Annotated in this window: 55 protein-coding genes (1 of these 55 running past the window's edge); 25 read left to right on the forward strand and 30 right to left on the reverse strand. The window is 71.5% G+C overall.

What is annotated here, in order from left to right; genetic code table 11:
• The first annotated feature begins 43 nt into the window (after positions 1-43).
• The 3 genes from ACGGAQ_RS02025 (at position 44) to ppc (ending at position 5,163) form a co-directional block, all read left to right on the forward strand.
• Positions 44-964, forward strand: coding sequence for a helix-turn-helix domain-containing protein (locus ACGGAQ_RS02025; protein WP_393043749.1), 921 nt, complete (start codon positions 44-46; stop codon positions 962-964).
• A gap of 270 nt (positions 965-1,234) precedes the next feature.
• Entirely contained in the window at positions 1,235-2,248 is a 1,014-nt protein-coding gene (locus tag ACGGAQ_RS02030) for a hypothetical protein (RefSeq protein WP_393043751.1), read from the forward strand.
• Between the two features lie 128 nt (positions 2,249-2,376).
• Complete coding sequence (gene ppc / locus ACGGAQ_RS02035) at positions 2,377-5,163, forward strand: phosphoenolpyruvate carboxylase (RefSeq protein WP_354854130.1); 2,787 nt, start codon at positions 2,377-2,379, stop codon at positions 5,161-5,163.
• Between the two features lie 125 nt (positions 5,164-5,288).
• Here ppc and ACGGAQ_RS02040 read toward each other — a convergent pair whose 3' ends face one another.
• On the reverse strand, positions 5,289-6,155 hold the full coding sequence (locus ACGGAQ_RS02040) for a hypothetical protein (RefSeq protein WP_393043753.1): 867 nt from the start codon (positions 6,153-6,155) through the stop codon (positions 5,289-5,291).
• Positions 6,156-6,209: 54 nt separating this feature from the next.
• Between ACGGAQ_RS02040 and ACGGAQ_RS02045 the strand changes: the two genes are divergently transcribed.
• Positions 6,210-7,358 (forward strand): DNA recombination protein RmuC, encoded by a 1,149-nt coding sequence (locus ACGGAQ_RS02045; protein ID WP_393043755.1) that lies wholly within the window; start codon positions 6,210-6,212, stop codon positions 7,356-7,358.
• Between the two features lie 16 nt (positions 7,359-7,374).
• On the opposite strand, the gene ACGGAQ_RS02050 is transcribed toward ACGGAQ_RS02045, so the two are convergent.
• On the reverse strand, positions 7,375-7,785 hold the full coding sequence (locus tag ACGGAQ_RS02050; protein ID WP_393043757.1) for a hypothetical protein: 411 nt from the start codon (positions 7,783-7,785) through the stop codon (positions 7,375-7,377).
• Positions 7,786-7,887: 102 nt separating this feature from the next.
• Positions 7,888-8,862, reverse strand: coding sequence for a 4-hydroxy-3-methylbut-2-enyl diphosphate reductase (locus tag ACGGAQ_RS02055; RefSeq protein WP_393043759.1), 975 nt, complete (start codon positions 8,860-8,862; stop codon positions 7,888-7,890).
• 113 nt (positions 8,863-8,975) lie between these two features.
• Between ACGGAQ_RS02055 and xseA the strand changes: the two genes are divergently transcribed.
• A complete protein-coding gene (xseA, locus tag ACGGAQ_RS02060; protein ID WP_393043761.1) occupies positions 8,976-10,271 on the forward strand; it encodes an exodeoxyribonuclease VII large subunit in 1,296 nt (431 codons plus the stop codon).
• A 10-nt stretch (positions 10,272-10,281) separates the two neighbouring features.
• Positions 10,282-10,503, forward strand: a complete 222-nt coding sequence (locus tag ACGGAQ_RS02065; protein ID WP_393043763.1) for an exodeoxyribonuclease VII small subunit — start codon at positions 10,282-10,284, stop codon at positions 10,501-10,503.
• A gap of 64 nt (positions 10,504-10,567) precedes the next feature.
• Here the strand turns inward: ACGGAQ_RS02065 and ACGGAQ_RS02070 are convergent, their stop codons facing one another.
• From ACGGAQ_RS02070 to ACGGAQ_RS02080, 3 genes are all read right to left on the reverse strand, one after another.
• A complete protein-coding gene (locus ACGGAQ_RS02070) occupies positions 10,568-11,419 on the reverse strand; it encodes a hypothetical protein (protein ID WP_393043765.1) in 852 nt (283 codons plus the stop codon).
• A 233-nt stretch (positions 11,420-11,652) separates the two neighbouring features.
• Complete coding sequence (locus ACGGAQ_RS02075) at positions 11,653-12,465, reverse strand: hypothetical protein (protein ID WP_393043767.1); 813 nt, start codon at positions 12,463-12,465, stop codon at positions 11,653-11,655.
• 118 nt (positions 12,466-12,583) lie between these two features.
• A complete protein-coding gene (locus ACGGAQ_RS02080) occupies positions 12,584-13,435 on the reverse strand; it encodes a DUF4245 family protein (protein ID WP_393043769.1) in 852 nt (283 codons plus the stop codon).
• 158 nt (positions 13,436-13,593) lie between these two features.
• On the opposite strand from ACGGAQ_RS02080, the gene glpX reads away from it, so the two are divergent.
• Together glpX and ACGGAQ_RS02090 are read left to right on the forward strand one after the other, a co-directional pair.
• Complete coding sequence (gene glpX / locus ACGGAQ_RS02085) at positions 13,594-14,625, forward strand: class II fructose-bisphosphatase (RefSeq protein ID WP_393043771.1); 1,032 nt, start codon at positions 13,594-13,596, stop codon at positions 14,623-14,625.
• A complete protein-coding gene (locus ACGGAQ_RS02090; protein WP_393043773.1) occupies positions 14,622-15,593 on the forward strand; it encodes a DMT family transporter in 972 nt (323 codons plus the stop codon). Before glpX ends, ACGGAQ_RS02090 begins: the two co-directional genes overlap by 4 nt.
• Before the next feature lie 291 nt (positions 15,594-15,884).
• Here the strand turns inward: ACGGAQ_RS02090 and ACGGAQ_RS02095 are convergent, their stop codons facing one another.
• The 7 genes from ACGGAQ_RS02095 to ACGGAQ_RS02125 form a co-directional block, all read right to left on the reverse strand.
• A complete protein-coding gene (locus ACGGAQ_RS02095) occupies positions 15,885-17,495 on the reverse strand; it encodes a hypothetical protein (RefSeq protein ID WP_393043775.1) in 1,611 nt (536 codons plus the stop codon).
• A 65-nt stretch (positions 17,496-17,560) separates the two neighbouring features.
• On the reverse strand, positions 17,561-18,529 hold the full coding sequence (locus ACGGAQ_RS02100; protein WP_393045619.1) for an NAD(P)/FAD-dependent oxidoreductase: 969 nt from the start codon (positions 18,527-18,529) through the stop codon (positions 17,561-17,563).
• A 105-nt stretch (positions 18,530-18,634) separates the two neighbouring features.
• Positions 18,635-19,288 (reverse strand): rhomboid family intramembrane serine protease, encoded by a 654-nt coding sequence (locus ACGGAQ_RS02105; protein ID WP_354854101.1) that lies wholly within the window; start codon positions 19,286-19,288, stop codon positions 18,635-18,637.
• Between the two features lie 114 nt (positions 19,289-19,402).
• Positions 19,403-20,083 (reverse strand): lytic transglycosylase domain-containing protein, encoded by a 681-nt coding sequence (locus tag ACGGAQ_RS02110; RefSeq protein WP_393043778.1) that lies wholly within the window; start codon positions 20,081-20,083, stop codon positions 19,403-19,405.
• A 277-nt stretch (positions 20,084-20,360) separates the two neighbouring features.
• Positions 20,361-21,776, reverse strand: coding sequence for a PhoH family protein (locus ACGGAQ_RS02115; protein ID WP_393043780.1), 1,416 nt, complete (start codon positions 21,774-21,776; stop codon positions 20,361-20,363).
• A gap of 390 nt (positions 21,777-22,166) precedes the next feature.
• Positions 22,167-22,502 carry a hypothetical protein gene (locus ACGGAQ_RS02120; protein ID WP_007455629.1) on the reverse strand — a complete coding sequence of 112 codons (336 nt, stop codon included), beginning with the start codon at positions 22,500-22,502 and terminating at the stop codon, positions 22,167-22,169.
• Positions 22,503-22,533: 31 nt separating this feature from the next.
• Complete coding sequence (locus ACGGAQ_RS02125; protein ID WP_354854093.1) at positions 22,534-22,890, reverse strand: hypothetical protein; 357 nt, start codon at positions 22,888-22,890, stop codon at positions 22,534-22,536.
• 264 nt (positions 22,891-23,154) lie between these two features.
• On the opposite strand from ACGGAQ_RS02125, the gene ACGGAQ_RS02130 reads away from it, so the two are divergent.
• The 3 genes from ACGGAQ_RS02130 (at position 23,155) to otsB (ending at position 25,006) form a co-directional block, all read left to right on the forward strand.
• Positions 23,155-23,598 carry an XRE family transcriptional regulator gene (locus ACGGAQ_RS02130; protein WP_204943358.1) on the forward strand — a complete coding sequence of 148 codons (444 nt, stop codon included), beginning with the start codon at positions 23,155-23,157 and terminating at the stop codon, positions 23,596-23,598.
• Positions 23,599-23,760: 162 nt separating this feature from the next.
• Entirely contained in the window at positions 23,761-24,114 is a 354-nt protein-coding gene (locus ACGGAQ_RS02135) for a hypothetical protein (protein WP_393043781.1), read from the forward strand.
• Between the two features lie 67 nt (positions 24,115-24,181).
• Positions 24,182-25,006, forward strand: a complete 825-nt coding sequence (gene otsB / locus ACGGAQ_RS02140; protein WP_393043783.1) for a trehalose-phosphatase — start codon at positions 24,182-24,184, stop codon at positions 25,004-25,006.
• Between the two features lie 28 nt (positions 25,007-25,034).
• Here the strand turns inward: otsB and ACGGAQ_RS02145 are convergent, their stop codons facing one another.
• The 4 genes from ACGGAQ_RS02145 to ACGGAQ_RS02160 all read right to left on the reverse strand — a co-directional run bounded on the left by ACGGAQ_RS02145 (position 25,035) and on the right by ACGGAQ_RS02160 (position 30,639).
• Positions 25,035-25,805 (reverse strand): isoprenyl transferase, encoded by a 771-nt coding sequence (locus ACGGAQ_RS02145; RefSeq protein WP_234589120.1) that lies wholly within the window; start codon positions 25,803-25,805, stop codon positions 25,035-25,037.
• A gap of 31 nt (positions 25,806-25,836) precedes the next feature.
• Positions 25,837-26,979: a geranylgeranyl reductase family protein gene (locus tag ACGGAQ_RS02150; protein WP_354854085.1), complete on the reverse strand. Its 1,143-nt coding sequence runs from the start codon at positions 26,977-26,979 to the stop codon at positions 25,837-25,839.
• A 917-nt stretch (positions 26,980-27,896) separates the two neighbouring features.
• Entirely contained in the window at positions 27,897-28,757 is an 861-nt protein-coding gene (locus tag ACGGAQ_RS02155) for a hypothetical protein (RefSeq protein ID WP_393043786.1), read from the reverse strand.
• 37 nt (positions 28,758-28,794) lie between these two features.
• Positions 28,795-30,639 carry a phosphoenolpyruvate carboxykinase (GTP) gene (locus tag ACGGAQ_RS02160; protein ID WP_393043788.1) on the reverse strand — a complete coding sequence of 615 codons (1,845 nt, stop codon included), beginning with the start codon at positions 30,637-30,639 and terminating at the stop codon, positions 28,795-28,797.
• Positions 30,640-31,080: 441 nt separating this feature from the next.
• On the opposite strand from ACGGAQ_RS02160, the gene ACGGAQ_RS02165 reads away from it, so the two are divergent.
• The 3 genes from ACGGAQ_RS02165 to ACGGAQ_RS02175 all read left to right on the forward strand — a co-directional run bounded on the left by ACGGAQ_RS02165 (position 31,081) and on the right by ACGGAQ_RS02175 (position 33,065).
• A complete protein-coding gene (locus ACGGAQ_RS02165; RefSeq protein ID WP_393045621.1) occupies positions 31,081-31,617 on the forward strand; it encodes a GtrA family protein in 537 nt (178 codons plus the stop codon).
• Positions 31,618-31,680: 63 nt separating this feature from the next.
• Positions 31,681-32,385 (forward strand): GtrA family protein, encoded by a 705-nt coding sequence (locus ACGGAQ_RS02170; protein ID WP_393045623.1) that lies wholly within the window; start codon positions 31,681-31,683, stop codon positions 32,383-32,385.
• Positions 32,382-33,065: a MaoC/PaaZ C-terminal domain-containing protein gene (locus ACGGAQ_RS02175; RefSeq protein WP_393043790.1), complete on the forward strand. Its 684-nt coding sequence runs from the start codon at positions 32,382-32,384 to the stop codon at positions 33,063-33,065. Before ACGGAQ_RS02170 ends, ACGGAQ_RS02175 begins: the two co-directional genes overlap by 4 nt.
• Positions 33,066-33,112: 47 nt before the next feature.
• Here ACGGAQ_RS02175 and ACGGAQ_RS02180 read toward each other — a convergent pair whose 3' ends face one another.
• Together ACGGAQ_RS02180 and ACGGAQ_RS02185 are read right to left on the reverse strand one after the other, a co-directional pair.
• On the reverse strand, positions 33,113-33,685 hold the full coding sequence (locus tag ACGGAQ_RS02180; protein ID WP_007455608.1) for a PH domain-containing protein: 573 nt from the start codon (positions 33,683-33,685) through the stop codon (positions 33,113-33,115).
• A 172-nt stretch (positions 33,686-33,857) separates the two neighbouring features.
• Positions 33,858-34,733: a biotin--[acetyl-CoA-carboxylase] ligase gene (locus tag ACGGAQ_RS02185; protein WP_393043792.1), complete on the reverse strand. Its 876-nt coding sequence runs from the start codon at positions 34,731-34,733 to the stop codon at positions 33,858-33,860.
• An 85-nt stretch (positions 34,734-34,818) separates the two neighbouring features.
• Here ACGGAQ_RS02185 and ACGGAQ_RS02190 point away from each other — a divergent pair, with 85 nt between their 5' ends.
• A complete protein-coding gene (locus tag ACGGAQ_RS02190; protein ID WP_393043794.1) occupies positions 34,819-36,402 on the forward strand; it encodes an acyl-CoA carboxylase subunit beta in 1,584 nt (527 codons plus the stop codon).
• A 105-nt stretch (positions 36,403-36,507) separates the two neighbouring features.
• Here ACGGAQ_RS02190 and ACGGAQ_RS02195 read toward each other — a convergent pair whose 3' ends face one another.
• From ACGGAQ_RS02195 to ACGGAQ_RS02210, 4 genes are all read right to left on the reverse strand, one after another.
• Positions 36,508-37,374 (reverse strand): hypothetical protein, encoded by an 867-nt coding sequence (locus tag ACGGAQ_RS02195; RefSeq protein WP_393043796.1) that lies wholly within the window; start codon positions 37,372-37,374, stop codon positions 36,508-36,510.
• Positions 37,367-37,867 carry a SigE family RNA polymerase sigma factor gene (locus ACGGAQ_RS02200; RefSeq protein WP_266248870.1) on the reverse strand — a complete coding sequence of 167 codons (501 nt, stop codon included), beginning with the start codon at positions 37,865-37,867 and terminating at the stop codon, positions 37,367-37,369. Before ACGGAQ_RS02200 ends, ACGGAQ_RS02195 begins: the two co-directional genes overlap by 8 nt.
• Positions 37,868-37,929: 62 nt before the next feature.
• On the reverse strand, positions 37,930-38,913 hold the full coding sequence (locus ACGGAQ_RS02205; RefSeq protein ID WP_393043799.1) for a ketopantoate reductase family protein: 984 nt from the start codon (positions 38,911-38,913) through the stop codon (positions 37,930-37,932).
• A 23-nt stretch (positions 38,914-38,936) separates the two neighbouring features.
• Complete coding sequence (locus ACGGAQ_RS02210) at positions 38,937-39,680, reverse strand: M50 family metallopeptidase (protein WP_393043801.1); 744 nt, start codon at positions 39,678-39,680, stop codon at positions 38,937-38,939.
• A 239-nt stretch (positions 39,681-39,919) separates the two neighbouring features.
• Between ACGGAQ_RS02210 and ACGGAQ_RS02215 the strand changes: the two genes are divergently transcribed.
• Positions 39,920-40,672 carry a GH25 family lysozyme gene (locus ACGGAQ_RS02215; RefSeq protein WP_393043803.1) on the forward strand — a complete coding sequence of 251 codons (753 nt, stop codon included), beginning with the start codon at positions 39,920-39,922 and terminating at the stop codon, positions 40,670-40,672.
• An 82-nt stretch (positions 40,673-40,754) separates the two neighbouring features.
• On the opposite strand, the gene ACGGAQ_RS02220 is transcribed toward ACGGAQ_RS02215, so the two are convergent.
• Together ACGGAQ_RS02220 and ACGGAQ_RS02225 are read right to left on the reverse strand one after the other, a co-directional pair.
• Positions 40,755-40,988 (reverse strand): hypothetical protein, encoded by a 234-nt coding sequence (locus ACGGAQ_RS02220; protein WP_354976871.1) that lies wholly within the window; start codon positions 40,986-40,988, stop codon positions 40,755-40,757.
• Between the two features lie 89 nt (positions 40,989-41,077).
• Positions 41,078-43,057 carry a protein kinase gene (locus tag ACGGAQ_RS02225; RefSeq protein ID WP_393043804.1) on the reverse strand — a complete coding sequence of 660 codons (1,980 nt, stop codon included), beginning with the start codon at positions 43,055-43,057 and terminating at the stop codon, positions 41,078-41,080.
• Positions 43,058-43,147: 90 nt separating this feature from the next.
• Between ACGGAQ_RS02225 and ACGGAQ_RS02230 the strand changes: the two genes are divergently transcribed.
• From ACGGAQ_RS02230 to ACGGAQ_RS02255, 6 genes are all read left to right on the forward strand, one after another.
• The gene (locus ACGGAQ_RS02230; protein WP_393043806.1) at positions 43,148-43,351 is read left to right on the forward strand and encodes an acyl-CoA carboxylase subunit epsilon; all 204 of its coding nucleotides are present in this window, start codon (positions 43,148-43,150) and stop codon (positions 43,349-43,351) included.
• An 89-nt stretch (positions 43,352-43,440) separates the two neighbouring features.
• Complete coding sequence (locus ACGGAQ_RS02235; RefSeq protein ID WP_393043808.1) at positions 43,441-43,899, forward strand: hypothetical protein; 459 nt, start codon at positions 43,441-43,443, stop codon at positions 43,897-43,899.
• Complete coding sequence (locus ACGGAQ_RS02240; protein ID WP_393043810.1) at positions 43,896-45,263, forward strand: hypothetical protein; 1,368 nt, start codon at positions 43,896-43,898, stop codon at positions 45,261-45,263. Before ACGGAQ_RS02235 ends, ACGGAQ_RS02240 begins: the two co-directional genes overlap by 4 nt.
• Positions 45,260-46,414, forward strand: coding sequence for a type VII secretion-associated serine protease mycosin (gene mycP, locus ACGGAQ_RS02245; RefSeq protein WP_393043811.1), 1,155 nt, complete (start codon positions 45,260-45,262; stop codon positions 46,412-46,414). The genes ACGGAQ_RS02240 and mycP overlap by 4 nt, the downstream gene beginning before the upstream one ends.
• Before the next feature lie 283 nt (positions 46,415-46,697).
• A complete protein-coding gene (locus ACGGAQ_RS02250; protein WP_393043813.1) occupies positions 46,698-47,432 on the forward strand; it encodes a Maf family protein in 735 nt (244 codons plus the stop codon).
• The gene (locus tag ACGGAQ_RS02255; protein ID WP_393043815.1) at positions 47,429-48,082 is read left to right on the forward strand and encodes an O-methyltransferase; all 654 of its coding nucleotides are present in this window, start codon (positions 47,429-47,431) and stop codon (positions 48,080-48,082) included. Before ACGGAQ_RS02250 ends, ACGGAQ_RS02255 begins: the two co-directional genes overlap by 4 nt.
• 153 nt (positions 48,083-48,235) lie before the next feature.
• Here ACGGAQ_RS02255 and ACGGAQ_RS02260 read toward each other — a convergent pair whose 3' ends face one another.
• The 3 genes from ACGGAQ_RS02260 to ACGGAQ_RS02270 form a co-directional block, all read right to left on the reverse strand.
• A complete protein-coding gene (locus ACGGAQ_RS02260) occupies positions 48,236-48,991 on the reverse strand; it encodes an ABC transporter permease (RefSeq protein ID WP_393043817.1) in 756 nt (251 codons plus the stop codon).
• An 18-nt stretch (positions 48,992-49,009) separates the two neighbouring features.
• On the reverse strand, positions 49,010-49,969 hold the full coding sequence (locus tag ACGGAQ_RS02265; RefSeq protein WP_393043818.1) for an ATP-binding cassette domain-containing protein: 960 nt from the start codon (positions 49,967-49,969) through the stop codon (positions 49,010-49,012).
• A gap of 121 nt (positions 49,970-50,090) precedes the next feature.
• On the reverse strand, positions 50,091-50,705 hold the full coding sequence (locus ACGGAQ_RS02270; protein ID WP_393045625.1) for a PadR family transcriptional regulator: 615 nt from the start codon (positions 50,703-50,705) through the stop codon (positions 50,091-50,093).
• Positions 50,706-50,843: 138 nt separating this feature from the next.
• Between ACGGAQ_RS02270 and ACGGAQ_RS02275 the strand changes: the two genes are divergently transcribed.
• On the forward strand, positions 50,844-52,595 hold the full coding sequence (locus tag ACGGAQ_RS02275; RefSeq protein ID WP_393043820.1) for an acetyl/propionyl/methylcrotonyl-CoA carboxylase subunit alpha: 1,752 nt from the start codon (positions 50,844-50,846) through the stop codon (positions 52,593-52,595).
• 64 nt (positions 52,596-52,659) lie between these two features.
• Here ACGGAQ_RS02275 and ACGGAQ_RS02280 read toward each other — a convergent pair whose 3' ends face one another.
• Positions 52,660-53,265, reverse strand: a complete 606-nt coding sequence (locus tag ACGGAQ_RS02280; protein ID WP_393043821.1) for a dihydrofolate reductase family protein — start codon at positions 53,263-53,265, stop codon at positions 52,660-52,662.
• A gap of 92 nt (positions 53,266-53,357) precedes the next feature.
• Between ACGGAQ_RS02280 and ACGGAQ_RS02285 the strand changes: the two genes are divergently transcribed.
• Positions 53,358-53,849, forward strand: a complete 492-nt coding sequence (locus ACGGAQ_RS02285) for a winged helix-turn-helix transcriptional regulator (RefSeq protein ID WP_393043822.1) — start codon at positions 53,358-53,360, stop codon at positions 53,847-53,849.
• 220 nt (positions 53,850-54,069) lie between these two features.
• Entirely contained in the window at positions 54,070-55,509 is a 1,440-nt protein-coding gene (locus ACGGAQ_RS02290) for a GuaB1 family IMP dehydrogenase-related protein (protein WP_393043823.1), read from the forward strand.
• Positions 55,510-55,644: 135 nt separating this feature from the next.
• Here the strand turns inward: ACGGAQ_RS02290 and ACGGAQ_RS02295 are convergent, their stop codons facing one another.
• Positions 55,645-55,804, reverse strand: partial view of a TetR/AcrR family transcriptional regulator gene (locus tag ACGGAQ_RS02295; protein WP_393043824.1) — the end only. The gene runs 392 nt beyond the window's last position; 160 of the gene's 552 nt are visible here — the last part of the coding sequence; its start codon lies beyond the right edge, outside the window; its stop codon occupies positions 55,645-55,647.

The following is a 55,804-nucleotide window of genomic DNA, read 5'->3' on the forward strand; positions in this document are numbered from 1 at the left end:
ATCGATCCGGGTAGTGACGAGGTCGCCGTGCCAAGGGGGGACGATGCCCGCTGAGGGAGTCGGCAGTGATCCGCGTCGCCGCACAACGCCCGCCCGCTGGCGGGTGCTGGGGCATCCGGACGGAATGCTGATCTACCAGGTGCGCTGCATCGTGGAGAACCACGGCTGGACGGAGACGGTCGCGGAGGACCGACACAAGATCATCCTGGGGCGCTCCGGGGCGTACCGACGCCGGCTCAACGGGCGGGTCGAGCTCTCCGACGCCACCTCGATGCTGCTCACCCGGCCCGGCGACGAGATGGCGGTGGCGCACCCGTTCGGCTGCGGCGACTCGTACACCTGCCTGGAGATCGACGCGGCGGTGCTGGCGCAACGGCCGGACGCGGAGCACTGGATGGACCGGGCCGGCTGGGCCGGCACCTCGGATGCCACGCTGGACCTGGCGCACCGTCTGCTGGTGGCTGAGTTCCGGCGCGGGTTGGACGGGTTCGAGATGGCCGAGCGGCTCCAGCGGTTCCTGGCCCGCCTGCTGGGCCACAGCGCCCGCACCTCGGACGACGAGGACGGCGAGGTGGAGCGGGCGGTCCGTCGCCGGCCCGCGACGCTTGCCGCGCACCGACGGCTGGCCGACCGGGCCCGGGAGGTGCTGGCCAGCTCGGGGTTCACGATGGGCCTTGACGAGGTGGCCCGGGAGGTGGGCGCCTCACCGCACCACCTCAGCCGGGTGTTCCAGCGGATGACCGGCAGCAGCCTGACCGCCTACCGCAACCGGCTGCGGGTGCGTGCGGTGCTGGACACCCTCGCCGAGCCCGACGGCCGCCCGCTCGGCGCGCTCGCCAGCGAGTACGGCTTCGCCGACCAGGCACACCTGACCCGGGTGGTCCGCGAGCAGGTGGGTCACCCTCCGGCCAGACTGCGCCGCCTGCTCACCGCGACCGGCGGGGACCCGGCCGCGACAGCCTGAGCCCGGAGGCGGCGGAGGTGCCGTACCGGGGGGGCGTACGGCACCTCCTTCAGGCGCGCACGAAGCGGCCCGCGACAGGTCCGGTCCAGGCGTCGGACCTCCCCGAATAGGCCCGCGTGCCCCGATCCGGCCACCCCTGACGGGTGGCTTCCGGACCAACGGAGACCATCCTCCCGAGAGGCACCCGGACGGTCTTGAAGAAAATTGCTCAACTTCGCCGCTCGCCGGGAAATGCCGCAAACAGGTTAAATGTCGCCCTAGGCTGACGTGGTGGACGAGGCGCCGGAGGTCCGGGTACGCGACTGGCTCCCCCGCACCGCCGGCCTGCTGCTCGGCACCCTCGCGCTGGCCACCGCCTTCATCGCCGCGTACGTCGGCGCCCTGCACCAGCCGCACCCCCGGGACGTGCCGGTCGGGGTGGCGACGAGCGACAAGCCCGCGCGCACGGTCCTGGCCGCCGTCCGCGACCGGACCGACAAGATCAAAGCCATCGAGTACGCCGACCCGGGCGCCGCCGACGACGGCCTGACCGCCCGCGAGGTGTACGCGGTGCTCAGCTCCGCCCCCGACGGCGGGCTCGTCCTGACCACCGCCAGCGCCAGCGCGCCGTCCGCCACCGACCTGGTCGTCCAGGTGCTCACCAGCGCCGCCCAACAGGCCGGACTGCCGCTGCGGGTGACCGACGAGGTGCCGGTTGCCGGCACCGACCCCCGCGGCCTGGTCCCCTTCTACCTGGCCATCGGGTACGTCCTCGGCGGATACCTGGCCTCGACAGTGCTCGGCATCTCCGCCGGCACCGCCCCGCGCACCCTGCGGCGCGCGGGGCTGCGCATCGGGGCGCTCGCCGTCTACAGCGTGGCGCTCGGCATCGTCGGGGCGGTGATCGTCGGCCCGGTGCTGGACGTCTGGCACCACGACCTGCCGGCCGTCGCCGGCGTCGGCATGCTGGCCGCCTTCGCCGCCGCGATGGTCGCCGCCGCGGTCCAGGGCTGGCTGGGCATCCTCGGCACCGGGCTGGTCATCCTGTTGCTGGTGGTGCTCGGCAACCCGGGCTCCGGTGGCATCTACGCCCCCGAGTTCCTGCCCACCTGGCTGCGCGGAATGCACCTGTGGAACGTGCCCGGCCTGGCCACCGACCTGATCAAGTCGGCCGTGTATTTCGACCGGCGCTCGATCGGCTGGCCGGTGACCGGTCTGGCGCTCTGGGCGGTGCTCGCGCTGGCCGCCCTGCTCGGCGCGACCCGGGTGCGGGGTCGCCGGGCGACCGACCGCGCAAGGCCCTGAAGTGATCTCCGAGGTGTTCCGTGTCACGGCGCGGCATACGGAGAGCCCCTCCTGCCAGCCGGCCCGACGCGGATACCATCCAGGGAGTCGGACAGCGCTGTCCTTCGTACTCACGTAAGGAGCGCATCGTGACCGACCAGCACGACCACGACGGCCCGGACGCCGCGCTGCGCGCTGACATCCGCCGACTCGGCACCCTGCTCGGCCAGACCCTGGCCCGCCAGGAGGGCCGCCCGCTGCTCGACCTCGTCGAGGAGATCCGCGCCCAGGTCCGCTCCGACGTCCCGGCGGCCGCCCAGCGGCTCGGCGGGCTCGACGTGACCACCGGCACCAAGCTGGCCCGCGCCTTCTCCACCTACTTCCACCTGGCCAACATCACCGAGCAGGTGCACCGCGCTCGGGACCTGCGTCGCCGCCGCGCCGTGCAGGGCGGCTGGCTGGACCAGGCGGCCAAGATGATCGCCGAGCGGGGGGTGCCGGCCGAGGAGATCGCCGCCGCGGCCCGCCGGCTGGCGGTCCGGCCGGTCTTCACCGCCCACCCGACCGAGGCGGCCCGCCGCTCGATCCTGTCCAAGCTGCGGGCCATCGCCGACGAGCTGGACACCGAGACCGCCAACGCGATCCTCTACGGCGCCAGCGACGAGGGCCCGGCCAACCGCCGGCTGGCCGAGTTGCTGGACCTGATGTGGCAGACCGACGAGCTGCGGCTCGACCGGCCCGACCCGACCGACGAGGCCCGCAACGCGATCTACTACCTGCGCGACCTGTACGCCGAGGCCGCCCCGCAGGTGCTCGACGACCTGGCCGACACGCTGCGCACCCTCGGCGTGGAGACGTCGCCGACGGCCCGCCCGCTGAGCTTCGGCACCTGGATCGGCGGCGACCGGGACGGCAACCCGTTCGTCACCCCGGCGGTCACCCGCGAGGTGCTGACCATCCAGCACGAGCACGGCATCGCGGCCACCGAGAAGGCGATGGACCACCTGATCAACGAGGTCTCGGTGTCCCGCCGACTGCGTGGGGTGTCGCTGGACCTCTCCGCCAGCCTCGCCGCCGACCTCGACGCGCTGCCCGAGGTGGCCCCCCGGTTCCGTCGGGTCAACGCCGAGGAGCCGTACCGGCTCAAGGCACGCTGCGTGAAGGCGAAGCTGGCCAACACCCGGCAGCGGCTCCGCCAGGGCACCGCCCACGTCCCGGGCCGCGACTACCGCGGCTCGGCCGAGCTGATCGCCGACCTGGACCTGCTGCGCGCCTCGCTGGCCCGCAACTCTGGGCAGCTCACCGCCGTCGGCCGGCTGGCCTCCACCATCCGGACGGTCTCCGCGTTCGGCCTGCACCTTGCGACCATGGACGTCCGGGAGCACGCCGAGGCGCACCACGCGGTGCTCGCCCAGCTGTACGAGGCCGTCGGCGAGGTGTCCGACTACCCGGCGTTGAGCCGGTTGGAACGCACCAAGCTGCTCGCCGACGAGCTGACCGGACGCCGGCCGCTGTCCACCCTGGACACCCCGCTCACCGAGCCGGCCCGCAAGACGTTCGACGTGTTCAGCACGATCCGCGAGGCGCAGGACCGGTTCGGCACCGAGGTGATCGAGTCGTACATCATCTCGATGACCCTCGGCGTGGACGACGTGCTCGCCGCCGTGGTGCTCGCCCGCGAGGCCGGGCTGGTCGACGTGCACAGCGGCCGGGCCCGGATCGGTTTCGTGCCGCTGCTGGAGACCCCGGGCGAGCTGAACGCCGGCGGCGAGATCCTCGACGAGCTGCTGTCGCTGCCCGCGTACCGGGCGCTCGTCGCGGCCCGGGGCGACGTGCAGGAGGTCATGCTCGGCTACTCCGACTCCAACAAGGAGGCCGGGATCACCACCAGCCAGTGGTCGATCCACCGGGCCCAGCGCGCGCTGCGCGACGTGGCCGCCCGGCACGGCGTACGCCTGCGGCTGTTCCACGGTCGCGGCGGCACGGTCGGCCGCGGTGGCGGCCCGACGCACGAGGCGATCCTGGCGCAGCCGTACGGCACGCTGGACGGCGCGATCAAGGTGACCGAGCAGGGCGAGGTGATCTCCGACAAGTACACCCTGCCCTCGCTGGCGCGGGAGAACCTGGAGCTGACCCTCGCCGCGGTGCTCCAGGCGACGCTCCTGCACACCGCACCCCGGCAGCCGGCCGAGATGCTGGAACGCTGGGACGCGACCATGGACGTGGTCTCCGAGTCGGCGTTCCGGTCGTACCGGTCGCTCGTCGAGGACCCGGACCTGCCGGCGTACTTCTGGGCGTCCACCCCCACCGAGCTGCTCGGCGCGCTGAACATCGGCTCCCGGCCGGCGAAGCGCCCCAACACCGGCGCCGGGCTCTCCGGGCTGCGGGCCATCCCGTGGGTGTTCGGCTGGACGCAGACCCGGCAGATCGTGCCGGGCTGGTTCGGCGTCGGCTCCGGGCTGGCCGCCGCCCGGGAGGCCGGTCTGGCGGACGTGCTCGCCGAGATGCACCGCAACTGGCACTTCTTCCGCACGTTCCTGTCGAACGTCGAGATGATGCTGACCAAGACCGACCTCAGCATCGCCCGCCGGTACGTCGAGACCCTCGTGCCGAAGAAGCTGCACCCGATCTTCGAGCAGATCGAGCGGGAGTACGAGCTGACCAAGCGCGAGGTGCTGGCGGTCACCGCCTCCCCCGCACTGCTGGAGAACTCGCCGGTGCTCCAGCGCACCCTGGCCGTCCGGGACACCTACCTGGAGCCGCTGCACCACCTCCAGGTGGCGCTGCTGCGGCAGTACCGGGAATCCGGCGCGGCCGGCCGTGCGGTGGCCACCGCCCCGGGTGGCCGACGCGCCCCGAGCGACGGCACCGCCCTGGAGCGGGCGCTGCTCACCACCGTGAACGGCATCGCCGCCGGCATGCGCAACACCGGCTGATCAGGCAGCACGGCAACGGGCCCCGGTCACCACGACCGGGGCCCGTTGCGCATGTCAGCCAGGGGGTTCAGAGGTCAGCGGCCCGCCGCTCACCAGTCACCGCCCTCAGTCAGCGCCCTCGGCGCTCACCAGTCGCCACCACCGAAGTCGCCACCGCCGAAGTCACCGCCGCCGAAGTCACCGCCACCGAAACCTCCGCCGCCGAAGTCGCCGGCGGCATAGTCACCGCCGCCGAAGTCGCCCGCCTGGTCGGCGCCACCGAAGTCGCCGCCCTGGTCGCCGTAGTCGCCACCCTGGTCGCCGCCGTCCGCGCCCTGGTCGTCGGCGTAGTCAGCGCCGTCGCCGAAGCCCTCCTGGTAGCCCTGGTCGTACCCGTAGCCCGGGTCGGCGAAGGCCGGCGAGAACAGCGCGTCGGCGATCAACATGCCGCCGAGCACACCGGCCCCCGCGCCCAACGCGGTCTTCCACCACGGCGTCGAATACCAGCCCGCCGGCACCGGCCGACCCTGGTAGCGGCCACCGGGGTAGTAGTAGGGCGTCTGCCGACCGGGCTGCGGGCCGGCCCGGAAGGTCTGCCCCTGCACATCGACCTCGCGCTCCTTGGTGAGCTGCCCGACGCCCCGCGCGGCGGCCAGCGCCGGCACCTCGGGGCCGGGATCGATCCCCAGCGCGGTCCGCGCCGCCCGGATGTACGCCAGTCCCTCCAGCGCGGTCTCCCGGGCGAGCGCGAACTGGTGCGGCGTACGCGCCTGCTCCAACTGCGAACCCGCCGCGTTGTACCGCTCACCGGCGTCGGCCAGCGCCTGACGGACCGCCGGCTCGTCGCCCTGGAGGGTCAACAGCTGACCACCGAGGCGCTCGTACCAGCGGTGCGCCTCGGCGCGGGCGTCGCCCAGCTCCGTACGCCGGCGGGCGGTGCCCTGGGCGCGGATGAGCGCCGCGGCACCGAGCGCGCCGACCAGCACGATCGCGAGGCACAGCACAAGTTCCATGTCATCGAACGTACCCCCGGGTGTCACGTCGTACCCGTCTGGCAAGCTCCGGTGATGGACGTCTCGACGCTGCTGGTGGTGATCGTGTGCCTCGGTGCCGGCGGCGCGGTGGGCTGGCTCGCGGCCCGGTCCCGGTCGGCGGCCGACATAGCCAGGCTGGATGCCACCCTGACGGCGACCCGCGAGGGCGAGGGGCGGCTGGAGCAGTCCATGCGGGCGTTGAGCTACGAGGCCACCGCGCAGTCGCAGGAGGCGGTGGCCCGTGCCGTGGCGCCGCTGCACGACAGCCTGCGCCGCTACGAGCAGCGGGTCGCCGAGCTGGAGCACGACCGGGTCGACGCGTACGCCGAGCTGCGCGAGCAGGTCCGCTCGATGAACGCGGTTTCCGGGGAGCTGCGCACCGAGACCAAGCAGCTGGTCGCCGCGCTGCGCGCGCCGCAGGTGCGGGGCCGCTGGGGTGAGCACCAACTGCGTCGGATCGTCGAGGCGGCCGGCATGCTGGAGCACTGCGACTTCTCCGAGCAGGTCACCGCCGCCACCGACGACCAGGTCGTCCGCCCGGATCTGGTGGTCCGCCTGCACGGCGGTCGGTCGGTGGTGGTGGACGCGAAGGCGCCGTTCGACGCGTACCTCACCGCGATGGAGGCCCGCGACGAGCGCGGCCGGGACACCCACCTCGACGCGCACGCCCGACACCTGCGGGGGCACGTCGACGCCCTGGCCGCCAAGTCGTACTGGACGGCGTTCGACAGCTCGCCCGAGTTCGTGGTCCTGTTCGTGCCCGCCGACCCGTTCCTCGACGTCGCGCTCCAGCGCGACCCGACGCTGTTGGAGCACGCGTTCGCCCGCAACGTGGTGCTGGCCACGCCGGCCACCCTGGTCGCCCTGCTGCGCACGGTGGCCTACTCGTGGCGGCAGGAGGCGCTGGCCCGCAACGCGGTGGCGGTGCACACCCTCGCCCGGGAGCTGTACGGCCGGCTCTCCACCCTCGGCGACCACGTGGGCAAGCTCGGCTCGTCGCTGGCCGGCGCGGTGACCGCGTACAACCGGGCGGTCGGCTCGCTGGAGGCGCGGGTGCTGGTCAGCGCCCGCAAGCTGGCCGAGCTGGGCGTCTCGGACGACGAGCTGGCGACGCCCGCCCAAGTCGAGCTGACCCCCCGCCAGCCGCAGGCGCCGGAGCTGCTGGACGACGCCGACCGCTGAATGGGCGCCGAGGTCGCTAGCGGCGGGTGGCGTTCTCGACGACGAACGGCGTGCCCTGCTGGCAGGTGGTCATCATGCCCGTCTCCACCCGACCGGTGACGGTGACCCGGGCACCGGCGGCCAGCACGTCCCGCGGGCCGCCCACCAGCAGGTAGCCATCGAGCAGCAGGCAGTTCGGTTCGACCCCGGCGGTGATCGTGCCGGTGAGTTCGGTGGCGCCGACCGGCGGCGGGACGGTGGGCCCGCCCGGCGACTTGAGCGGCGGGGAGGGCGTGATCGCCGGGGCGGGGCTGCTGGGTGACGCCGGGGTGGGTTGCCCAGCCGTTGCCGACGGCGCTCCGGGGGTGGTGGAGCCGTCCGTCCCCCCGCAGGCGCTCAGCGCCGCGCAGACGACCAGAGCGGGGACGACGAGCCGAAAGGTCCTCATGCCGCCTTCGACGCATCGGGACGGCGCGGCGTTCCCGCAGTGGTCCGTCGCTTGAGCACAGACGGCACGGTCTGGCCGCCGTGAGCCGGCGCCCGAACGGGCTCAGCCGCGGGCCGCGGCGGCCTTCATGTCCCGCTTCAGCTCCTGCGGAAGCGAGAAGGTCAGCCGCTCGTTGGCGGTGGTGATCTCCTCGACGTCGGCGAACCCGCGTGCGGCCAGATGCGCCAGCACGTCGTTGACCAGGTCCTCCGGGACGCTCGCGCCGGAGGACACCCCGACCGTGCGGGCGTCGGCCAGCCAGGCGTCGTCGATCTCGTGGGCGAAGTCGACCAGGTGACCGGCGCGGGCGCCGGCGTCCAGGGCGACCTCGACCAGCCGGACCGAGTTGGAGGAGTTCGTCGAGCCGACGACGATCACCACGTCGCACTCGGGGGCGATCTCCTTGACGACGTGCTGCCGGTTGGACGTGGCGTAGCAGATGTCGTCGCTGGGCGGGGACTGGAGCAGCGGCAGCCGGGTCTTGAGCCGGGCGACCGTCTCCAGCGTCTCGTCCACCGAGAGCGTGGTCTGGGAGAGCCAGACCACCTTCTCCGGGTCGCGGACGGTGATCTTGTCGACGCCGTCCGGGCCGTCCACGAGCTGGATGTGCGCGGGAGCCTCGCCGGCGGTGCCGATGACCTCCTCGTGCCCCTCGTGGCCGATCAGCAGAATGTCGTAGTCCTCGGCGGCGAAACGCTTCGCCTCCTGGTGCACCTTGGTGACCAGCGGGCAGGTCGCGTCGATGGCCTTCAGCGAGCGCTCCCGGGCCTGCTCGTAGACCTCGGGCGCCACGCCGTGCGCGGAGAAGATGACGGTGGCGCCCTCGGGCACCTCCTCGTTCTCCTCCACGAAGATCGCGCCCTGGGCCTCCAGGGTCTGCACGACGTGCTTGTTGTGCACGATCTGCTTGCGCACGTAGATCGGGGCGCCGTAGAGCTTCAGCGCCTCCTCGACGGTCTGCACGGCGCGATCAACACCCGCGCAGTAGCCGCGGGGCTTGGCCAGGAGCACGCGCTTGCCGGTCCGGAGATCAGTCACTCCCCCATCGTACGTGCCCGCCCCCGACCCACCACCGCCCACAACCCGGGGCCCTCGGCTCGGTGATCATGAAGTTATTGCCACGACACGCCGCCACCCAGCGCAATAACTTCATGATCAACGGGGTCCAGCGGGGTGGCCGTAGGGTGGGTTGGGTGAGTGGGGTTGGTGGGGGCGCTGCGCGGAGCAGCGCGGAGGAGCCTTGGCCGGTTCGGGTCGTTTCGCAGAAGGTCGGGGCGTGGATCGCCAAGCTGGGCTGGGTGTGGGTGGACGGGCAGGTGGCGCAGATCAGCCGCCGTCCCGGGGCCACGACTGTCTTCCTGACCCTGCGTGATCCGTCGGCCGACCTGAGCCTGACCGTCACCACCAACCGCGACGTGCTGGACGCCGGCGCTCCGGAGCTGCGCGAGGGTGCCCGGGTGGTGCTGCACGCCAAGCCGGAGTTCTACGCCGCCCGGGGCACGCTGAGCCTGCGGGCCGACGAGATCCGGCAGGTGGGGCTCGGTGAGCTGCTGGCCCGGCTGGAGAAGCTCAAGAAGCTGCTCGCCGCCGAAGGGCTGTTCGACCGGGCGCGCAAGCGCCGGCTGCCGTTCCTGCCCGGCCGGATCGGGCTGGTCACCGGCCGCGCGTCGGCCGCCGAGCGGGACGTGCTGACCAATGCCCGGCGGCGCTGGCCGGCCGTGGAGTTCCGGACGGTCAACGTGGCCGTGCAGGGCCCGTCCGCCGTACCGCAGATCATCGACGCGCTCAAGGTGCTGGACGCCGACCCGAGCATCGACGTGATCATCATCGCCCGGGGCGGTGGCGGCATCGAGGACCTGCTGCCCTTCTCTGACGAGGCGCTCTGCCGGGCCGTGTTCGCTTGCCGTACGCCGGTGGTCAGCGCCATCGGCCACGAGACGGACGCGCCGCTCGTCGACTACGTCGCCGACCTGCGGGCCTCCACCCCGACCGACGCGGCCAAGCGGGTGGTCCCCGACCTCACCGAGGAGGTACGCCTCATCGGTCAGGCCCGGCACCGACTCGAGCGGGCCGTCCGCAACCTGATCGACCGGGAGTCCCACCGCCTCGACGGCCTGCGGTCCCGGCCGGTGCTGGCCCGGCCCCAGGTGATGGTGGAGCACCGCGCGACGGAGCTGGCCGGGCTGCGTCAGCGCGCCGGCCGTTGCCTGGACCACCGGCTCGCCGGCGCCGACGACGATCTGCGGCACACCCTGGCCCGGCTGCGCGCCCTCTCCCCCGCCGCCACCCTCGACCGGGGGTACGCGATCGTGCAGCGCGCCGACGGGCACGTCGTACGGGCGGCGGCCGAGGTCGGCAAGGGCGACCCGCTGCGGGTCCGCCTCGCCGACGGTGAGCTGGCCGCGACTGTCGACGGCGACGCGGTGACCCGGACGACGGTGTGCTGAGATGGACGCGATGACTGACGACACGAAGACCGGGCCGGACGAGCGGCTCAGCTACGAGCAGGCCCGCGCCGAACTGGCCTCGGTGGTCGAGCGGCTGGAGGCCGGCGGCACGTCCCTGGAGGAGTCGCTGGCGCTCTGGGAGCGCGGCGAGGCGCTGGCGGTGATCTGCCAGCGCTGGTTGGACGGCGCTCGGGCGCGGATCGACGCCGCCCGGCAGGACCCCGCGTCCTGATCGCGGACGGGGTGGCCGAAAGCGCCGGTGGGGCGACCGAAGCCGCCCCACCGACGTACGACGGTCAGTTGAACAAGCTGTAGAGCTCGGCCGGCGCCTCGACGACCTGGTTCGCCGGCGGCTTCTGCGCGGCGGTGGCGGAACCGTAGTCGGAGTACGTCATCTTGATCTCCTGAGCGGCGGTCTGTCCGGCGGCCGGGAGCTGCAGCACCAGCTCGCTGAGCCGGCCCTGCGGGTCGACCTTCGCGGTGAACGGGACCGTCTTCGCCTGGGTGCCCAGCGCGGCGATCGTGGCGGCGTTCAGCGAGCCGGCCTCGGCGGCCTTGGTGACGTCGATGGTGCCGGCGTACGTGCCGGTGCCGGTGCTGCGGACCTCGGTGATGCCCTGGGTCAGCACCGCGCTGCCGGCCGGGTCGACCTTCTCGAAGTCGAAGCCGAGGTTCTTGTTGCCCTTGATGCGGGCCTGGTCGAGGTGCTGGTACTTGCCGAGGTTGAGCTGCTTGATGGCGGGCAGGCTGTCGGCGGTGGGCCCGGTCAGCTCCAGCTTCACCCAGCTGTCCGGCTTGGCGTGGATCACGTCGAGCTTCATCGCCAGGTCGGAGGAGGGGCCGCCGATGGAAAACTTCATCGCGGCACTCTGACTCGGCTGGTGCACCTGCCCCTCGGCGGTCGAGCCGGCGCCGGAGAGGGTGAACCGGAAGTTGCCGTTGCTGATCTCCTTGGTGGAGTCCAGCAGCGCCTGCTTGGCGTCGCCCGGCACGGGCGTGCCGGCGGACGCGCTGGGTACGCCGGACGCGCTCACCGTGGGGGACGCGGTCGATCCGGCCGTGCCGGTCGTACCGCCGGCGCAGGCGGCCAGGGCGGGCGTGAACAGGGCGGCGGCTACCAGGCCGGCACCGAGTCGTCGAACAGTCATACGTGTCTCCCAAGGGGGTCACCCGACGGCCTGGTCGGCGCCGGAAACCGGGCGACGCGGCAGCCCTTCGGCCACGCCGCGCGATCCGGGCCGAGCAACTCGCCCGGATCACTCCCTCTTTGTTCCCTGTCGACGCGTCCGACAATCACCCTTGACGTCCGGTTGTTCGCGGTGACCGGTGCGGAAAAGCAGGATCGGGGCGGCCCAGGGCCGCCCCGATCCGTCGTGCCGACCTACTTGAACAGCTCGTACGTCTCGGCCGAGGCCTCGATGACCTTGTCCGCCGGCGGCTTCTTCGCGCCGGTGCCGGTGCCGTAGCCGGCGTACCCGATCTTGATGTCGTGCGCGGCGGTCTCGCCAGCGGCCGGCACCGAGATGACCAGCTCGGTGAGGCGGCCCTGCGGGTCCAGCTTGGCCGTGAAGGGCAGCGCCTTGGCCTGCGCGCCCAGCGCCTTGACCACGTCCTCGTCGAGGGCGACCGACTCGGTGGAGGCGCTGATGTCGATCTTGCCGGCGTAGGTGCCCTCGCCGGTCTTCTGCACGTCCGTCACGCCCTTGACCAGCGTCTCGCTGTCGACCGGGTCAAGCGTCTCCGGGTCGAGCTGGAGGTCCTTGATGCCCTTGACCTTGGTCTTGTCGAGGTGCTGGTACTTGCCCTTGTTCTTCGCCATCTCGGGCACCATGGCGGCCATGGCACCGCCGATCTCCATCTTCACCCAGCTCTCCGAGTCGATGTAGATGAGGTCCATCTCCATCGACACGTCGTCGGAGGCTTCGCCCAGCTTCATGGTGAGCTGCGCGCTGTTGCTGGGCTTGTGCACCAGGCCGCCGCCGGTCAGGTCGGCGCCGGTCAGGGTGAAGGTGAAGTCGCCCTTGGCCGCCTCCTTCGTGGAGGCGAGCAGCGCCTCCTTCGGGTCGGCCGGTACGGCCGGGGCGGACGGGCTGGGCGCAGCGGCCGGCTCGGCAGCGTCGGACTTGCACGCGGCCAGGCCGGGGACGAGCAGGGTTGCGGCGAGGAAGCCGAAGCTCCACCGTCGAATGTTCACTGAGTTCTCACTTCACAGAGATGGACATGGCCCCGCCGCAGCGTGCGGACCGGACCGAGCCGAGGGAGCCTAACGGATACGCCCACCAGCGACGCGGGGGCGTATCGATGTCGGACTGTCAGCGCAACGCACCGGCGAGGTCGCGCAGCTCGTTGTCCCGGGCGTCACCGACGACGAGCACCGTGCGGGTCGGTTCCAGCAGCACCAGCGCCTGCTGGTTTCCCCGGGCCGTGTAACGCTGCCAGGTGCGCCCGGCCAGCTCCGTCGGGCCCTGTGGCTGGCTCTGGTCGGTCAGCTCGGCGGGGAGCAGCTGCTCCACCGGCACGTTGCTCTGCAGCAGCTGGACACCCCGCCCCTCCGGCGTGAGGTAGCCGATCCGCAGGTTCGCGCCACCCTCGACGCTCTGGTAACGGGCGCTGACCGTACGCCAGCCGGAGCCGAGCCCCTGCGGCTCGCTCACCGGGAAGGTGTTCGCCGACCGTGCCTGCTCGATCGCCGGGGCCGGATCGACAGTGGTGGCCTGATCGCCGCCGAGGAAGCCGCGGTAGAAAGCCAGCAGCAGCGCGATCGGGATCAGCAGCACCAACAGCGAGATCGCCATGTCCTTGGGCGACCGCTCGGCCTTGGTCGCCGCCGCTGCCACCCGTGGCGGCGGCGCGGACCGCTCACCGGTCCCGGTGGCGTCGTCGGGCCCTCCGGCGGCGTCACCCGGCACCCGCCGGGCCACCGAAGGCTGCACCGACGGGTCCGGCGCCGGCTCACCAGCAGCCGACGCCCGCTCCTCAGCGGCGAGGGCCGGTTCATCGGCAGCCGCGGCCGGCTCACCGGCGACAAGGGCGGGCTCGCCGGTGGGCGGCGCCGTCGGGCCGGTCGCGGCGGGCTCGGCGCCGGCGGGTTGGTCGACCGGCGGCTGACCACCGGGCGGCGTGCGGTCGGCGGGTACGCGGTCGGCAGGCTGTGCGGGTTCCACCCTGCCATCTTCGCAGCCGCCCGACCGGCGGTATCCGGCCCATCACCGCCCCGCGCCGACGCCCGGTCGGCCATCGTGTGAGGATCAGCGACAAAGCCGGCAGCGGGACCGCTCCGCCGTCGGCCGTCCCCGCACCGTCGCGAGGAGGAGCAGCCGTCATGACGAACACCAGGACGCGGATCCCACAGGATCTCGACCGTAACCTGGCCCTCGACCTGGTCCGGGTCACCGAGGCCGCGGCGATGGCAGCCGGCCGCTGGGTCGGCCGGGGCGACAAGGAGGGCGGCGACGGAGCCGCCGTCGACGCCATGCGCAAGCTGATCAACTCCATTCAGATGCGTGGCGTCGTGGTGATCGGCGAGGGCGAGAAGGACAACGCCCCGATGCTCTTCAACGGCGAACACGTCGGCGACGGCACCGGCCCCGAGGTGGACGTCGCGGTCGACCCGGTCGACGGCACCACCCTGATGAGCAAGGGCATGCCGAACGCCCTCGCGGTGCTCGCCGTCTCCGAGCGGGGTGCGATGTTCGACCCGAGCGCGGTCTTCTACATGGAGAAGCTCGCCGTCGGTCCCGCGTACGCCGACGTGATCGACATCAACGCCGGGGTGGCCGAGAACGTGCGCCGGATCGCCAAGGTCAAGGGCACCGACGTGTCCGAGGTGACGGTCTGCGTGCTGGACCGCAGCCGCCACGACGACCTGGTCAGCCAGATCCGCCGGACCGGGGCGGGCATCCGATTCATCTCCGACGGCGACATCGCCGGCTCCATCGCGGCGGCCCGGGGCGAGTCGGACGTCGACGTGCTGATGGGCATCGGCGGCACGCCCGAGGGCATCATCTCGGCCTGCGCGTTGAAGTGCATGGGCGGGGCGATGCAGGCCAAGCTCTGGCCGCGCGACGACGAGGAGCGGGAGAAGGCGCTCGCCGCCGGGCACGACCTGGACCGGGTGCTCGGCACCGACGATCTGGTCACCGGGGACAACTGCTTCTTCGTGGCGACCGGGGTCACCTCCGGCGACCTGCTGCGCGGGGTGCGGTACCGGGCCGGCGGCGCGTACACCCAGTCGATCGTGATGCGCTCGAAGAGCGGCACCATCCGGGTGATCGACTCGTACCACCGGCTGGAGAAGCTGGCGCTCTACTCCGCCATCGACTTCGACGGTCGACCGCTGGCCGAGCAGGAGTGACCACCGCCGGCACCGCGACACCGCAGACCCTCTCTGCGACCCGTCGGACCGCCGGTGTCGCGCTGGCGTCGGTCTCCGGGGTCGCGGTGGCGGTGCAGTCCCGCATCAACGGCGAGTTGGGCGTACGCCTGGCCGACGGCTTCGCCGCCGCGGTGGTCTCGTTCGGGTTGGGCCTGCTGGTGCTGCTCGTGCTGGTGCCTGCCACCCCCGGCGGGCGACGAGGGCTGGTCACGCTGCGGCGTGCCCTCGCGGCCGGCGCGCTGCGGCCGTGGCAGTGCCTGGGCGGCATGTGCGGCGCGTTCCTGGTGGCCTCGCAGGGGCTCACCATCGGCACGTTGGGCGTGGCGGTCTTCACCGTGGCCGTGGTCGCCGGCCAGTCCGGCAGCAGCCTCGCCGTGGACCGGGCCGGCATCGGTCCAACCGGCCAGCAGCCGATCACCCGGCAACGGCTGGCCGGCGCGGTCCTCACCGTGCTGGCGGTCGGCCTTGCGGTCGGTGACCGGCTGAGCGCGCCGGGCGCGCTGGCGCTGGCCCTGCTGCCGCTACTGGCGGGGGTGGGCACCGCCTGGCAGCAGGCGGTCAACGGCCGGGTCCGGGCGGCGGCCGACCACACGCTGACCGCCACGCTCGTCAACTTCGCCGTGGGTACGGCCACCCTGCTCGTCGCGTTCGCCATCGACCTCGCCGTACGAGGTTGGCCGACCGGACACCTGCCGAGCGAGCCGTGGCTCTACCTGGGCGGCCCCATCGGCATCGTGTTCATCGCGATCGCCGCGGCGATCGTGCGGTTCACGGGTGTGCTGCTGCTCGGCCTGGCCACCATCGCCGGCCAGATCGTGGGGGCGGTCCTGCTGGACCTGGTGCTGCCCACCGCGGCCTCGCACCCCGGCGTGAACACCCTGCTCGGGGCCGCGCTGGCCATGGTGGCGGTGCTGATCGCCGCGCTGGCACCACCCGCCCGCCGCTGACCGACGCCGGGGTGTCGGCTCAGTCCTGGTTGGGTCGGCGCTGCCGGCTGATCCCGCCGAGCATGTCCCGGATCTCCGCAACGCCGACCAGATCCATGCCTTGACGGTAAGCAACAACACACGACCAGTGCTCCCCCGCGCGGCACGACCCGGGCCGCTTCACCCGCCATCGCTGGCAATCTTGGACACTTTCCGTTAGCTGCTAACGCAAAGTGTCCAAGATCTACCCGGTCAACTGACTCCCGCCCTGACACAACCCGCCCGCAGATACGTCCGGGGCCGCATCAGGCGTCAGCCGAGCGGCACCCGCGGCGGCAGGGGTCGATGGGGCGGATAGGGCGGCGTGTCGCGTCGGTTCTCGTCACGGGCCGAGCCGACCAACCTGGCGAGTCGGACGGCAAGCACCAGTCCCGGCACGGTGGCCAGCAGGGCCAGCGCGACGGCCACCCGGATCTGGGCCGGGTTGCCGTTCAGCCAGCCGGCCAACGGCAGCCCGGCCAGGATCGCGGTGAGCAGGAGGTCGCCCACTGTCCACCCGACCCAACGGCCCGGCGCGCTGCCGACCCACGGGACGAGGAGCAGCACCGCCACCGCCACCGCGGCCAACGGCACGACGCCGACCAGCACCGCCAACACGGTGCTCATGTCGTCGTGGCGGGACCAGGTGGCCTCCAGCACCGTCCCCGCCAGCAGCATCGTCAGCGCACCGGCGATCCCCCACCAGCGGCTACCGCCGCCACGGCGGATCGCCAGGTGACCGGCGACCACGGCGACCGCGCAGCCGAGCAGCAGCGCGAGCACGATGGCGAGCAGCAGATCCGTCTCGCGTTGCACCGGCCCGCCGTCGTCCAGCGGGGGCAGTTCGTCCGCGCCGACCAGTCCGCTGGGCTCGCCGAGGAAGCCGTCGCGCCGCCAACCGCCGTCCGCCAGACGGCGCAGGAATCCGTCCCGACCGTTGGCGACCAGCACCTCGTGGCCACCCCCGGCGTGCGGATAGACGGTCAACTCCCGTGAGGAGAAGTGCCGGCGGACGTCGCCGGGGCTCGGGTACCGGCGGGCCAGCTCCTCGCGCCGCGCGTCCGACACCTCCCAGGCCACCTGCCAGGTCACGCCGGCGTCGTCGCTCTGCTCCACCCGTAGGTGCCCACTGGCCACCCGGTAGCAGCGCCGGGGCTCGTCCGGTGCGCACGCCTGCCGGCGCGATGGATCCTGGGCGTCCAGTCGTTCCGACTCGCCGTCGGTGGCGAGCCGCCAGGTGGTCGCCCCATCGTCGCTGACCGACCACTGGCCGCCGGCCGGTTCGTCCGGCCAGCTCGTGCCGAAGCCGTCGCCGACCGAGATCGCCGGGTGGCCGTCGAGCGTCGTGGTGCCGAGCGCGTACGGGTAGCGGACCGCGCTGGTGGCGGCCACCGCCAGCACCGCCGGTGGCAGCACGATCAGCAGCCGGACCAGCCGGGCCGTTCGGTGCCGCACCGGTCGTCGCCGAGCCCGCGTCCACGCCCACCACGCCAGCCCGAGCGCCGGCAGGGTGAGCAGATCGGTCCAATCGGCCCGGACCAGCGACGGCCCCGCCAGCGCGGTCCACGCCGAGGAGGCGAGCTCAGCGGCGTACCCACTGGATTTGACGACCGCGAACCCGGCGCCCACCGCGACCAGGCCGACCTGCGCGGCCGCCCGGGCCGGCAGCCGCGGCACCAGGAGCGTCAACAGCACCGCCACCAGCGGCGGGGCGAGCACCAGGCCGGCGACGTCACTCAGCTTGCCGGTGAGCAGGCCGGGAAACGCCGCCTTCAACACGTGGTCGTTGACCAGCAGCACGACCAGCGCCAGCAGAGTGGCCGGGTGGCAGAGCCACGCCAGCGTCGTGGGTGCGCCGTCACGCGATGTCTCGGGCCCCGTCATGCCCTCAGGATCGACCCGGCGCGTCTCGGTCCGGACACGCGCCGGTGTGTGTCCGATACCGACGGTCAGCCCGCGTCGGAGGAGTGCCCGGGGAACAGGTGGGCGCTCGGGTCGATCGCGACCGCCGCGTTGTTGACCGCCGTCGCGGCCTCGCCGAAGCCGGTGGCGATGAGCCGCACCTTGCCCGGATATTCGGTGATGTCGCCGGCCGCGAAGACCCTCGGCAGGTTCGTCGCCATGGCGCTGTCCACCAGGATGTGCCGGCGGTCCAGCCGCAGGCCCCACTCGGCGAGCGGGCCCAGGTCGGCGGTGAAGCCGAGGGCGGCGACGACCGTGTCCACCGGCAGGGTCTCGGCCGCGCCACCGCGTACGGTCACCTCGGCGCCGGTCACCGTGGCGTCGCCGATCAGGCGGGTGACCTCGGCGTTGACCACCACCCGCACCGGCAGCGACAGCACCCGGGCGACCGTCGAGGCGTGTGCCCGGAACTTCTCCCGCCGGTGCACCAGGGTCACCGAGCGGGCCAGCGGTTGCAGGGCCAGCGCCCAGTCGAAGGCGGAGTCGCCGCCGCCGACGATGAGCACGTCCCGGTCGGTCAGCTCGGCCGGGTCGGTGACGAAGTAGACGATGCCGGCGCCGGGAGCGCCGTCGGCGCAGGGCAGTGGCCGTGGGCTGAAGCTGCCGAGCCCGCCGGTGACCACGACCGCGCCACAGCCGAGCTGCTCGCCGCCGGCCAGGCCGAGCACCGGCCGGTCATCGGCGTACGACAGCTTCTCGGCCCTCGTGCCGAGCAGGTACTGCGGGTTGAAGGGCGCCGCCTGGGCGACCAGGTTGGCGACCAGGTCGCGGCCCTTCACGGCGGGGAAGCCGGCCACGTCCAGGATCAACTTCTCCGGGTACATGGCGGTGACCTGGCCGCCCGGCTCCGGAAGCGCGTCGATCACCGCCACGGACAACCCTCGGAACCCGGCGTAGTACGCGGCGAAGAGGCCGGCTGGACCGGCCCCGATCACGGCGACATCGACCTCGCGCATGGCGTACCGTCGCTTTCCGCTCACGGATCAACGCTTGCTGATCTCGACGGTAGGCGGGGCGCAGCGGTCCGGCAAGCATGTCCCAGGGGCGCGCCGAGGAGCAGGTCAGGGCAGGCTGAGGGTGGACCCCGAGTAGTCCGGGCCGTCCACGGCCGGCCGACGACGGCGGAACAGGATCGCCGCCACCACGCCACCGAGCAGCCCGAACAGGTGGCCCTGCCAGGAGATCCGCTCGTCGGTGGGGAGGATGCCGACCAGTTGCCAGCCGTAGAGCAGACCGACGAGCAGGAAGACGGCGAAGTTCCACCAACTGCGCTCGACGATGCCGCGGGTGAGCAGGATGCCCAGGTAACCGAAGATCACCCCGCTGGCGCCGACCACCACCGAGTTGGGCGAGCCGGTGAACCAGACCCCGAGCCCGCTGACCAGGATGATGATCAGGGTCGACCAGAGGAACCGGCGGGCACCGGCGGCCAGCACGAAGGTGCCCAGCAGGATCAGCGGGATGCTGTTGCTGTAGAGGTGGTCGAAGCCGTGGTGCAGGAACGGCGAGAAGAAGACCCCGTCCAGGCCGTCGATGCGGTGCGGGATGATGCCGGCGGTCGCGTCCAGGCCGAACGCGAGCCCCTGGTCGACGGCTTCGATGAGAAACAGGAACGGGACCACCGCGCACATGGCGACGAAGGCCCGGCCGAGGGCGGCGTAGAACGCCTCGGTGCCGAACCGGTAGGGGTCGCCGTTGGGCGGTGGCAGGGTCACCCCCCAACTGCTATCAGCAAAAGGGGCCGACCGCCACTCGCGTCCCGCCCACGCACCGGGCGTACGCACGACGGCGGGGCGGGTAGTCGCCCACCCGCCCCGCCGTTCGCGACGTCAGTAGTTGCCGTTGTTCTGGAAATTGCTCCAGGCGCCACAGGGCGTCTTGTACCGACCCTTGATGTAGCCCAGCCCCCACTTGATCTGGGTGGCCGGGTTCGTCCGCCAGTCGTCCGCGATCGAGCCCATCTTGCTGCCCGGCAACGACTGCGGGATGCCGTACGCGCCGGAGGAGGAGTTGCTGGCCTTGTGGTTCCAGCCGCTCTCCTTGGTCCAGAGCTTCTCCAGGCAGGGGAACTCGGCGATGCCGAAGCCCGCCTCGATCATCAGCGCGCAGCCGATCTTGCGGTTGCCGCTGTACTCCTCGCAGGACGCCGGGATCTCCCCGTCGTACGGCTTGGCGACCTCCTTGGCGGCGGCCTCGCGTTCGCGCTTGCGCGACGCCGCGGCGGCCTCGGCGCGGCGGGCCCGCTCGGCGGCCTCCTTGGCGGCCTGAGCCGCCCGCAGCTTGGCCTGGTACTCGGCGGCCCGCTGCCGGGCGAACGCGACCTGGTGGCTGGCCTGGCGCTCGCGCTGGTAGGCGAAGTCGATCCGGTCGACCTCGACGCTTTCCTGCGCGGCCAGTCCCTGTTGCTGGGTTTCCCGGTCTTGGCCCAGATAGAAGCCACCGGCGACGCCCACGGAGAGCAGCGCGACAGCGGCCGTACGGGCGCCCAACCGGCTCCACAGCCGACTCACGAAGTGGTCCCTTCGTTGGGGGCAAGGACACGACGCGGCGCCAGGCCAGGTGGCCCTCAGCCGTGCCGTGAGCGCCCCGACCGGTGAGCCGGTCGCGCCGACGCACCGACCGTCACCGATGCCGCCCAGAGCCTGGACGAACGATCACCAACGATGCCTGTGGTGCGTGGGCGCTCGTGGGACACCATCGCGCACAGTGAGACTGATGGGAAACCAACCGGCATGTTTGTGATCTGCGCCACATCCAGAATCTGGACGAAAGCCTACAAAGTGCCCATTACAATGGGATGTCCTCCAGGAGGTCAGTCACCATCGCGGCGATCGGCGAGCGCTCCGACCGGCTGAGCGTGACGTGGGCGAAGAGGGGATGACCCTTCAACGCCTCGATCACCGCCGTCACGCCGTCATGTCGGCCGACCCGCAGATTGTCCCGCTGGGCGACATCGTGGGTGAGCACCACCCGCGAGCCCTGCCCGATCCGGGACAGCACGGTCAGCAGCACGCCGCGCTCCAACGACTGGGCCTCGTCCACGATCACGAAGGCGTCGTGCAGGCTGCGCCCCCGGATGTGGGTCAGCGGCAGCACCTCGAGGATGCCCCGCGAGGTGACCTCCTCCAGCACGTTCTCGTGCACCACCGCGCCGAGCGTGTCGAAGACCGCCTGCGCCCACGGCGACATCTTCTCCGACTCCGACCCGGGCAGATAGCCCAGCTCCTGACCGCCGACGGCGTACAGCGGACGGAAGACGATCACCTTCTTGTGCCGGCGACGCTCCATCACCGCCTCCAGCCCGGCGCAGAGCGCCAACGCCGACTTGCCGGTGCCGGCCCGCCCACCCAGCGAGACGATCCCGATCGTCTCGTCGAGCAGCAGGTCGAGGGCGACGCGCTGCTCGGCCGAGCGGCCGTGCAGGCCGAACGCCTCCCGGTCGCCCCGAACCAACCGGACGGACTTGTCCGGCAGCACCCGGCCCAGCGCGGAGCCGCGCGACGAGTGCAGCACCAGACCGGTGTGGCAGGGCAGACCCGCCGCCTCGTCGACGTCGAGCGTGTCGCCGGCGTACAGCGCGGAGATCTGCTCCTCGCCCAACTCCAGCTCGGACATGCCGGTCCAGGTCGGGTCGCTGGCCTGGCCGTGGCGGTACTCGTCGGCGCGCAGACCCACCGAGGCTGCCTTGACCCGCAGCGGCATGTCCTTGCTGACCAGCGTGACGTCCCGGCCCTCGGCGGCGAGGTTGAGCGCCACGGAGAGGATCCGGGCGTCGTTGCTCTCGGTGCGGAACCCGGGAGGCAGCACGCCGTCGTCGGTGTGGTTCAGCTCCACCCGCAGCGTGCCGCCGGCGTCGTTGGCGGGCACCGGCGTGTCCAGCCGGCCGTGCCGGATCCGCAGCTCGTCCAGCATGCGCAGCGACTGCCGGGCAAACCAGCCCAACTCCGGGTGGTGCCGCTTGCCCTCCAGCTCGGTGATGACCACCAGCGGCAGCACCACCTCGTGCTCGGCGAAGCGGTGGAACGCCGCCGGATCGGACAACAGCACGGACGTGTCCAGAACGAACGCCTGGCCCGCTGGTCGCGGCTCCTTGGGGTTGGCCGGCGCGGTTGCCGCGCTACGGCGGCTCCGGGGGGCACGGCGGGTCGTGGCAGTCGCGGCCGGGGTCTGGTCGGCACCGGCGGTGGTACGGCGAGTCGTCACAGGCCTGCTCCGACGGATGGGCACCCGGCCACCCGTGTTCCGCCTCGTCCGGTGCCCGGGGACACGGGGTCGGATGCGGAACCCCGTGCGCGAGGTCGCAGATCCGGGCGGACCGGCTGGCCCGGGAGAACCCCGTGCCATGCCTAGACGCTAGCGGCGGCGGACCGTCCCGGCTAGGGGCGATCGTGGATCTCCAGCAACGGCGACCCGCGAAGCCGGCGGCACGGTGCGGCAAGCCGGCCGGGATGCATGCCCCCTGCGCGCATCCCGGCCGGCGGGGCCACCGTCACCGGTCTGACGTGGCCCCGACGGTGCGTGTCCGCCGCGGACGACGCACCGCGTTCCTCGGCGCCGGTCGGCGGGACCGCTCGCGGCGGCCCGCCGGCCGGCTCAGCCGGTCCGTCGGACGAGCGTGCCGGTCGGGTGCCGCCCGGTGATGGGGGCGGCCGGCGCGGTGAACGACGAGCCGGTGTACGTGGTGCCGGGGCGGGCCACCGTGCCGGCGGAGCGGACGGCCCCCGCCGAGGAGACCGACAGGGCGGAGGCGATCGCCGCCTGGGCGTCGCGTCGACGCCGGTTCCAGGCGCCCCGGTCACCGTCGAAGTAGCCCTGCCGGTAGCCGAAGCGGTAGCCGATGCGGTAGCTGAGCTGCCCGTGCAGCCGGCCGGCCGCGTAGCTGGTGGCACCAAGCACCAGGACGAGGAAGACCACGAGGAACGGGCTCATCGGGCGGCCCCGACCCGGCCCGGACGCCGCCTCATCGTTCCTCCGGCTCGACCGCGGTGGGGTCGATGGTGGGATCCGCGACCAGCAGCCGGTCCAAGTCGTCCGTACTGACCTCCTCGACCAGTTCGACGCTGATCCGGCAGCCGTCCACCACGACCTCGGCGACGGAGGAGCGGCGAATCTCCCCGCCGGCGTCGTAGACCCGGACGCTCAACTCGGGGCAGCCGAGGTGGGTACGCCAGGCGTTCCACTCGGTGCGGTCGCCCACGCTCAGCGACAGGTATCGGCAGCCTCGGGCGAGATAGAGGCGCCACGGGGCACTCAGCCCCGCGGCCACTCCCTCGGCGATCAGCCCGAAGGCCTGGGCTCGGGTGGCGAGCTCGGTCACCACACCCCCTCGGCGCCGGGGGCGTGACGCATGCGAGCACCAGTCGTCTCATGCACGTGACACACCGTAGATTGTCCCATGAGCGTGACAGTATCAGCTTTTCGTCCTCTTACATTCGCCACTACGGGCATCTATTCTGCCCGGGTGACACCCCTCCAGAGCGGCGCTGGATCGTTTACCGCGAATCCGAATGAGCCGTCACGTCCGCGTGACAGCAGCGTGCCTGGGCGTACGCCCGAGCCAGGCTGGCCGTACCGTCACGGGGTGACCGAGACGGCCAATGCGCGAAAGATCGCCTTCGCCACCTTCGTCCGGCGCGCCCTCGACGAGGCGCGGGCGACGCGGGCCTGGAGCGGCACCGAGGTGTCCCGACGTACCGGCGTCTCCCGGCAGACCATCAACCGGTGGGTCCGTGGGGACTGGGCGAGCGACCCCGAGGCAGAGCGCGTCGTCGCCTTCTGCGAGGGCCTGGGCCTGAATCCCGCCGCCGCCTTCGCCGCGCTCGGCTGGGACCGCACCGCGACCGGCCCCCGCGCCGGTCAGCCGGCCCCACCGATGGACCCGGACGTGGAGGCCCTGCTGCGCCGCCTCGTCGATCCGAACGTGTCGGACGCGGAGAAGTTCCACATCCGCGAAACCATTAGATACCTCGCATACCGCCCAACGTTGCCGGTCGATGTCCGAAATAGAGGCAATCAGGCAGGCTAGTTCCTCAGATGGCGAAAGAACGCCTGGTCAGGTTCATTCGTTTCCCTCCGGGGTCGGAACGGGCACGCTAGCGTCCGTACTCGTACTGCTTGGGCTCGTCATCGGCGGGGGGACGGGACAAGGCCGAACCCAGCCCTGCGGGACATAAGGAGGGGTCTGTCCATGACCCTGAAGTGGTGGGCAGTCGTGGTCGCCACGGTGTCGATGACACTGTGGGCGACCGGCAACGTGGTGACCCTCGCGGTCAACGGTGGGCAGCTGCCGCTGCTCGTCAACCTTCTCGCGCTCATCAGCGCCGGCACGGCGGTCATCCTGGCCGTCGTCGCGGAGCTGCACGAGCGGCTCAACGACCGGATCAGCGCACTCACCGAGTTCCTGGTGGCACGGCTCAACGAGATCGAGACCCGCACCGGGGACCGCAACACCGGCTTCGTGGAGGGCTACCTGCTCAGCCACGGGCAGGACGCGGCGGTGGTGCCGTTCGGACGACGCGGACGAGGGGCCGCCGAACGCTGATCCCGCGCCGCCGAGCGGTGGTGCTCGGCCAGGAATGAGCCCTCAACGCCGGGGTACGCTGACGCGCGTGCCGCCGTTGAATCTGGGCAACCACCAGCCGAGGACCCCGTTGAACGCCGATCAGGCATGGCAGGTCACTGCCGGCCGGGCGGCGGGGACCGTGCTCTTCTTCGACTTCGACGGCACACTCGCGCCCGTCGACGACGACCCGACCGCGGTCCGCCCCGCGCCCAACGCCCTCGCCGCGATCGAGGCGCTGGCCCCGGTGGTGCAGCGCATCGCGATCGTCTCCGCGCGGCCCGTGGAGTTCCTGCGGGACCGCCTCGGCGAGCTGAGCGGCGTCGACCTCTACGGTCTCTACGGCCTGGAGCACAGCCACTCCGGAGGCGAGACCGTCACCGAGCCCACCGCCCTGCCGTGGGTGCCGACCATGGCCGAGCTGGCCGACCTGGCCCGGGCGGAGCTGCCACCCGGCACGCTCGTCGAGTTCAAGCGGCTCTCGGTCGCGCTGCACTGGCGTACCGCGCCGCAGCTCGGCACGACAGTGCAGCAGTGGGGGCAGGCGCAGGCCGACCGGCTGGGACTGCGGGTGCAGGCCGGGCGGATGGTGCTGGAGCTCAAGCCGCCCGTCGACCGGGACAAGGGCATGGTGATCGGCGAGGTGGTCCAGGGTGCCACCGGCGCCTGGTACTTCGGCGACGACGTCTCGGACATCAAGGCGTTCGCGGCGCTACGCGCCCGCGCCGAGGCGGACCCGGACTTCTTCGGCGTCTGCGTGGCCGTCGCCAACCCGGAGACCGGTCAGGAGGTGGCCAACGCCGCCGACCTGACCATCGAGTCCCCGGCCGCACTGGGTGACTTCCTCACCCGGGCCCTGACCCGGCTGCCCTGACCGGGCTCTCCTGCGCCCGCAGGAGGGTTCAGGCGCCGTACCGGCGCTGACGGGTGGCGTACGAGCGCAGCGCGCGCAGGAAGTCGATATGCCGAAAATCCGGCCAGTTGAGCTCGCAGAAGTAGAACTCCGAGTGCGCGGACTGCCAGAGCATGAAACCGGACAGCCGCTGCTCCCCGCTGGTGCGAATGACCAGGTCCGGGTCGGGCTGGCCGCGGGTGTAGAGGTGCTCGGCGATGTGCTCGACGTCCAGCACCTCGGCCAGTTCCTCGATCGTGCCGCCCGAGGCGGCGTGCTCCAGCAGCAGCGAACGGACCGCGTCGGTGATCTCCCGCCGGCCTCCGTAGCCGACGGCGATGTTGACCTCCGCGCCGCCGCTGCGGTCCCGGGTGCGCTCCTCGGCGCCCTTGAGCGCCGCCGCCGTCTGGGCGGGCAGCAGGTCCAGCGCGCCGACGATGCGCAGCCGCCAGGGGTTGCCCTCCTCGGCCAACTCCACCACCAGGTCCTCGATGATCTGCAGCAGCGGGTCCAGCTCGCTGGCCGGGCGGCGCAGATTGTCGGTGGCCAGCAGGTAGAGGGTCACGTGCCCGATGCCGGCCTGGTCACACCAGCCGAGGACATGCTTGATCTTCGCCGCGCCGACCCGGTGCCCGTCGTTGGGGTCGACGAAGCCCATCTCCCTCGCCCACCGGCGGTTGCCGTCGCACATCACCCCGACGTGTCGGGGCACCGGCTTGCCCGCGAGCTTCGCCGTGAGCCGGCGCTCGTACACGGAGTAGATAAGGTTCCGCAGCGTCATCACCTAGCAGCGTAGCGACCCGCCAGCGGGATCACCCCTTCGGAGGCCGATCCCCGCCGGACAGTTCGATGCCGATCATGCCCAGCGTACGGGCGGTGAGCCGCCCGTCGCCGAGTCCCAGCTCGACCACATCGTCGAATACGCGGTCGTCCCGGCGGGCCGCCCGGACCGCCGCGTCGACCACCCGCCGCCGTCGTGCCAGCCATGCGGCCACCGAGCTGTGCCGCAGGTGGGTGCCGAGGCGACGACGCAGGCCAACGGCGTAGCGACGCGCCGCCGCCTCGGGCGCACGGGCCGCCGCAGCACCGGCCAGCGCACCGGAGAGCAGCGCGTAGAAGATGCCCTCCCCGGTGAACGGGTTGATCAGCGACAGGGCGTCGCCGGCCAGCAGGGTGCGGTCCCGGCCCGGTGCCGGCCGGTGCGTGGACAGCGGCAGGTGATGGGCGCGCAGCGCGGTCACCGTCGACAGGTCGGTGCCGGGCAGCAGCGCGGCCAGCCGGTCCAGCAGGTACGCCCGGCTCAGAGGCTCGCCGCGCAGCACCTCCCCGTACCCGACGTTCGCCCGCCCGTCGCCGATCGGGAACGACCAGGCGTACGCCGGCCAGCGTGCCTTCGAGGTGACGATGAGCTGCTCGGGTGGGCCGGGCAGCGCCGGGGCGTAACCCCGGATGGCCAGTGCCAGGTGCCGGTCGGGGTTCACCGGGTGGCCGAGGGCCCGACGCACCACCGACCCGGCGCCGTCCGCTCCCACCACCACCCGGCCGGACAACTCCCCGTCGAGCACCACCCGGTCGGAGCGCGGCTGGACCCGGCGGACGCTGTGCCGGCGCAGTTGCGCGCCGGCGGCCACCGCAGCCGCCACCAGCCGCGCGTCGAAGACCTCCCGAGGCACGGTGTACGCGGGCCGGGGCAGCGCCCGAGCGACCGCCTGGCCGCCCGGGGAGACCATCCGCAGCGCGGGCAGCGCGGCGTAGCCGGCCACCGCCTCGGTCACGCCCAGCTCGGCGAGCACGTCCACCGAGTGCGCGGCGATTCCGTCGCCACAGGCCTTGTCCCGGGGAAAGTCGGCCCGGTCCAACAGCAGGACACTGGCGCCCGCCCGGCGCGCCGTCAGCGCCGCGGCCGCTCCGGCCGGCCCCGCCCCCACCACCACCACGTCGAACTCGTCGCTCACCGCGCGCCTCCCTCCGACCGGGGCGGCGCGGCTCGTACCCGTCCCGCCCGGCGATCACCTGGGCCGTCGACACCGGCCACGGTGACCGACATCACCCGCCATCCTGCCCCCTGCCCGCCCGCCCGCACCGCTGCCGCACGGCTGCACGGCTGCCGCACGGCTACACGGCTGCCGCACGGCTACACGGCTACACGGCTGCACGGCTGCACGGCTGCACGGCTGTCGCACGGTCGGCTGTCCCAAAGCGGGGGCCACCAAGCGGCCGCCACGAAGCGGCAGCCACGAGGCAGACACCTGGACCGGCGGGCCCGGACTGGCACCGTTGCCGCCTGCTGCGGTGCCTGTCGAGCTGCCCCATTGGTGGGGCAGAGTGGCTCCGATGGCTTGACATCAGGCATTGATCGACTCGGGATCGCCGATATCGGGGTGTCCACGTCGCCCGATCACCCCGACTTCGGCGATCCCGAGTCGCTCACGGCCGGAGCCACGCCCGCCGGCCACCCAGGCGCCAGATCCCCGCCACTGCCGGGTCGGCATGCACGGGGTACGGATATAGCCGGCCCATATCCGGGGCAGCTCGACAGCACCCGCCAACCGCAGAGCCGGTCCAGGTCCGGGGCAACTCGACAGCACCTGCCGACCCCGCGAACCACAGAGCCAGCCCACAACCCGAGGCAACCCGACAGCACCCGCCAACCCCCGCCAACCACAGAGCCAGCCCACAACCCGAGGCAACCCGACAGCACCCCGCCAAATCACGCCATCCGCAAAGCCAGCCCACACCCCGAGGCAACCCGACAGCGCCGGCCAAACCACGCCAACCACCGAGCCGGTCCATATCCGGGGCAGCTCGACAGTGCCTGCCAACCCCCTCAGGTCGCGCACCACGCGCACCTGGGACGCAGCCCGCCGGGCTCTCAGACCGGGGCTGCGGCGTCTGGGGCGCGGGCCGCGCGGCGCAGGCCGTACAGGGCCAGCGCGGCGGCGGCGAGCAGCGGAGCGCCGTCGCGGATCAGGCCGTCCACGCCCAGCAGCCACCAGCACAGCGGCAGGTCCACGGCCAGGACGGCCAGCGTGACGATGACCAGTAGGCCGCGCGCCCAGTCCTTGCCGCGCATCAGGAACGCGGTGCAGAACAGCACCGCGTAGCTGGCCGCGATGCCGGCACCGAACCAGAACAGCACGGCCGGTACGGCGGACAGACGATCGTCCAGGATCGCGCCTCCGGCCACCAGCGCCGGCACCAGCATCAGCGGGCTGTAGGTGAACGCCGCGACTCGGCTGGTCAGCAGCCAACCGCTGGCCTGTGGCCGACGCGGCGGGGTCTCCCGCCAGGAGATGCCAGCCTTGTCGATGACCAGCCGCGGCCGGTGCCGGACGAGATGCCCGGCGAGCGCGGACGAGCGGTAGAGCATCCACACCACCGCCACACAGAGCGCGGTGAGCACGGCGAAGCCGAGCAGCCCGGGCAGCGGCGGCACCCCCTGCCGGGGCACGATCAGCCGGCCGACGGCGAAGATCGTCGTGACCGCGAGGATCAGCCCGAAGGGACGGGCCACCGTGCGGCCCCGGCGGACGTGCCCGATGAGCAGCAGGAAACCGAACGAGCGCAGCATCGCCCAGCCGGTGCGCACGGCCAGGCCGAAGCCCTGCTCCGGGGCGTACCACCAGTTGAGCAGCTCGACCACGACGGTGGCCGCCGCCGTCGTCGCGAGCAGGAAGGTGAGCACCCGGACGGCGGACGGCCGCCGGACCTCGGTCTCGGCGGCCGTCCTCATGGGATCCGTTGTTGCCCGCGGCGGGCGATGTTCACACCTAGCGCTGCGGCTGTACGGCATCCAGGCGGGCGCGCAGCGCGTCCAACTCGGCCCAGAGCACGCCGGGCAGCTTGTCACCGAACTTCTCGAACCACTCGGTGATCAGGGGCAGCTCGTTGCGCCACTCGTCCGGGTCGACCTTCAGCGCGATCCGGACGTCCTCCGGGGTCATGTCCAGGCCCTCGACGTCGAGCGAGTCGGCCGTCGGCACCATGCCCACGGGGGTCTCCACCGCGTCGGCCGTGCCCTCGATCCGCTCGACGACCCACTTGAGCACCCGGGAGTTCTCCCCGAAGCCCGGCCACAGGAACGAGCCGTCCGCGTCCTTGCGGAACCAGTTCACGTAGTAGATCTTCGGCAGCTTGGCCTCGTCCCCGTCGGCGCCCTTGCCCATCTCGATCCAGTGCCGGAAGTAGTCCCCGGCGTGGTAGCCGATGAACGGCAGCATCGCCATCGGGTCCCGACGGACCACGCCAACCGCGCCGGACGCGGCCGCGGTGGTCTCCGAGGAGAGCGTCGCGCCCATGTAGACGCCGTGCACCCAGTCGCGGGCCTCGGTCACCAGTGGGATGGTGTCCCGGCGGCGGCCACCGAAGAGGATCGCGTCGATCGGCACGCCGTTCGGGTCGAAGTACTCGTCGGCGAGGATCGGGCACTGGGTGATCGGGGTGCAGAACCGGCTGTTCGCGTGCGAGGAGAGGCTGTCGCTCTCCGGCGTCCAGTCGTTGCCCTTCCAGTCGATCAGGTGCGCCGGGGGCTCACCCATGCCTTCCCACCAGACGTCACCGTCGTCGGTGAGACCGACGTTGGTGAAGACGGAGTTGCCCCGGTCCAGCGTCCGCATGGCGTTGGCGTTGGTCTTCCAGTCGGTGCCGGGCGCGACGCCGAAGAGGCCGTACTCCGGGTTGACCGCGTAGAGCCGGCCGTCCGGGCCGAACCGCATCCAGGCGATGTCGTCGCCGATCGTCTCGACCTTCCAACCCGGGATGGTCGGCTCCACCATGGCCAGGTTGGTCTTGCCACACGCGGACGGGAAGGCGCCGGCGATGTGGTGGACCTTGCCCTCGGGGGAGGTGATCTTGAGGATGAGCATGTGCTCGGCGAGCCAGCCCTCGTCCCGGCCCATCACGCTGGCGATCCGCAGCGAGTAGCACTTCTTGCCGAGCAGCGAGTTGCCGCCGTACCCGGAGCCGAACGACCAGATCTCCCGGGTCTCGGGGAAGTGCGAGATGTACTTGGTCTCGTTGCACGGCCACGCCACGTCCTGCTGACCGGGGGCGAGCGGCGCGCCGATCGAGTGCAACGCGTGCACGAAGTCCGCGTCGTCCCCCATCGCGTCGAGGACCTTCGCGCCCATCCGGGTCATGATGCGCATGGACGCCACCACGTACGGGCTGTCGGTGATCTCGACGCCGAACATCGGGCTCTCGGCCTCGACCGGGCCCATCACGAAGGGGATGACGTACATGGTGCGCCCGCGCATCGAGCCGCGGTACAACTCGTTCATCGTCCGCTTCATCTCGGCCGGCGCCATCCAGTTGTTGGTGGGGCCGGCGTCCGCCTCGTCGACAGAGCAGATGTAGGTGCGCTCCTCGACCCGGGCGACGTCCGTCGGGTCGGTGCGCGCGTAGAACGAATTCGGCTTCTTCTCCGGGTTCAGCCGGATGAGGGTGCCGGCCTCGACCAGCTCATCGGTGAGGCGACGCCACTCCTCGTCCGACCCGTCCACCCACACGACCCGGTCGGGGGTGGTCAGTTCCGCGACCTCACGGACCCAGGCAAGCAGTTTCGGATGGGACGTCGGGGCCTGATCGATACCCCGCACTACAGCCGGAGCAACCATGACACATCTCCTTGTGGTCGACGCTGACCGATCTATGGGATGCACGAGTGTCAGCGACGCCATGCGCCGCCTTCGTGGAAACCTGGGATTGGCCTCAGCGTAAACCGGGCAGCCTTCCGAGTCAGTGGGACTGGTTGTGAAGAACTGCACAAGGTACGGCCACGCTGCGGCATCACGATCTGATACCCGCTTTCCTGCGCAGTTTCACGCAAATCTTGTCGTGCACCACCGGTCGACGCGCTTGGCGGTCGGGCCGCCAACCCGCCCGGCCGACCGGTGCGGGGATTCCCGTTCCGGGGCGCGTCAGTCCTCCCCTTCGGTCACGCTCCGTTCAACTGCGGCGTACCGGGCGAAAGGGCCGGCACGAGCGACGATGTCCGGTCGCCGTTGCTACCCCGCCGACTGGCCGACAGCCGGTAGGCTCGCCCCGTGGCCGCCACGATGACCGGGGAGCAACCGGGTCCCCGGCAGACCCGACCGGGTCTGGTCCGCGGACTGCTCGACCGTTTCGGTCACCTCGTGCGCGAGCTGAGCAAGTTCGCCACCGTGGGCGGCATCGCCTTCCTCATCGACTTCGCGCTCTTCAACTACCTCACCACCGCGCGCGGCATGGAGCAGGTGACGGCGAAGACGATCTCGACCGTGATCGCGGCGACCTTCGCCTTCCTCGGCAACCGGTTCTGGACCTGGCGGCACCGCCAGCGCAGCAACCCCGCGCGGGAGTACGCACTGTTCTTCTTCTTCAACGCTGTCGGCCTCGGCATCGCGGTGGCCTGCCTCGCGATCAGCCGGTACGGGCTCGGCAGCATCTGGCCGGGCGTGTTCCAGACGCAACTGGCCGACAACATCGCCAGCTTCGTCGTCGGCACGGGCCTCGGGACACTGTTCCGATTCTGGTCCTACCGGCGGTTCGTCTTCGTCGAAGCGGGAACTCCGATCGTTCCGCAGGTGGAGCACGACCGAGACCACGGTGCGTGACCTGCCGCCCACCTCGCCCAGCCGGTGATCGCCGGCTTCACCGACTGCCCTAAGGTGTTTCGCATGCGTCTTGTCCGTCTGCTGCCTGAGCGTTGGCAGAAGTTCATCCACGAGGCGCTCAAATTCGGCATCGTCGGCGGCATCAACACCGTCATCAATTACGCGGTGTTCAATGTCCTTGCACTTACCGTTTTCGTCAACGGTCAGTTGAAGGCGACCGTGATCGCGACCGTCGTCGCAACGATCACGTCGTATCTGATGAATCGCCACTGGACGTACCGGGATCGCCCGAAATCGGCGCTTCGTCGCGAGTACGTCCTGTTCTTCCTGTTCAACGGGGCCGGCCTGCTCATCGAACTGGGCGCCGTGGCCGCAGCCAAGTACGGGCTCGGCGTACACGGTCTGCTGGGGCTGAATGTGGCGAAGACCGCCGGTGTTCTGCTGGCCACGCTGTTCCGGTTCTGGTCGTACCGGACGTTCGTCTTCCAGCCCGTCTCGCCGGCCGAGGACGAGACGAAGGCCGAGCCCACCTGGCATGACATCCCGCGCGACGAGTGGGACACCATGGCCGAGATGGACCCGGTCGCCGAGCTGGCCGAATCCGTCTCCGAGCTGGAAGAGGCGCAGTCCAGCGACCGCCCCGACGCGACTCCCGCCGCTCCCGCCCAGCAACGGCCCACACCGATGACCGCTGGCCTCCCCGCCGACCTGGACGCGGAACTCGCCGCGGAGCTGCACGCCGGCACCCGTCGCGCGCCCCGCCGGTGACGCCTCCCGCCATCCGCTCCGGCACCGGGGCGCCCGCCGAGCTGTTCTTCGAGGATCTCGTCCCAGGGCTCACTGTCGACCTCGGGACGGTCACCGTGGACGGCGACGAGATGCTGGCCTTCGCCCGTCGCTTCGACCCGCAGTGGTACCACGTCGACCCACAGCTGGCCGAGGCCAGTCGGCACGGCGGCGTGATCGCCAGCGGCTTCTACACGGTCAGCCTGTTCATGCGGGCGTACGTCGATCACCTGCTGTCCCGCGCGGCGGCGGACGCCTCCCCCGGTCTGGAGGAGTTGCGGTGGCTCGCCCCGGTACGGGCCGGGGACCGTCTCGCCGTCCGGGTCGACGTGATGGGCGCCCGCCCGTCGGACGCCCGCCCCGGGCTCGGCACCGTCATCCTCACCGGCACCATGCTCCGCCTCGGCCCGGACAACCGGCCCGATCAGGAGGTGCTGCGGACCCGCTTCCGTGGCTGGTTCGCGCTACGCCCGGTCGAGACGAACCCCGAGGCCACACCAGGCGAGAGCGGCCCGCCGGAAAACGGACCAGCCGAGGCCGGAGCGGCGGAGGTCGGACCGTCGGAAAGCGGGCCAGCCGAGGCCGCGTCGTCGAAGGGCGGGCCGTCCGAGGCCGGACGGCCGTCGGCGGCGGCGGGGCCCGTGGTCGAACAACGCGCCTGACCGCCCCGCCCCGGCGCTCGGGCCGGGACGGTCAGCGCGGATCGCAATCAGCTCGTGGTGTCGCGCAGCGGCTTGCCCTCGCGCATGTCGGCGAGGATGTCGCGCATCTCCCCGTCGCCCAGCGAGTGCTTGTCGTGCTGCGCCTCGACCAGCTCGTAGAGGGTGGTCTGCACCCGGCTGACACCCGGCACGTCGGCGAGCACCGACTGGCCGCGCTCACCAGCTGACTCGATCGTGAGGGTGCCGCAGCCGAGCAGCCGCTCGAAGAAGTGCTGGTTCATCGAGTGGTCGTTGATCCGGGTGAGCGGCAGGTCCCGCCGGTCCCGGGAGAAGACACCCTGCTGCAACAGCACGCGCTCGTTGGTGAACAGGTAGTGGGTGGTACGCCAGACCAGGAACGGCCACAGACCGAGCCAGAGGACCGCGACCAGGCCGATCACCCCGATCACGGCCAGCGCGATCGAACCACCGCTGCTCTCGGGCAGCAGGAGCACGCCGACCACCACCGCGGCGATGGCCAGCACCAGCACCGCGATCGGCCGGATCAGCGCCTTCCAGTGCGGGTGCAGGTGCAGCACGACGTGCTCGTCCTTCGTGAGCACGTCTTCGGGAAACGCCACGACAACCTCCAACGCCATTGACTCGACGCGCCGACCGTAAACCCCCCAAGCCCGTCGACAACATCCGCCACGCGGCCCCACCCCACCTTCGGCGATCTTGCGCTTTCAGTCGCCGTCACGCGGCCGTAGCCCGTTACGCCACGACAGAAACCGCAAGATCGCGGGAGGCGGGTCAGCGGAGGTGGAGGACGTCTCCTGCGGCTACGACGCGGGTTCCGGCAGGGGTGGTCAGCTGGAGCTGGCCGTCGTTGTCCACGCCGGTGGCGGTGCCGGTCAGGTCGTCGCCGGTGGGCAGCAGGACGCGCACCTCGCGGCCGATCGTCGCGCAGGCCGCCACGTAGGCGTCGCGCAGGCCGCTGGCCACGGCGTCCCCACCGGCGGAACGCCAGCGGTCGTACCAGTCGGCCAGGGCCCGCAGCAGAGCCCGCAGCAGCGGATCCCGGTCGGTGGCCGCCGCACCGGCCAGTTGCAGCGAGGTGGCCGGCAGCCCGGTCGGGTTCACCGGCAACTCGTCGGCGCGCAGGGTCACGTTGAGGCCGACGCCGAGGACGATGGCCGGCGGTTGGGCCGAGGAGCGCCCCGGCACCGCCTCGGCCAGCACACCGGCGCACTTCGCGTCCCCGATGAGCAGGTCGTTGGGCCACTTGAGGGTGGCCTCCAACTCGGCCAACCGGGCCACCGCCTCGACCAGCGCGACGCCGGCGAGCAGCGGCAGCCACCCGTACCCCGTGGACGGCACCGCGGCCCAGCCGCGGTCCGGCACGGCCTCGCCGGGCCGCAGCAGCACGCTGGTGGCGATTCCGGCGCGCGGCGGTGACTGCCAGACCCGACCGCGCCGACCGCGGCCGGCGGTCTGCCGCTCCGCGACCACCACCAGGCCCTCCGGCTCGCCCGCCGCGGCGGCCTCGGCCACGTCCGCGTTGGTGGAGCCGGTCTCGGCGTACAGCTCGAGGCGGGCCCAGGGCCCGTTCGGCGCGACCAGTGCGCGCCGCAGCCGGGCCGCCGACAGCGGCGGTCGGTCCAGATCGGTGTACGGGGAGCCCGGCATCCCGTCAGCCTACGGCGGTGGGCACGGGAGGTATTGAGGCGTACTGCACAGCAGCGCCGACCTGAACCATCGTTATATTCCCTGGGTGACTACCGAGACCGGGACCAACATCCACAGCACTGCGGGCAAGCTGGCGGACCTGGAGCGCCGGGTCGACGAGGCGGTGCACGCCGGGTCGGCGCGTGCGGTCGAGAAGCAGCACGCCCGGGGCAAGAAGACCGCCCGCGAGCGGATCGAGATGCTGCTCGACGAGGGCTCCTTCGTCGAGCTGGACGAGCTGGCCCGACACCGGTCCACGGCCTTCGGGCTGGAGCGCAACCGCCCGTACGGCGATGGCGTGGTGACCGGCTACGGCACGGTGGACGGCCGGCAGGTGTGCGTCTTCGCCCAGGACTTCACGGTCTTCGGCGGCTCGCTCGGCGAGGTCTTCGGCGAGAAGATCGTCAAGGTGATGGACCTCGCCATGAAGATCGGCTGCCCGGTCGTCGGCATCAACGACTCCGGCGGCGCCCGCATCCAGGAGGGCGTGGTGTCGCTCGGCCTGTACGGGGAGATCTTCTTCCGCAACGTCCGCGCGTCTGGGGTCATCCCGCAGATCTCGCTGGTGATGGGGCCCTGCGCCGGCGGCGCGGTCTACTCCCCGGCCGTCACCGACTTCACCGTGATGGTCGACCAGACCTCGCACATGTTCATCACCGGCCCCGACGTGATCAAGACGGTGACCGGCGAGGACGTCGGCATGGAGGAGCTGGGCGGAGCCCGCACGCACAACACCCGCAGCGGCAACGCGCACTACCTCGCCACCGACGAGGACGACGCGGTCGACTACGTCAAGGCCCTGCTGTCGTACCTGCCGTCGAACAACCTCGACGAGCCGGTCGTCTTCGATGCCCCCGCCGACCTGACGATCACCGACGAGGACCGTGAGCTGGACACGCTCGTCCCGGACTCGGCGAACCAGCCGTACGACATCCACACCGTCATCGAGCACGTCCTTGACGACGGGGAGTTCCTGGAGGTCCAGCCGCTCTACGCGCAGAACATCGTGGTCGGCTACGGCCGGGTGGAGGGACGCCCGGTCGGCGTGGTGGCCAACCAGCCCATGCACTTCGCCGGCACCCTGGACATCGCCGCCTCCGAGAAGGCCGCCCGGTTCGTGCGCACCTGCGACGCGTTCAACATCCCGGTGCTGACCTTCGTGGACGTGCCCGGCTTCCTGCCCGGCACCGGCCAGGAGTGGGACGGCATCATCCGCCGGGGCGCGAAGCTCATCTACGCGTACGCCGAGGCGACAGTCCCGAAGGTCACCGTGATCACCCGCAAGGCGTACGGCGGGGCGTACGACGTGATGGGTTCCAAGCACCTCGGCGCGGACCTGAACTTCGCCTGGCCGACCGCGCAGATCGCGGTGATGGGCGCGCAGGGCGCGGTCAACATCCTCTACCGCTCGGAGCTGGCCGGCGCCGAGGACCCGGCGGCGGTCCGGGCCGAGAAGATCGCCGAGTACGAGGACACCCTCGCCAACCCGTACGTGGCCGCCGAGCGCGGGTACGTCGACTCGGTGATCCCGCCGCACGAGACGCGCACCCAGATCGTCCGGGCGCTGCGCGTCCTGCGCACGAAGCGCGAGACCCTGCCGCCGAAGAAGCACGGCAACATCCCGCTGTAGGTCGTGCGACCCCTGCTCGCTTGATCCGCAGCAATTTCGGGGAAACTGCTGCTTCCCGGCGCCGGGAGGCAGCGACATCCCTGAAGTTGCGCGGATCAAGAAGGGTCAGCAAGCCGGGTTGGCAGCGGGGCACAGTCGCCGGGCGGCCGTGCGGCCGAGCGCCTTGAGATCCGCGTCGTGCAGCCCCAGGTCCGGACTGGGCTCCAGAACAGTGACCAGGTCGCCGACCCGGACCACGACTGTCATCCCGAACGGGCTGGAGCGCTGAAGCGTCCTTCCGGAGGCCGGGCCACCAGGTGCGAACGGCACGTGCCGCACCAGAATCGACTCGTCACCGGCGAAGTTGCTCGCCGCCGTCTCCCAGGCGTGCTTGCTCTCGTTCGGCGTCGTCTCGCCTGCCGCCACGACGGACTCGGCGAGATGCCACTCGGGGCAGGCGTCGAGCAGCGCCCGCAGATGAGTGAAGAGTCGAGCGCCCACAAGCGGATCGAGTCGATAGACGTCCTGGCTGAGTTCGACCCGCACCGGCCCTGCGCCGTCCTTCGCCGGCGACAACAGGGTCTGCGACCGCGAGTAACGGGAGTATGCGGGAACCGCCGGCACGCCACGGTCGTCGCCGCACCTCTGCAACGTCGGATCCAACCGGACTACCTCACCGAGGCCGGCGTCGCCCAACTGCACGGCGCCCTGCACCGGCACCTCGGTGACCGGCAGCAGGGAGTCGAGGGGGATATCCATCCGGACGGGGCTCTGCGTCGACGCAGGCAGGGCGGCATCGGGCAGAGCCGCCGGCCGGTCCTTCATGGCGTACGCCGGGCCCGTCACCGCCGCGAGCACCGCGACCGCCGCCAACGCGACAGCGCGACGCCTACGCCTGCGGGCCGTCGCCCGGATTTCCTCCGGCTCCGGCCACCTGACGTCACGCAGGTCCCGGTGGACCCGTTCGACGAATGCCAGGTCGTCGTCACGCATCGGTGGCCTCCTCCAGGTCAGAGACGGCGAGCAGACCGGCGAGCGCGGTACGCCCCCGGGAGAGTCGGGCCTTGACCGTGCCCACCGGGGCGGCGGTCTCCCGCGCCACCTCGGCGACCGGCATGCCCATCAGGTAGTACAGGGCGATGGCGGTGCGCTGCTCCTCGGGCAGTCGACGCAGCGCGGCGACCACCTCGACCGTGTCGGTGCCCGGCCCGGGAACGGTCTCGGTCGCCCCGTGGCGCAGGTACGCACGGGCGCGACTGCGCAGGCTGCGCCAGCGGCTGACCGCGATACGGCTGGCCACCACCCGCACCCACGCCTCCGGGTCGTCGTACCCGCTGATCGTCGACCAGCGCTGCCACGCCCGGATGTACGCCTCCTGCACCGCGTCCTGGGCCTCGACCCGGTCGCCGGTGAGGGCGTAGACGAAACCGAGCAGCCGTTGTCGGCTCCCCCGGTAGAACTCGTCGAACCCGTCGACGTCCGGCACCCGCTACCTCCCCGTGTCGGTCGCAGGGAACACGCACCGGGCACGGCCGTCGGTTGCCCCGGTCAGGCGATCATCTTCTCCAGCTCGGCGAGCGGGAACGCGCCGGCCGCGATCCCCTCCCGGGTGGCCCGCCGTACCGCCCGCTGCACGGCCACGTTGGCCGGCGTCGGTACGCCGTGCAGCCGGCCGAGCAGCGCGACCTCTCCGTTGAGGTGGTCGACCTCGGTCGAACCGGCGCCGCGGGCGAGGCTCTGCCAGGTGGATCCACCGGAGCGGCCCGCGCCGTCGACCGGGCGCTGCTGGACCAGGTCGCCGCGTTCGGCCTTCTCCTCGTCCGGGGAGGTGTGCGGGATGCGCGCGGCGGCGAGCGCGGCGACGCCCTCGGCGCGTACCCGCTCGGCCAACGCGTCCGGGATGTCCTGCCCGAGCAACGCCTGGAGGCCGTTGCCGAGGTTGCTGAGCAACTTGCCGTACTTCCAGCGCAGCACGTCCTCCCGCACCGGCGCGACGAAGCCGGCGGCGGTCAGGTCGGCGGCGATCGCCCGGTCGGTGTCGTCGGCGCCGCCCGGGTACCGGCCGATGTGGAGCATCCCGGGGTGCGGGTGCCCGTTCGCCACCACCACGCCCGGGTCGAGGTGGGTGGCCGGCAGCCAGACGCAGACCGGGTGCACGTCGGCGAAGAGCCGCAGAGCGGCCCGCTCGTTCGCCACCCCGTTCTGCGCGGTGACCAGTGGCAGCCGCTCGCCGGCGGTGCCGCCACCGGCGACCGGGGCGTCCACCCAGGTCGTCAGCGCGGCCTCGGTGTCCTGCGACTTGACGGTGAGCACCAGCACCGTGTCCGCCGGCAACGGCCGGTCGCCCGGGCCGTCCACGGCAGCCAGCCGGGCGGTCTCGTCGCCGTCGGGCTGCCGCAGCGTCAGACCGCGCTCCCGGATCGCGTCCAGGTGCGCGCCGCGCGCCACCAGGGTCACGTCCCGGTCGGCCTGCGCCAGCCGTACGCCGATGGTCCCGCCGACCGCGCCCGCCCCGATGATCACGTATCGCATGGCCTCATTCTGCCCCGGCAGGGTCAGAGCGTCAGGCCGGCGTCGGTGCGGATGGAGCCGGTGAGCAGAAGCGCGCCGGCGACCAGGGCGGCCAGGTTGACCAGGGCGAAGAGGACCACCCAGAAGAACGCCGGGAACGGGGTCAGCCCGGCGAGCTGGTCGGCGTCGGAGGCGGGCATCCGGCCGCGTGAGCGCAGCCGTTGCAGCTCCACCACCGGCCGCACCCCGCCCAGCAGCAGGAACCACACCCCGGTGTACGCGAACGCGGCCTGCACCTGCGGCGTGGCGTACCACGAGACGGCGAGCACCAGAGCCCCGGTGACCAGCAGCGACACCACGCCGAAGGCGTTGCGGATCAGGACGAGCATGGCGAGCAGCAGCGCCACCGCCACCCAGAGCAGCAGCGTGATCCGGTTGCCGCCGAGCAGCCAGGCGCCGGCCAACCCGACCAGCGGCGGGGCGACGTAGCCGGCGAGCAGCGTGAGGATCATGCCCGGCCCGGTGGGCCGACCGGCGGAGAGCGTCAGGCCGGAGGTGTCCGAGTGCAGCCGGATGCCGCGCAGCTTGCGGCCGGTGAGCAGGGCGACCAGCGCGTGCCCGCCCTCGTGCGCGATGGTGATGGCGTTGCGGGCGATCCGCCAGGGCAGCCGGGTGGACACCACCACCAGCGCGACTGCGGCGGTTATCAGCACCAGCAGCGGGGGCGGGTCCGGCTGCGCGCCGAACAGCGTGTCCCACTTCTCGCCCAGCCCGTCGATCGACATCATGGGGCGCGAGCCTACCGGCGGCGTTCGGTGTCGCTGCCGACGCACCGGCCCGTCACGCCCGAAACTGTTGAGCCGTTCCGTTGGCAGCTCGACCCGGCCGCCCTGCACTGATTGTTTCCGCACGGCAACCCTCGGGAGCCACCGACAGCCGTCGATGAAAGTTTCCTCGACAACTCTTGTGATCTTGGGCAGTAAACTCCAAAGATGGTCGTCAATAGACCCCGTCCCTGGAGGCACTCATGGCCCGTACCCGATCATCGCTGCGCCGCGCGCTCGCGGCCAGCCTCACCGTCCTCGCCACCGCGGCGGCGACCCTGGTCGCGACCGGCGGCCCGGCGGCGGCGGCCACCACCGCCGGCATCGACGTGTCCCACTACCAGGGCAGCATCAACTGGACCAGCGTCCGCAACGCGGGCATCGAGTTCGCCTTCATCAAGGCGACCGAGGGCACCAGCGTCAAGGACTCCGCCTTCAACGCGAACTACGTCAACGCGTACAACGCCGGCGTGATCCGCGGCGCGTACCACTTCGCCCGGCCCAACATCTCCGCCGGCTCCACCCAGGCCAACTACCTCGCGTCCAACGGTGGCGCGTGGTCGGCGGACAGCCGCACCCTGCCGGCGGCGCTCGACATCGAGGCCAACCCGTACAGCGGGGGCTACTGCTACGGCCTCAGCACGACCGGCATGCGCAACTGGGTGCAGGACTTCCTGAACACCTACCGGTCCCGCACCGGCCGGTACGCGGTCATCTACACCACCACCAGCTGGTGGAACCAGTGCACGGGCAGCTGGACCGGCCCGTGGGCCAACCACCCGCTCTGGCTGGCCCGCTGGTCGAGCACGCCGGGCGCCCTGCCGGCCGGCGCGCCGGTGTGGAGCTTCTGGCAGTACACCAGCAGCGGCGCCGTCTCCGGGATCAGCGGCAACGTGGACCGCAACTACTGGAACGGTGACCGGAGCCGACTGATCGCGCTGGCCAACAACACCTGATCGGGCGGTTGGCGGCAGCGGGATCGACGGTCACCTCACGGTCGACAATCGGTCCGGCTGCCGCCACGCCACCGCGTACGGGTCAGGCCCGCCGTCGGCTCATCGCCGGCACCATCACCGGAGCGTCCTCGCGGACGACCGCGTCCCGCCGGCTGAGCCGCCGGACGCCCACCGCACCAACGGCGATGGCGACGACGCCGAACAGCGCGACGAGTACCGGAAGCCCAACGCTGATCAGCAGCAGTGCCACATCGCCGAGTGCGACGAGCATCCACAGTGCCAGCCGGGGCCGGGCATTCCTGTATCGGTGACCCATGTCGCACCTCCCTCCGTCGTTGGAGATCAGATACCCCGTACGACGCAAGATCATGCGAGAGAGGTTCACCCAGGCGCGGAGGAGCCGGGTCAGTTGACCCGGTCGGGCTTGAAGCCCTTGACGATCTGGTCGAAGTTGGCGAGGTTGGCCTGCCAGTCCTTCTCCGCGATCTCCCACCGGATGGCGAAACCTCGGTTGGTGGCGGTTACGAAGCCCCGGTTGCGCACGTGGATGCGGGTGTTGTCCCGGGTTTCCAACCACTCCCAGTCGGCGCAGGTCCGGTACCAGTCGCAGGCCTTGATGCTGCCCACCAACTGGTAGTTGGTGACCAAATCCCGACGGTCAGGTTCGATCGCCTTCCAGTCGGCGACCGCGTCCTTCTTCGGGGTGGGGGTCCACTGGACCAGCAAAATGCCAGGCCCGTTGGGCTGGTTGAAGACGAAGGTGTCCGATCTGGTCTGACGGCCGCTCCAGCCGGGTGGGAGCGGGATGGAGAAGGTCGGCCCCTGGTACAGCTTCCAGCCCGCCGGCAGGGCGTTCGGGTCGGCCGACGGCGTGGCCGAGGGCGTCGGTGCGCCCGTGGTGGGCGGAGGCGCTGCCGGAGCGGAGGACTGCGCCGGGGCCGACGACGCGGCCGCCCCGGTCGTCGGGTCGGCCTGCGGGCTCTCGTTGTCGTCGCCCTTGGTCAGCATCGGCACGATCACCACGAGGCCGACCAGCAGCAGGGCCACCAGGGCCCCGATCAGCACGTTGCGGCGGGTGTTGTTCGGCTTCGTACCGTCGAACACCGGCACCGCCGCGCGCCCGGCCGGACTCACCGGGGGCATGACCGACGTCGGGGCCGACGGTTTGCGCTGCTCCGGCGCCACCGGCGGCCCGTCGACGGCCGTCGGCTCGTCGTCGGGCTCCGTCGTACCGTCGTCGGGGTTGTCGTCGGCGGCCGCCACCGTCGCGGTCGGGTCGGCTTCCGGTGTGGCCGGGCGGTCGATCGTCGCGGTCGGCTCGGCGGGCACCGCCGCCGTCGGGTCGGCGTCGGCCGGCACGACCTCCGTCGGCGAGGCGTCGACGGCTGCCGGCCCGGCCGCGGCCGCGGCGACCGGCGGCGGGGTACGCGGCGCAGGCGGCGACACCGGGCGGGCGGCGCCCTCCTCGGCGGGACGCGGCGCCGGCACGAGCGGCGGGCGCGGCTCGCGTGGACCGTTCGGCCCCGGCCGGCGTACGCCATCGAGCAGTGAGATCCCCCGTGCCCGCTTGCCTCCGGCGCGGCGCAGCAGCCGCTCGGCCACCTCGGCGGTGATCCGCTCGTTCGGGTCCTTCTGGAGCAGCCCGTTGAGCACCGGCTTGAGCGGGCCGGCGTTCTTCGGCGGCGGCATCGGCTCGGTGGCCAGCGCGGCCAGTGTGGCGATCGCGGACGGCCGCGCGTACGGCGACTTGCCCTCGACCGCCGCGTAGAGCGTCGCGCCCAACGACCACAGGTCGGCCTCCGGACCGGCCGTGCCCTCCCGGGCCCGCTCGGGCGAGATGTACGCGGGTGAACCGAGCACCATGCCGGTGCGGGTGACGTTCGGATCACCCGGGATCGTGGCGAGACCGAAATCGGTCAACACGACCCGGCCGTCGTCGCCCAGCAGCACGTTGCCCGGCTTGACGTCGCGGTGCATGACGCCCGCCTTGTGGGCCGCGTTCAGTGCGCCCAACACGCCCAGGCCGATCTCGATCGTGCGGGCCACCGACACGGGCCCGTCCTCGGCGAGGGTGTCCTGCAACGACTTCGACGCCACGTACTCCATGACGATCCACGGGTCGCCATCGGTGCGCAGGACGTCGAAGATGCGTACCACGTTGACGTGGTTGAGCCGGGCGATGGCCCGCGCCTCGCGCAGCGAACGCTCCCGCATCTCGCGGCGTTCCTCGTCGGTGAGGCCGGGCGGCGGCACCAACTCCTTGATGGCGACGTCGCGGTGCAACACCTCGTCGCGCGCCTTCCACACCCGACCCATGCCGCCCTGGCCGAGCGGCGACAGAAGCCGGTATCGGTCAGCGACGAGTTGGGGAAGCGCGTTCGACATCGCTGAGACGGTACCCGGAGCCGCCGACGCTCACACCGCCGGCACGCCACTGTTCGCTTCGGATGACTTCGAGCCGCGTACCCTGGCGGCATGTCTGCCGAAGAGCCGCTGTTCCGGGTCGTTCGCGGCGTGCCCACCGCCGAGGAGTTGGCCGCTCTGGTCGGTGCGGTCATCATGCGGTCCCGCCCGGCCGCCGCCCCCGCGCCGGTCACCACGTCGGCTTGGGCCCGCAGCGGCCGGCCGGCCCGCCCCGACACCTGGCGCGCCTCCGGCCTTCCCCGTCTTCCTCGCTGACCGGGGTCGTCCCGCTGGGGGCTGCCAGGATGGCGTCCAGCCGTTAACCTCACTCAGGGAAACGGTGCCGTGACGGATAGGGAGGATCGATGATCCCCGACGAGGACCAGCCGGCGCCCTGGCTGCACAGCTACGGCGGCATCGAGGCCGACATCCGCCAGCTCCGCGAGTTCGCCGACCGGCTCGCCGCCGAGGTCGAACGCAACTACGCGCCCCACCTGTCGTACATCGCCGACGACATGTCCGCGAAGGTTCCCAACCCCTGCGACGCGTTCATCGAGCTGGTCACCTTCCTGCACGCCCACCACGAGACGCAGCAGGCCACCGCCGACATGGTGTACGCCGTCCGGGGCGCAACAGGCCACCTCGCCGCCGTCGCCGACCGGGTCGCCACCCAGTACGCCGACAGCGACGTCTTCTCCGCCGCCCGCGCCGTGGACGTCCAGCGGGCCCTCGCCGACCCCGGGACCGTCCTGCCCGGCGGCCGGACGCCGACACTGACCGACCCCACCGGTCCCGAGAGCCAGAGGCCGGTGGTCCTGCCATGATCGAACGAGGTGGCGGCCGCACCTCCGGCCAGACCGACTGGCACCTGATGGACGTCAACAGCATGTGGGCGTGCCTCCAGGACCACGACACCACCAACCACTGGAAACAGGTCGCCGGCTGGCGCAAGGTCTGCGACCTGGCCCAGATCCACCTCGGCAGGCTCCAGGAGTACCGGCGCGGGCTCGCCGAAGCGTGGCCCCCGGAAACCAGCGCCGCCTCCGGCACGTACCTCGCCCAACTCGACGACCTGATCGCCAAGGTGCGGCACACCCACGACGCGGCCGCCGCGAACTACACCGCGCTGTCCGCCGCCACCCAGGCCATCGGCACCACCCGCGCCGAGCTTCGCAAGATCCACGAGGAGTACGCGACCAAGCTCCAGCAGAAGCAGGCGTACGACGCCACAGCCGCCGACCCCAAAGCGATCATGGGCAACCGGGTCGTCGAGTCACCCGTGACAGACAGCGACCTGGAACGGCTGAACGTGCAGGCGCGGGCCATGATGTTCAACCTCAGCGGCGAACTCCAACAAGCCCAAGCCACCCTCCAAAAACCCCCTGCGCTAAGACCCCCGATTCAGTCTGGGGATCCTGATGCTCTAGGCGCAGCCTCAGTAGCGCCTGTCATCCCACCGATCATTCCCCTGCCGATGCAACCGTTGGTCAAGCCGACGACGGCCCGTCCCGCAACCGACCTGACCGCACCAATAGCCCAGGCACAGGGCGTCGGTCCAGTTCTAGGCGGGGCAGGAATCGGCCTAGCAAGCGGCCCTCCGACTGCGAGCCCAATGGCTCCATCGCTACCGACAGCTTCGCAGGCACCCCTAGGACCCGGACTGCCTCCCAGCGGGCCTATTTCGTCCCGCGCACCAAGCCCGCCTAATCCGGCTGACCGACCGGCCAGCAGCGCGAAGGGCCGGCAATACTCCTCGCCGTCCTCGCCGCTGCGCCCGGTGCCTCCTGGAGGACTGATTGGCGGCGCGACTGGTCCGGGTCTCATTTCGCCGGGTCCCGGACCGGTACAGCCCCGCAAGGTAAATCCGATCGGAGGGGTCATCGGCGGAGGCGGCGCAGGCACCGGTCCTACAGGAGGCGCGGGATCTCGCCCAGGCAGCGGGCGTTCGTTCAGCGGTAGCCTGCAAGGGAACCCGACCCCATTCGGCGGCGGCCCGTCGCTAGGCCACAGCACAGGGATGGGCCCAACTTCGAGGCATCAAGGGCATCTCCGCGAAGAGGACGACAAGGTGCGTCGATGGGACCCGGACAACCCGTGGGAGACGGACCAGGGGGTGGAGCCCATCGTCCGTCCTGCAGATGAGCGAGGCCCGATCGACCCCGGCCCGGCCATTGGCTTTGACCGGTGATTGCCACCACCAACAAATTAGCCACCTCGCTCTGGACACTCGTTTTACTATTCGCGGCTCAAATATCGCCTCCGCAGCCGGGTCAGCCCCCTGATCCGTTCGCCCGAATCCGGGACGAACAATGGCACCTGGGCTACTTACGGGCGGCAAAGGCTCAAGAACTAAGCCGCGGCAGCGGAGTTGTGGTCGCCGTGCCGGATACCGGGGTAGATTTGCACCCCGACCTACGCAATAATCTACTTCCAGGAAGAGACATTATCGGTGGCGGGAGCGGTGACGGCCGACAGGATGAAGACAGCCATGGGACCTCTATGGCTGGCCTGATCGCCGCACATGGCCAAGGCGGCAATCGTGGAGCGCTCGGCATTGCCCCTGCAGCAAAAATTCTACCCATATACGATTCTCCACCCTTCGGCGAGGGGCAGCCCGACAACCTCGCTCAGGCAATTGAGTTCGCCATTGCGAGCGGCGTGGATGTGATTAGCATATCTTCTGTTGGCGCGAGCAGTTCGAGACTTCGCGAGGCCGTGCGCGCCGCCGTCAGCAGAAACATTGTGGTCGTCGCGGGTGTTGGCAATCTGCCTCGGGACCAAAGCATCGGATATCCAGCGACCGAAGAAGGCGTAATTGCTGTTGGTGGCGTGGACCGCGACGGACAGCATGCTGCCGTTTCGGTGACCGGCCCAGAGATCGACGTGGTCGCGCCGGCGGTTGATATCTACAGCACCAGCTACGGCGGGAAGTACTCGAAGGGCACGGGCACTTCGAGCGCGACGGCGATTGTGGCTGGGGCGGCGGCGTTGATCAGGTCGAAGTACCCCTACCTGCCGGCCCAGGAGGTGGCCCATAGACTTACGGCCACCGCCATCGACAAGGGTCCGCCCGGCCGGGACGACGAGTACGGGTACGGCGTGATCGATCTTGTGGCAGCGCTGACGGCAGACGTACCCCCGTTAGGGTTTGAGTCGGTGAGCGCTCCGGCCGCGACTGGCTCGACCGCGGCGACCGGCGATCGGCCTGGGGGCAGTGATGGCGCGACGGCTCGCGGCCTGGCCACTCTCGCTGCGATCGTGGCTGTCGGGGTCGGATGGGCGCTGGTGGCGCGGCGTCGGCGGCGCGGCGATGATCCGCCGCCCAGAATCAGTCGCTGACCGCACCGCGGCGCGTTGATCGACTCGGGAACCTTGATATCGGGGTGTCCGGGCGAGCGGGATACCCCGATATCCATGAAGTCGAGTCGATCACGGTGGTGTCGGCGGGCTGATCGACTTCATATCGGCGATGTGGGGCTTTTGTGGCTGGTTGATAGGCCGATATCGGTGATGTGGAGTGGATCAAGGGTGCGGGGCCGGGTGGGCCTAACGGGCACGGCGTCGAGCGCGGCGCGGCCGGGTGGACCGGTGTGGTGGGTGGTGAGCCGGTAACGTCGGGCTGGTGTCTGATTCTCTGCCGCTCCGCCTCGTGCTCGCCTCGGCCAGCCCTGCCCGTCGTAAGTCTCTCCAAGCCGCCGGCATTGAGCCGGACGTGCTGGTCAGCGGGGTGGACGAGTCCCTGGTGGTGACCGATCGGGCCGAGGACCTGTGTCTGGAGTTGGCTCGGCTCAAGGCAGAGGCAGTGCTGAGCCGGCTGAGTCCGGCCGCCACGGCAACCGCGCCAGCCGGCACCACCGCAGGCACGAACCCCGGCACCGGCACGAACGAAGGCACCAGTCAGCGGACCCTGATCATCGGCTGTGATTCGGTGCTCGCGTTCGACGGGGAGATTCTCGGCAAGCCGGCGGATCCGGCGGACGCCACTCGGCGTTGGCTGCGAATGCGGGGGCGCAGCGGTGTCCTGCACAGCGGGCACTGTCTCATCGACGGGGTCAGCGGGCGGCGCGCGGAAGCGGTTGCCTCGACGAACGTCCATTTTGCGGACATCAGCGACGACGAGATTGCCGCGTACGTCGCCACCGGCGAGCCGCTGGCGGTGGCCGGCGCGTTCACGATCGACGGGTTGGGCGGGCCGTTCGTGGAACGGATCGAGGGCGACCCGGGGACCGTGGTCGGATTGTCGATGCCGCTGCTGCGTCGGCTTCTCGCCGAACTGGGGCTGCAGATCACGGACCTGTGGACAAAGGTCGCGCCGGGCGGCCAATCGGTCGAGCCGCTCGGTAACGTCCGCTCATGACCACGAAGTCGATCCCGCTCACCGACGAGTTGCACGCCTACCTGGTCGCGCACGGCGCCCCACCGGACGAGATCATCCAGGATCTGGCCGAGGAGACCCGGTCGGTGCTGCCCGAGCACGCCTCGATGCAGGTGGCGCCGGAGCAGGCCGCGTTCCTGACGTTCCTGACCCGGCTGCTGGACGTACGGCAGGCCGTCGAGGTTGGCACGTTCACCGGCCTGTCGGCGCTGGCCATCGCCCGAGGGCTGCCCGAGGGCGGCCGGCTGACCTGCTTCGACATCTCCGAGGAGTTCACCGGCATCGCCCGGCGGTACTGGGCCCGCGCTGGCGTGCAGGACCGCATCGACCTGCGGATCGGCCCGGCCGGCGAGACGCTGCGGGAGTTGCCGCACGAGCGTTACCTGGACTTCGCGTTCATCGACGCGGACAAGACCGGGTACCCGGTCTACTGGGCCGAGCTGGTGCCCCGGATGCGGCCGGGCGGGGTGATCGCCGTCGACAACGTGCTGCGCGGCGGGCGGGTGATCGACCCGCGGGACGCCAACGACCGGGCGATCGCCGCCTTCAACGACGAGGTGCTCGCCGACGTACGGGTCGACCCGGTGATGCTGCCGATCGCGGATGGCCTCACCCTCGCCCGGGTGCGCTGACCGCACCCACCGCCGACCGCCGCCACCGCCGACCGCCGCCACCGCCGACCGCCCTCACCGCTGACCGCCGCCACCGCTGACCGCACCCACCGCTCAGCGCCGACAGCACGAATTCGGGGTGCCCCCTCGGGAGGGGGCACCCCGAAGCCAGCGTCAGCGGACGCTGCGGGCGAACTGGCGGGCGGCCCAGAAGACCCCCAGCGCGGCGAGGACCGCCGTGATGGTGAGGCCCTGCCAGACCTTGTCGCTGGCCAGGTCGCCGGCGAAGAGCGCGCGGGTGCCGTCGACCGCCCAGGAGAACGGGTTCCAGTCGGCGATGCCCTGCAACCAGCCCGGTGCGAAGGTCAGCGGCAGCAGGATGCCGGAGAGCAGCAGCACCGGCTGCGCCACGGTGTTCATCAGTGGGGCCAGCGCGTCCTCGCTCTTGACCTTGAGTGCGACGCCGTACGAGACGGCCGAGGTCATGAGCGCGATGAGGGCGAGCATGAGGTACGCCAGCAGCAGGTCACCGATGAACACCCGCAGGTCGAACAGGAGCGCCAGCAGGGTGATGATGACCGCCTGCACGATGAGCGAGACCACGTCGCGCAGCGAGCGGCCGAGCAGCAGGGCGAGCCGGCTGATCGGGGTGACCCGGGACCGTTCGATGACGCCGGCCCGCAGCTCGGCGATCAGGCCGAAGCCCTGGAACAGGCCGCCGAAGATGGCCAGCAGCACCAGCAGACCCGGCACGAAGATCTTGTAGGCGGCGGCCTGGGTGGGCGCGTTCAGGGCCGGCTTGAGCAGCGGGGCGAAGAGCAGCAGGTACATCACCGGCTGGAACACGCCGACGAAGACCCAGACCGGGTTGCGCAGCAGGAGCTGGATCTGCCGCTGGAAGATCAGCCACGTGTCGCGGGCGAGTTTCATGAGTCGTCTCTCCGGTGGTCAGGACTCGCGCAGCGAGCGGCCGGTCTTGGTCAGGAAGACGTCGTCCAGGCTGGGCCGGTGCAGCTCGATCGAGCGCAGCTCCAGCCCTGCGTGGTCGAGTCGGCGCAGCACCTGGGGAATGGCGGTGGCGCCCTCGTCGACGTAGAGGCGCAGGCCGCCCTCGTCGGCGGTCTCCAGCTTGTTGACGTACGGCTCGCCGTCGAGCGCCTGGGCGGCCTGCGGGGTGGCGGCCAGGTCGAGACCGACGAGCACCACGTCGCCGGAGATCTCCCGCTTGAGTTCGCCCGGGGTGCCCTCGGCGACGACCTCGCCGTTGTCCATGATCGCGATGCGGTCGCAGAGCGCGTCGGCCTCATCCAGGTAGTGCGTGGTGATGAACACGGTCATGCCGTCGCTGCGCAGTCGCCGGATCTCGTCCCACATGTGGGCGCGGCTCTGCGGATCGAGGCCGGTGGTCGGCTCGTCCAGGAAGACGATCTTCGGCTCGTGGATGATGCCGAGCGCGATCTCGACCCGCCGGCGCTGGCCGCCGGAGTAGGTCTTGCACTTGCGGTCGGCGTACTCGGTGAGCTGGAAGGCGTCCAGCGCGCGGGCGGCGCGTTGCTGCGCGTCGGCCTTGCCGATGCCGTACATCCGGGCGTGCAGGACCAGCTCCTCGCGGGCGGTGGACTCGTCCCACGTGCTGCCGCCCTGCGGCACGTACCCGATCCGGCGGCGGACCTCGGCCGGATCCTTGCGCAGGTCGGCCCCGGCGATGGTGGCCTCGCCGCCGTCGGGCTCGATCAGCGTGGCGAGCATCCGCAGCGTGGTGGTCTTGCCGGCGCCGTTGGGGCCGAGGAAGCCGAAGATCTCGCCCTCGGCGACCTGGAGGTTGACGCCCCGCACGGCGTCCACCGTCTTCGTCTCTCGACCCGCGCGGGAGCGGAACGACTTCCGCAGCCCCCTGGTCTCGATCATTTCTGCTCCTGGTCGGTCGGGCCGGCCGCGCCGGCCGTCGAGTGGGACGACGCCGGACGGCGCACTCCCCCGCTGTGCCGCCAGCAGGCTAACGCGATATAACTTTCTTAGTCAACGTTGATTATTCCGCCTCGGCCGCTCGCGTCGACTCCTGGCGCTCTTTCCACCCCGACCAGCCCTCGACGTTCTCCAGCTCAGCAGGTAGGTACGACACTCCGGAGTCGATCCGCTCCGCGATCCGCTCGCACCACCCCATCTCCGCCTCCGCCCGCACTGCCCACAGCTCGAACATCCACCCCACGTGCACCGGCTTGCGGTTACGCACCCAGTCCGACTCCAGGGAGGCACGCATCGACTCGACACCGGCGCGCAGCAGATTGGCCCGGTTGCGCAGGGCCGCGGCGGCCTCGGCGCGCGGCATGGCGGGCAGGAAGGAGAAGGCCACCGCGAAAGGGTCGGACGGCTCGCTGAGGTTCCACCAGAAGTTGCGCAGCAGCGTCTCGAACTCGTCCTCGCCCTTGGGGGTCACCTCGTAGGTGGTCCGGGCCGGACGGGCGCCGACCTGCTCGGTGGCGACGGCACGGAGCAGCCCTTCCTCGGTGAGCTTGCGCAGCGCGTGGTAGATCGAGCCGGGCTGCACGTTCGCCCACTTGTCGGCGCTCCAGCTCAGCAGCTCGCGGCGCACGTCGTAGCCGTGCACGGGCTGCATCCACCGCACCAGGCCGAGAATCATCATCCGAGTCGCAGACACCACACAAGCGTAATAGCCAAGTTTGACTAAGGTCAGTGCCACATCCCACACTGAGCGATCGTTAGGGCCATCACGGGTGGCCGATACACTCCCGGTCAGTAACTTCCCGGGAGGAGCCACGAGGTGCGCAAGGTACTCATCGCCAACCGCGGCGAGATCGCCGTCCGGGTCATCCGCGCCTGCCGCGACGCCGGCCTCGGCAGCGTCGCCGTGTACGCGGACTCCGACCGGGACGCCCTGCACGCCACCCTCGCCGACGAGGCGTACGCGCTCGGCGGGGACAGCGCGACCGACACGTACCTGCGCATCGACAAGCTGCTCGACGTCGCCGATCGGGCCGGCGCCGACGCCGTACACCCGGGTTACGGCTTCCTCAGTGAGAACGCCGACTTCGCCCAGGCGGTCATCGACGCGGGGTTGACCTGGATCGGCCCCACCCCGCAGGCGATCCGCGACCTGGGTGACAAGGTCACCGCCCGGCACATCGCCCAGCGCGCCGGCGCTCCGCTGGTCCCCGGCACCCCGGACCCGGTGGGCAGCCCGGACGAGGTGATGGCGTTCGCCGTCGACCACGGGCTGCCGGTCGCCATCAAGGCCGCGTTCGGCGGTGGTGGGCGCGGCCTCAAGGTCGCCCGGACCATGGAGGAGATCCCCCAGCTCTTCGAGTCGGCCACCCGCGAGGCGGTCGCGGCGTTCGGCCGGGGCGAGTGCTTCGTCGAGCGCTACCTGGACCAGCCCCGGCACGTCGAGGCGCAGGTCCTCGCCGACCAGCACGGCAACGTGATCGTGGTGGGCACCCGGGACTGCTCGTTGCAGCGCCGGCACCAGAAGCTCGTGGAGGAGGCCCCCGCGCCGTTCCTCACCGACGCCCAGCGTGCCCAGATCCACGACAGCGCCAAGGCGATCTGCCGGGAGGCCGGCTACCACGGCGCCGGCACGGTGGAGTACCTGGTCGGCAAGGACGGCACGATCTCCTTCCTGGAGGTCAACACCCGGCTTCAGGTCGAGCACCCGGTCACCGAGGAGACCGCCGGCATCGACCTGGTCCGCGAGCAGTTCCGGATCGCCGACGGCGAGAAGCTGCGGATCACCGAGGACCCGACGCCGCGCGGGCACGCCATCGAGTTCCGGATCAACGGCGAGGACCCGGGCCGCAACTTCCTGCCCGCGCCGGGCACGGTCACCGCGCTGCGCCTGCCCAGCGGCCCGGGCGTCCGGGTGGACACCGGCATCTCGGCCGGCGACGTGATCGGCGGCAACTTCGACTCGCTGCTCGCCAAGGTCATCATCGTCGGTGAGACGCGGACCGAGGCGTTGGAACGCGCCCGCCGCGCGCTGGACGAGATGGTCCTCGACGGGATGGCCACCGCGCTGCCGTTCCACCGCCTGGTCGTGCGGGACGAGGCGTTCACCGCCGAACCGTTCACCGTGCACACCCGGTGGATCGAGACCGAGTTCGACAACACCGTGCCGCCGTTCACCGCCGCCGCCGGCGCCGCCGAGGCGCCGGCCGAACGCGACACCGTCGTGGTCGAGGTCGGCGGCAAGCGCCTCGAGGTCAGCCTCCCCGCCGGCTTCGGCGGGAGTACGACCACCGCGGCGCCCACCTCCCGTAAGCCGACTCGACGCGGGGGCGGGGCCAAGGCGGGCGCCCCGGTGGGTGGCGACGCGCTCACCTCTCCCATGCAGGGCACCATCGTCAAGATCGCGGTCGCCGAGGGCGACACGGTGGCCGAAGGCGACCTGGTGGTGGTGCTTGAGGCGATGAAGATGGAGCAGCCGTTGCACGCCCACAAGGCGGGTACGGTCAGCGGGCTCACCGCCGAGGTCGGTGCCGTGATCACCGCCGGTGCCGCCATCTGCACCATCGCCTGAGGGGCGAGCGCGAGATCCTTGCTGCTGGCGAGGCAGCCGCGGGGCTGGCTCGGCGCCGAGTCGGTTATGCGGTCTGCGGCAGCGGCGTGCGCACGTTCCGGACGGCGTATCGATGGAGCGTGACGCCCTCGTCGAAGCGTGCCTGCTCGAGCAGGTCCAGCTCCAGCGGCTCGTCGTGGCTGTCGAACAGTGGGCGGCCGGTACCGAGGATGACGGGGTGCGTGAAGAGCAGCAGCTCGTCGAGCAGCCCTGCCCGGAGCAGCGCCGTGGCCAGTGTGGCGCCGCCGACGCCGATGTCGCCGTCGGTGCGCTGCCGTAGCTCCGCGAGCTCGCCGACGGCATCGTCGCCGCCGATGATCTCGGTGTTGTGCTCGGCGCTGGTACGCGTGCGGGAGACCAGCACCTTGGGCTTCGAGGTCCAGATCTCGCCGTACTCGCGCAGGTAGCCGGGCAACGACTCGTCGTCGCGCGCGGCCGGCCAGAATCCCTCCATCGTCTCGTAGATCGTGCGCCCCTGGACCATGAGCGACAGCGCCCGCGCCCGCGCGTTGAACTCGCGGTGCAGTGGCTCCCCGATGCGCATCCAGGTGCCGCCGCCCTGCTCGCCAGGTGCACGCTCGATCAACAGATCGGCGGACACGTTCATCCAGTACACGAATCGCCCCGACATGGCCCCTCCTACAGTGATAGCGATATGCAACTGCTTCGACCTACCATAGGATGAGGTGATAGCAAGGTGCAATCACTTGCGAGGAGGGCTTGATGGATTCGGCGCCACGCTCGGGTTGCCCGATCAATCAGGCGGTGGAGATCCTGGGCGATCCGTGGGTGATGCTCGTGCTTCGGGACATCATGTTCGGCAATCGGCGGCACTTCCGCGAGCTGCTCGCCGGCAGCGAGGAGGGCATCGCGCCGAACATTCTCAGCAGCCGCCTGCGGCGCCTCACCGACGCGGGCCTGCTCACCCGTGAGGACGCCCGACGGGGGCAGCGGGCGGCCTACTCGCTCACCGAGGCGGGCATTCAGACACTGCCGATCATGGCAGCGCTCGGCTCGTGGGGGCTGGCCCATCGCGGAGGCGACCGTCGCCTGCGGGTGCGCGCCGAACTGCTCCGCGACGGCGGCCCGGAACTGCTCACCCGCTTCATGGACGACCTGCGCGAGGTGCACCTCGGCGTCCCCCGGCCCGACCCGCACGCCCGGCGAGCGGTCGACGAGCTCCGCTCGGCGTACGAGGCAGCGACCCGCGACTGACCCGATCCGCCGGGCCCGCCCCACGTCGCGACGGACCGGGCCCACGACGGACCGGGCCCACGGCGGCGCCGGCGTACGCGACGGACCGCAGCCCACGGCGGCGCCGGCGCACGCGACGGCCCCCACCGTCGGCTCGTGACCGCCGCACAGGACCGGGCGGTGGGGGTGGTTTGGGCCACCAGCGGCGGCGGGAGTGGGCGCGAGCAGGAATGATGTTCGGGTGCGCTTCCTTCACGGCGCGGTTCCCGCGCACGACCTGACCTATACCGACGTCTTCATGGCGCCGGCCCGCTCCGACCTCGGCTCCCGGCTGGACGTCGACCTGTCCACCGGTGACGGCACCGGCACCACCATCCCGCTGGTGGTGTCCAACATGACGGCGGTCGCCGGGCGGCGGATGGCCGAGACGGTGGCCCGGCGGGGCGCGATCGCCGTGATCCCGCAGGACATCCCGATCGAGGTCGTCGCGAACGTCGTCGCCTGGGTCAAGCAGCGGCACCTGGTCTACGACACACCCATCACCCTGGGCCCCACCGAGACCGTCGGGGACGCCATCCACCTCCTGCCGAAGCGGTCGCACGGCGCGGTGATCGTGGTCGACGAGGCCGGTCGGCCGATGGGCGTGGTCACCGAGGCGGACACCACGGGCGTGGACCGGTTCGCCCAGCTGCGGCACGTGATGTCCACCGAACTGCACACCGTCCCGGCGGACGCCGACCCGCGTACCGGCTTCGACCTGCTCTCCGCCGGCCGGCGCCGGCTCGCCCCGGTGGTGGACGCCGACGGTCGGCTGGTCGGCGTGCTGACCCGGCAGGGCGCACTGCGGGCCACCCTCTACACGCCGGCCGTGGACGACCGCGGGCGGCTGCGCATCGCGGCGGCGGTCGGGATCAACGGCGACGTCACCGGCAAGGCCGCCGCGCTGCTGGAGGCAGGTGTGGACACGCTGGTCGTGGACACCGCGCACGGCCACCAGGAGCGGATGATCTCGGCGTTGCGGGCGGTCCGCAAGCTGGACCCGGGCGTTCCGGTGGCGGCCGGCAACGTGGTCACCGCCGAGGGCGTACGCGACCTGGTCGAGGCCGGCGCGGACATCATCAAGGTCGGTGTCGGGCCGGGCGCGATGTGCACCACCCGGATGATGACCGGCGTGGGCCGGCCGCAGTTCTCGGCCGTGCTCGACTGCTCGACGGCGGCCCGCGAGCTGGGTCGGCACGTATGGGCCGACGGCGGCGTGCGGCACCCGCGCGACGTGGCGCTCGCGCTCGCCGCCGGCGCGTCGAACGTGATGATCGGCTCCTGGTTCGCCGGCACCTACGAGTCCCCCGGTGACCTCTACACCGAGCCGGACGGTCGGCGGTACAAGGAGAGCTTCGGGATGGCCTCGGCGCGGGCGGTCAGCGCCCGTACCGCCGACGACAGCCCGTACGACCGGGCCCGCAAGGCGGTGTTCGAGGAGGGCATCTCCTCGGCGCGGATGTATCTGGACCCAACCCGGCCCGGCGTCGAGGACCTGATCGACGAGATCATCGCCGGGGTGCGCAGCGCCTTCACCTACGCCGGAGCGCGGGACCTGACCCAGTTCCACGAGCGCGCGATCGTCGGCGTGCAGAGCGCCGCCGGCTTCACCGAGGGAATGCCACTCCCCACAAGCTGGTAACCCCACACCCCACCCCCCACCCCGTTGATCATGAAGTTATTGCCCCGACACGCCGACGCGGGAGGCAATAACTTCATGATCAACCGGGGAGAGCGAGGCGGCGGGGGCGGGGCGGCGGGGGCGGGGTCCTGGGGGTTAGGGGGTTAGGCGGCTCAGGACTTGGCGGGCCGCCTTGCTCGGGTTGTCGCCTACCCGGTCGGGGAGGGCGTTGGCCAGCCAGAGGGTTGCGAAGCCGTGGGCGATCGACCAGGCGGCGAGGGCGTCCCGGTCGGCGTCACCTCCGGTTGGAAGTGCG

Source organism: Micromonospora sp. NPDC047557, assembly GCF_043205095.1.
GTDB lineage: Bacteria > Actinomycetota > Actinomycetes > Mycobacteriales > Micromonosporaceae > Micromonospora.

Coding starts and splice junctions, on each gene's coding strand:
- ACGGAQ_RS02025 (WP_393043749.1), top strand. CDS start 44: ATGCCCGCTGAGGGAGTCGGCAGTGATCCGCGTCGCCGCACAACGCCC.
- ACGGAQ_RS02040 (WP_393043753.1), bottom strand. CDS start 6,155: ATGGAACTTGTGCTGTGCCTCGCGATCGTGCTGGTCGGCGCGCTCGGT.
- ACGGAQ_RS02045 (WP_393043755.1), top strand. CDS start 6,210: ATGGACGTCTCGACGCTGCTGGTGGTGATCGTGTGCCTCGGTGCCGGC.
- ACGGAQ_RS02050 (WP_393043757.1), bottom strand. CDS start 7,785: ATGAGGACCTTTCGGCTCGTCGTCCCCGCTCTGGTCGTCTGCGCGGCG.
- xseA (WP_393043761.1), top strand. CDS start 8,976: ATGATCAACGGGGTCCAGCGGGGTGGCCGTAGGGTGGGTTGGGTGAGT.
- ACGGAQ_RS02065 (WP_393043763.1), top strand. CDS start 10,282: ATGACTGACGACACGAAGACCGGGCCGGACGAGCGGCTCAGCTACGAG.
- ACGGAQ_RS02070 (WP_393043765.1), bottom strand. CDS start 11,419: ATGACTGTTCGACGACTCGGTGCCGGCCTGGTAGCCGCCGCCCTGTTC.
- glpX (WP_393043771.1), top strand. CDS start 13,594: ATGACGAACACCAGGACGCGGATCCCACAGGATCTCGACCGTAACCTG.
- ACGGAQ_RS02095 (WP_393043775.1), bottom strand. CDS start 17,495: ATGACGGGGCCCGAGACATCGCGTGACGGCGCACCCACGACGCTGGCG.
- ACGGAQ_RS02100 (WP_393045619.1), bottom strand. CDS start 18,529: ATGCGCGAGGTCGATGTCGCCGTGATCGGGGCCGGTCCAGCCGGCCTC.
- ACGGAQ_RS02120 (WP_007455629.1), bottom strand. CDS start 22,502: ATGAGCCCGTTCCTCGTGGTCTTCCTCGTCCTGGTGCTTGGTGCCACC.
- ACGGAQ_RS02135 (WP_393043781.1), top strand. CDS start 23,761: ATGACCCTGAAGTGGTGGGCAGTCGTGGTCGCCACGGTGTCGATGACA.
- ACGGAQ_RS02145 (WP_234589120.1), bottom strand. CDS start 25,805: ATGACGCTGCGGAACCTTATCTACTCCGTGTACGAGCGCCGGCTCACG.
- ACGGAQ_RS02155 (WP_393043786.1), bottom strand. CDS start 28,757: ATGAGGACGGCCGCCGAGACCGAGGTCCGGCGGCCGTCCGCCGTCCGG.
- ACGGAQ_RS02160 (WP_393043788.1), bottom strand. CDS start 30,639: ATGGTTGCTCCGGCTGTAGTGCGGGGTATCGATCAGGCCCCGACGTCC.
- ACGGAQ_RS02165 (WP_393045621.1), top strand. CDS start 31,081: ATGACCGGGGAGCAACCGGGTCCCCGGCAGACCCGACCGGGTCTGGTC.
- ACGGAQ_RS02170 (WP_393045623.1), top strand. CDS start 31,681: ATGCGTCTTGTCCGTCTGCTGCCTGAGCGTTGGCAGAAGTTCATCCAC.
- ACGGAQ_RS02185 (WP_393043792.1), bottom strand. CDS start 34,733: ATGCCGGGCTCCCCGTACACCGATCTGGACCGACCGCCGCTGTCGGCG.
- ACGGAQ_RS02195 (WP_393043796.1), bottom strand. CDS start 37,374: ATGCGTGACGACGACCTGGCATTCGTCGAACGGGTCCACCGGGACCTG.
- ACGGAQ_RS02205 (WP_393043799.1), bottom strand. CDS start 38,913: ATGCGATACGTGATCATCGGGGCGGGCGCGGTCGGCGGGACCATCGGC.
- ACGGAQ_RS02210 (WP_393043801.1), bottom strand. CDS start 39,680: ATGATGTCGATCGACGGGCTGGGCGAGAAGTGGGACACGCTGTTCGGC.
- ACGGAQ_RS02215 (WP_393043803.1), top strand. CDS start 39,920: ATGGCCCGTACCCGATCATCGCTGCGCCGCGCGCTCGCGGCCAGCCTC.
- ACGGAQ_RS02220 (WP_354976871.1), bottom strand. CDS start 40,988: ATGGGTCACCGATACAGGAATGCCCGGCCCCGGCTGGCACTGTGGATG.
- ACGGAQ_RS02225 (WP_393043804.1), bottom strand. CDS start 43,057: ATGTCGAACGCGCTTCCCCAACTCGTCGCTGACCGATACCGGCTTCTG.
- ACGGAQ_RS02230 (WP_393043806.1), top strand. CDS start 43,148: ATGTCTGCCGAAGAGCCGCTGTTCCGGGTCGTTCGCGGCGTGCCCACC.
- ACGGAQ_RS02235 (WP_393043808.1), top strand. CDS start 43,441: ATGATCCCCGACGAGGACCAGCCGGCGCCCTGGCTGCACAGCTACGGC.
- ACGGAQ_RS02240 (WP_393043810.1), top strand. CDS start 43,896: ATGATCGAACGAGGTGGCGGCCGCACCTCCGGCCAGACCGACTGGCAC.
- ACGGAQ_RS02255 (WP_393043815.1), top strand. CDS start 47,429: ATGACCACGAAGTCGATCCCGCTCACCGACGAGTTGCACGCCTACCTG.
- ACGGAQ_RS02260 (WP_393043817.1), bottom strand. CDS start 48,991: ATGAAACTCGCCCGCGACACGTGGCTGATCTTCCAGCGGCAGATCCAG.
- ACGGAQ_RS02265 (WP_393043818.1), bottom strand. CDS start 49,969: ATGATCGAGACCAGGGGGCTGCGGAAGTCGTTCCGCTCCCGCGCGGGT.
- ACGGAQ_RS02270 (WP_393045625.1), bottom strand. CDS start 50,705: ATGATGATTCTCGGCCTGGTGCGGTGGATGCAGCCCGTGCACGGCTAC.
- ACGGAQ_RS02280 (WP_393043821.1), bottom strand. CDS start 53,265: ATGTCGGGGCGATTCGTGTACTGGATGAACGTGTCCGCCGATCTGTTG.
- ACGGAQ_RS02285 (WP_393043822.1), top strand. CDS start 53,358: ATGGATTCGGCGCCACGCTCGGGTTGCCCGATCAATCAGGCGGTGGAG.